The sequence below is a fragment of the Acidimicrobiales bacterium genome (genome assembly GCA_035531755.1).
GTDB lineage: Bacteria > Actinomycetota > Acidimicrobiia > Acidimicrobiales > UBA8190 > DATKSK01.
The window spans coordinates 1-56,651 of the sequence record DATKSK010000017.1; the positions used below are offsets into that span (position 1 = coordinate 1).

A 56,651-nucleotide genomic window follows, 5' to 3' on the forward strand; every position below is an offset into this window, starting at 1 on the left:
TCCAGATCGAGCGGATCGAAGAGCTCGGGGAGATGGACGTTTACGACATCCAGACCGAGAGCGGTGAGTACCTGAGCGACAGCTTGCGAGTGCACAACTGTTTCATCCTGTCGGTCGACGACTCCATGGACTCGATTCTCAACTGGTACCGGGAAGAGGGCATCATCTTCAAGGGTGGCTCCGGTGCCGGTGTGAACCTGTCGAGCATCCGGGCATCGGTTGAGCGTCTGCAGGGAGGCGGCACGGCGTCCGGGCCGGTGTCGTTCATGCGAGGGGCGGATGCCTCGGCGGGGACCATCAAGTCCGGTGGCAAGACGCGGCGGGCCGCCAAGATGGTGATCCTCAACGACGACCACCCCGACGTGGAGGACTTCATCTGGTGCAAGGCGATCGAGGAGCGCAAGGCCCGGGTGCTGCGTGACGCCGGGTTCGACATGGACCTCGACGGATCCGACTCGTTCTCCATCCAGTACCAGAACGCCAACAACTCGGTGCGCGTCACCGACGAGTTCATGCAGGCTGTCGTCGACAATGCCGACTGGGCCCTGACGGCGCGGACCGACGGTTCCGCCGTCCGCATCGTCAAGGCGCGTGACCTCTTCCGGCAGATCGCCCACGCCGCGTGGGAGTGCGCGGACCCGGGGATGCAGTTCGACACCACGATCAACCGGTGGCACACGGCCCCGAACGCGGGGCGGATCAACGGCAGTAATCCCTGCTCCGAGTACATGCACATCGACAACAGTGCCTGCAATCTGGCGTCGATCAACCTGCTCAAGTACCTCCAGGACGACGGGGGCTTCGACACGGTGAGCTTCAAGGCCACCGTGGACGTCGTCTTCACGGCGCAGGAGATCCTGGTCGGCAACGCCGACTACCCGACCGAGAAGATCGCCGAGAACTCGCGCCGGTACCGCGAGCTCGGCCTCGGCTACGCCAACCTCGGGGCGCTCCTCATGGCCCAGGGCCTTCCCTACGACTCCGACGACGGCCGGGCCTGGGCAGCGTCGATCACCGCCCTCATGACCGGGCACGCCTACGCCGTCTCGGCCCGCACCGCCGCCCGGATGGGGCCGTTCGCCGGCTTCCACGCCGACAGCGACGCCATGCTGCACGTGCTGCGCATGCACCGTGCCGAGGTCGCCAAGATCGACGAGGAGCTGGTCCCCACGGAGCTGCTCTGCGCGGCGCAGGAGGTCTGGGACGAGGCCGTCGAGCTGGGCGAGGAGTTCGGCGTGCGCAACTCCCAGGCGAGCGTCCTCGCCCCCACGGGCACCATCGCCCTGATGCTCGACTGCGACACCACCGGCGTCGAGCCCGACCTCGGGCTCGTGAAGACCAAGAAGCTGGTCGGCGGCGGGACCATGTCCATCGTCAACCAGACGGTCCCGCGTGCGCTCACACAGCTCGGCTACATGCCCGAGCAGGTCGAGGACATCATCGCCTACATCGACGAGCACAAGTCGATCGTGGGTGCCCCGCACCTCAGCGCCGAGCACCTGGCCGTGTTCGCCTGCTCCATGGGCGACAACACCATCCACTACCTGGGGCACGTCCGCATGATGGGGGCGGTGCAGCCGTTCATCAGCGGAGCCATCAGCAAGTGCGTGGTCGGCGACACCCTGCTGGCCACCGCCGACGGCCTGGTCCGCATCGGCGGGCTGCACGAGGGCGAGGAGCCCGACAGCTTCCGTGACGAGATCATCGCGGTGGCGTCGATCGGTGGCATCCACAAGACCGACGCCTTCTACTACGGCGGCGTCCGGCCCGTCCGGCGGGTAGTGCTCCGTTCCGGTCATGGCGTGACGGGGACCCCGAACCACCGCCTCCTCACGGCCGGCGCATCGGGCCTGGACTGGAAGCGCCTCGACGAGATCGAGCCCGGCGACTACGTGGCCACCAAGTACGGGGACGAACTGTGGTCGGAGCTGCCGGCCCGATTCGACGACTTCACCCCGACCGCGCCCTACGGTTCGCAGAAGCAGGTGTGGATCCCCCCGGAGATGACCGAACCGCTGGCGTTCCTCCTCGGTGCCTACGCGGCGGAGGGTCACACCATCCGGTCGACGTGGACGGTGGTCATCACCAACTCCGAGGACGCCGTGCTCGAGGAGATCGCCGAGGCGGTTCGGCAGTGCTTCGACGTCGACGCCAAGATCCGCCGGCCGGCGGACCGGTGCGCGAGCGTGGAGTTCTCCTCCAAGACGATCGTCGAGTTCCTGGAGTACCTGGGATGCGGCGCCCGTGCTTCTGAGAAGCGGATCCCCGACGCCGTGCTCCGCTCCGCGCGCGAGCTCGTGATTTCGTTCCTGCAGGGCCTGGCGCTCGATGCGTACACCACGGCGTCCGGCATGGCGAAGTGGGCGATCTGCCTCGACTCGCCGAAGCTCCTCGACGACCTGCAGGCGGTCCTGACGAACCTGGGTATCGTCCACGGCCGTATCGGCAAGCGCCACGCGACCAACGGCAAGACGTACGACGAGGTGTACGCGGTCGGGGACCAGGCGAGGCGGTTGGTGGAACTCGTGCCGTTCCTGGAGGAGCACAAGTCGGCGGCGGCGGCCCGCATGGCGGCGTGCGCCACGAGCCCGAACCACAACACAGCCGACGTGGTGCCGGGGATCTCCCCGGCGGAGCTCTACGTGCTCGTGCCCTCTGGGCGTCGCAACCGGGATGGCGTGCTCCTGCGGGACGAATTCAAGTTCCTCGCCGACCGCCGGACCGCCTGCGTCAGCCGATCGACGGTGGAGCGGGTGGCGCGCATCGACGGCATCTCGCTCCCCGAGTGGCTGCAGACGGTGCTGGACGACGGCCTCCACTTCAGCCCTGTGGCGTCGGTGTCCGACGCCGGTGAGCGCGAGGTGTTCGACGTGTCGGTGCCGTACACGCACGCCTTCGTCGGGAACGGGGTGGTCAACCACAACACCGTGAACCTGCCCGAGGACGTGACCGTGGAGGACATCGAGCAGCTCCACCTCGACGCCTGGCGGATGGGGATCAAGGCGGTCGCCATCTACCGGGACAACTGCAAGGTGGCCCAACCCCTGTCGACGACGAAGAAGGCCGCCGTGGAGGGGGAGGGTGGCGACTTCGCCCCGCCGGGGTCCGACGCCGAGGCCAAGGACCGGGAGATCGCGGCGAAGATCGCCGAGCTCGAGGCGGCTCTCGCCCACGAGCAGGGCCGGGCCCGGGACACGGTCGTCGTGGGAGCGGTGCGCGAGCGCCTGCCGCGGCGGCGCAAGTCCAGCACCTTCGCCTTCCGGGTGGCCGACTGCGAGGGGTACGTGACCGTCGGCGAGTACGACGACGGCCGACCGGGCGAGGTGTTCATGAAGGTCTCCAAGCAGGGCTCGACCCTGGCGGGGATCATGGACGCCTTCTCGATCTCGGTCAGCCTGGGCCTGCAGCACGGGGTCCCGCTCGCCACCTACGTCCGCAAGTACAGCAACATGCGGTTCGAGCCGGCCGGGATCACCGACGACGCCGACCTGCGCATCGCCACGAGCCTGATGGACTACATCTTCCGTCGGCTCGCCATCGACTACCTGACCCGCCAGGAGCGTGAGGACCTCGGGGTGCTGTCCACCTCGGAACGCATGCAGCCGACCCTGCCGGGCGTGGAGGAGGCCGCCACCCCCGAGCAGGACCTGGTCGAGGAGACGGGGATGAGCTCGGTGCCCCTCTCGGGGCGCGACGACCGGGCTTCGGGGACGGCCCGCCCGCCGGCGCAGGCGGGCCCCGAGCCCGCACCGTCGCCGCGTGCCGAGCAGCGTGACGCGCCGCTCTGCTACCAGTGCGGCATGGTCATGCAGCGGGCGGGGTCCTGCTATGTGTGCTCGAGCTGCGGGACCACCAGCGGCTGCTCGTAATGCGATGAGATGAGATGAGCGGTGAGGTGGTGGTCCAGGACTTTGGCCGGGCAATCCCCGGTTTCGGACACGGAATGTCCCATCGAGGACAGCCGGACACTTCCTGAGCCAGAGGTGTGGATCCCTGGAGGCGTCACACGGATGGCGATACCTCCGCGCTTGCCGTGGCGGAGGTGCCTGCCGCCCTGAGCGACAGCAAAAAGGCCCCCAGAGCCCCTGGTCAGAGCCCTGCGGTGGCTGCCGCTCGAGTTATCTTGCACGTGTGCTTGCGCATCAGATTGCCTTTTACTTGCGTTGGGATACAATCGAGGTATGGTCCGGTACGCAGGACATGACCTCGGAGAGGCGTTGCTGGTCGAGAGCGCGGAGGAGTGCGCCAAGTTGCTGGCCGACCACCGCGAGCACTTCGACGTCTTCGCCGCCGCCCTCCCCCACGCCGTCTTAGGCGAGTGGGCGTCGGTCCAGGCCGTGGTGAACCGCTGGCACGGCTTCGTCGGCGAGCTCCTGGAGGCCGCCGCCGCCCAGCTCCCCCAGCTCGTGGCCCCCGTCGGGGGCCACCTCGGCATCCTCACTGCCACCCACCACCTGAGCGGGGAGCCCGTCGGCTACCTGGAGCACCTGATCGGCGACGTCCCCTTCTCGCCCATGCTGACCAGCTTCGGCCGCGATGTCGGTGTGGGGGTGGTGGCCGTCGACGCCTTGCGGGCCCTGCTGCCGGGGTGCCAGCGCCTGCGCATGGAGGCTTCCGCCGGCTGGCCCGATTGGCCCGGAGGGGCAGACGTGGCGCGCTACCGGCGCCTCGTGGAGGTCGCCCTGCGCCAGATGCAGCCCCCGCTCGACCAGGTGCGCGCCATGTTCGACCTGACCACCGCCGAGATCGCGGGTCTCTTCGGTGTGCGTCGCCAAGCTGTCGAGCAATGGGAGCGCGCCGGGGATGTCCCCGGCGCCAGGCGCGAGAAACTGGCCAACCTGTTGGCGGTGGGGGAGATCCTCGAGCGCAAGCTCCGGCCCGGGCGGCTTCCCCTGGCCGCGCGCCGGCGGGCCGACGCCTACGGCGGACGGACGTTGCTGGAGATGGTCCGCGACGACCACGACGCCAAGCTGCGAGAGATCACCGAACGGGCCTTGGACTGGTCGAGCACGGCATGAGCCCCACGTCTCGCTTGGCGGAGTTCTTCTCATGGAGGTGATCGAGCGCGGCGGCGAGCACTGCCGCGTCGCCGACCCCGACTGGGAGGACCTCCTCGACGGGTCGTACTCGATGCGCTTCGGCGGCCGCTGGAACGCACCCGGCAGCTTCCCGGTGATCTACCTCAACGCGGATCTCGACACCGCCAGGGCCAATGCCCGGCACCTGCTCACCGAAAGGCTGCGGGGCCAGCCTTTCATGGCCGAGGACCTCGATCCCGCGCAGCTCCCGGTGTTGGTGTGGGCGGCCGCGCCGGCGCGCCGCTACCTCGATGTCGTGACTCGTGACGGGATCGTCGCCAACGGGCTCCCGACGACGTACCCGCTCGACGAGTCGGGCCAGGTCGTCCCACGCACTCGCTGTCAACCCATCGGGCAGGGTGCCTGGGAGGGCGGGCTACCCGGTGTCGCCGGCCGCCCGGCGGTGGAGAGCGCGCCGCCCACCGGGGAGGAGCTGGCATTCTTCGACCGTCACGAGGTCGAGCTCGAGGTCACGCTGGTCCAACCTTTCGAGCAGTGGTACGGCCCCTTTGATTGGTGAGGATCTGCGGGTGTGCGCCGCCGAAGGTCGTTGCCGGCCGCAGCGTTCTCCCTCTGGTTGGCGATGATGCAGCGCGCCCTGCGCGGTGATGGAGCCGGGTTCCGAGGCGATCCGGGTCGTTCTCGCCAAGCGGCCGGGGCCGCGAGGGGTGTCGGCGGTCGCCGGCCGCGGTACCGTCGTCGTGGCCGGTCCGTCCGGCCGGAGGGAGTAGCCATGCGCGCCGTGGTCCTCGACACCCCGGGTCCGCTCGACGCCGGCGTGCTGCACATCGCTGACGTCGCCGATCCGAGCCCGGGCCCCGGGCAGATCGTCGTGAAGGTGGCGGCCTGCGGCGTGTGCCGCTCGAACCTGCACATGGTCGAAGGCGACTGGGTCGACTACGGCGTTCCCGCCTTCACGCCGATCATCCCGGGGCACGAGGTGGTCGGACGGGTGACCGAGGTCGGGAGCGAGGTCGACTGGCTCCGGCCCGGCGACCGCGTGGGCGTGCAGCCCCTGTGGTCCACCTGCGGGCACTGCCGGTACTGCCTCACCGGGCGCGACCAGCTGTGCCAGACGAAGCAGATCACGGGCGAGACCGTCAACGGCGGGTACGCCGAGTACATGCTGGCCACCGCGGCCCACGCCCACCTGGTCCCCGACGAGCTCGACGACGTGGAGGCCGCCCCGCTGTTCTGCCCGGGCGTGACGGCGTACAACGCCGTGTCGAAGGCAGCCCCGCATCCCGGCACCACCCTGGCGGTGTTCGGCGTGGGAGGCGTGGGCCACATGGTGATCCAATTCGCCGTGCTCACCGGTGCCGACGTCTACGCCGTGGCGCGCGCCCCCGAGCACCTCGACCTGGCCCAGGAGCTCGGGGCCCGACCCGTCGACGCCACCCGCGGTGACGTGGCGGCGGTGCTCGCGGCCGACGGGGGAGTGGACGCCGCCGTGGTGTTCGCACCCTCCGACGACGTGCTGCGCCAGGCCGTGGCGGCGATCAAACCCGGTGGCACCGTGGTCCTCGGTGTCCATGCGCAGGTGGGTGCCCTTCCGTTCGCCGACGAGAAGCGAGTCGTCGGATCGGTCATCGGATCGCGCCAGCAGATGCGAGACGTGCTGGCCCTGGCGGCCGCGGGGAAGGTCCGGGCGCACTGCGACGCCTACCCGCTGGACGAGGCGGTCGAGGTGCTGGGCCGCCTGAAGCGGGGCCAGGTGCGGGCCCGGGCGGTGCTCGTCCCGGGGGCCTGACCCGGCCGTCCCATTGAACCTGAAGCTGAGACTGGAGGATCAGATGGAGAAGGTCTTCGAGATCTACATCCGCACCACCCCCGAGCGCCTCTGGGAGGCGATCGTCACCCCCGAGATCAGGGCCAAGTACAACTTCGGCGCCCAGGTCCACTCGGAGTGGACGCCCGGGTCGCGCCTCGAGATGGGCGCGCCGGGTGCGGCGGGGCTCCTCGGCGAGGGCGAGGTCCTCGAGGTCGACCCCCCGCGCCGGCTCGTCCACACCATGGTGGCGCTCTGGGGCGACGACGTGGAGGCCGAGGGCGCCTCCAGGGTGACGTGGGAGGTCGAGCCCGTCGCCGACTCCTGCCGCCTGACGGTCACCCACGACCAGCTCCGCGAGGGCGCCGACGCCCAGCTCTACGGCGGTTGGCCGATGATCCTGTCGGGCCTGAAGACGTGGCTCGAGAGCGGCCAGCTGCTCACGACGCCGGGGTCGCTCCTGTACGGACCGGGCTGACCGCGCCGCCCCGCCCCGGCGTTGGCGCCGTTGCGCCGTCGCGAGAGCGATCGACGACGGGTTGCTCAGAGCTTGGTCAGGATGTTGGCGCAGGAGCTGACGTCGACACCGGGCGTGGGCTCGACCTCGAGCGACGTGACCACGCCGTCCTCGATGACCGCCGCGTAGCGCTGCGACCGCAGGCCCAGGCCGGCGCCCGACCCGTCCCATTCGAGGCCCATGGCCCTGGTGAACTCGGCGTTGCCGTCGGCCAGCATGACGATCTTGTCGCCGACGCCCTGGGCGTCGCCCCACGCCTTCATGACCCAGGCGTCGTTGACCGACACGCACGCGATGGTCGACACGCCCTTGGCCGTGAGCTCGTCGGCGTTCTCGACGTACCCCGGCAGGTGGAACTTCGAGCAGCCGGGGGTGAACGCCCCCGGTAGGGCGAAGAGCACGACCTTCCCCCGACCGAGCACCTCACCGGTCCGGATCGGGACGGGTCCCTCGGGCCCCATGGTCTTGATCTCGATGTCAGGGACGGAACTGCCGATCGCGATGGCCATGGGCGCACCCTATTCGCCGTCGACGCTCCGTCGGGTCGCGCGCCGAGGTCGATCGCAGTCGCGGCCAGATCGGGCCTGGGATCGCGCCCGGTCGACACCGGTCGACAACGGTCGACACCGGTCGACACCGGTAGGGACCCGGGGTCGTCCCGCGCATCGAGCGGCTCCGGGATGCTCGCGCCTAGGGTGGTCGCGGCCGCCGCGGGGGTATCGCCGTGGGCGGTCGGGCGGGGACGACAGGGGGACGGCACGTGACGAAGCGGACGAAGGTCCTGGCAGCGATCGGCCTGGTGGCGGCGCTCGGCGCCGGGGTCGCCGGAGGCCTCGCGTCGTCGGCGTCCGCCAGGTCGAGGCCGACGCCGGTGCGGTTCCAGACGGCGGGGGCCCCGGTGACCAGTGTGTCGTTCAGCTTCAGCGTGTCGGTGAGCGGCCTCACGAAGCACGGCGGCGCCATCACCGTGACGGGCAGCGGCCAGGCCGACTTCGCCAACGATGCCGCCTCGCTGCAGGTCAACCTGCCCGCCGGCGTGGCCGGCATGATCCCGGGCGCCCCGGCCGGGCCCGAGGTCGTCAACGTCGTGTTGTCGGCGGGCACGGTCTATGCCGAGGTCCCCGCGCTGTCGGGGCTCGTGGGGGCGCCGTGGGTTTCGGTGGCGCTGCCCTCGAGCGTGACGTCGGGGATACCGGGGGTGTTCAGCACCATCGCCTCCGCCCTCGGCAACGCCAACGACATCCTCACCTTCGCCTCGGCCCACCACGGCAGGTCCGGCTCGCTCGGGGCGTCCACCGTCGACGGATCGGCGGCCACGGGGAGCCGGGTCGCCGCCCGGCTCCCGGGCGGGTCCCGTCTGTCGGCGGCTGTGTGGGTCGACGGGTCGGGCCACCTCGTGCGGGTGACCGGTGGCGTCACCCACGGTGGCGGTCCCCACGGAGCGGGCATCACCGGTTCCGTCGACCTCACCGGCTACGGCGCACCGGTGACCGTCACGGTCCCACCGTCGTCCCAGGTGAAGGCGATCCCGTACTCGCTCGTCGCCCAGTTCCTGGGGAGCGTCCTGAAGGGGGCGCACCTGCCGTTGCGGCTGCCGCTCGCCGCCTGACGGCCCGCGCCGGCCGGGATCGGTCGGCACGCCTTCACGCTTCCTTCACCGTCGGCATGGCAACGTCGCGGATGTGACACCGCCCGAGCGCTCGCGGTCGCAAGGCGAGCCGTTCACCCCACTCGGGCGGTGCCGCATCGCAACGCCGCAGGGCGTCTTGCTCCTCGAGCCGGCCGCATCGGGAGGAGGGCGCTACTACTTCGTGCCCGGGTGCCTCGGCCCGCTCGATGCTCCCGACCTGCCCGAGGGCCTTCGCGGAGAGTGGGCGGACTTCGACTGGGTGCGCTGGGTCGCCGACGAGGACGGGCCGGGATTCCGCATGCGCATCGGCGTCGGCGATACCGCCGCCGGGCGGACCGAAGTGGTCTCGGGCCCCGTGCGCCGCATCGTGGGTGACTTCACGACCGACGACGCCGTCGTGTGCGGGCCGTCGACGCGTCCCCGGGCCGCCGCCCGCCTGGGACGCCTGCTTCGTTTCACGCTGCCGTAAGGTCCGCTCCGTAGGGTCGGTCCCGTGCACCAGACCCTCGTCCGGCCGCGGCCGGCGCCCCCCTCGTCGTCGCGCCCCGGGCCGCGGCGGCCCTGGGTCGCACGCCACAAGGTGGTGAGCGTCCTCGTCCTCGTCGTCGTGCTGCTCACGCCGGTGTGGTGGTCGTTGGGCTCGGCGCTCTCCGACCCCGCGCTGGGGACGAGCATGTCGGCGCGCCTCGCCGAGTGGGTGCGGGGCCACGGCGGTGGGTCCTTCGTGGCGTGGGCCGAGAACACCTGGTACTCCCACCACCCGCCGCCGGTGGGGGGACGGCCGGCCAAGGGCGCCATCCCGGCCCCGACGTCGCCACGGACGTCCGGTACGGGCACGACCGGTGCCGGCGCCACGAGCGCGCCCGCCGTGACCCACCTGCCGCCGCCGGCGGCCATCGTCCCCATCGCCAGCCCGGCCATGTCGGGCGAGGGCCAGTGGCACCCCGTGGGCCGCACGGTGGGCGGGCAGCCCGCTGTCTACGAGGCGTTCCTGCGACCCGACGCCGTGCACACGAGCGTCGTCGTGGGCGTGGCGTACATGGACATGTCACTGCTGTCGGCCACGCTGTACTCGGGCAGCACCATCCCGGGGGGTGGCCCGTGGCAGCACACGGCGCCGGTGACGTCCCAGGCGGCCACCTCCCTCGTGGCGGCGTTCAACGCAGGCTTCCTCATACCCAACAGCAATGGCGGGTACTACGCCCAGGGCAAGACCGTCATCCCCCTGCGGACGGGGGCGGCGTCCTTCGTGATCTACCGCGACGGCACCGCCACGGTGGCCCAGTGGGGGCGCGACGCCTCGCTGACCCCCGACGTCGTGGCCGTCCGCCAGAACCTCAACCTGATCGTCGACGGGGGACAGCCCGTGCCCGGGTTGAACGCCAACGACACCACGCAGTGGGGCGCGACCCTCGGCGGCAGCATCTACGTGTGGCGCTCGGGCGTCGGGGTGACCGCCGACGGGGCGCTCGTCTACGTGGGGGGGCCCGACCTCAACATCACCGACCTGGCGGCCGTCCTGGTGCGGGCCGGCGCCGTGCGGGCCATGGAGCTCGACATCAACACCGACTGGGTCAACTTCGCCACCTACGCGCCGTCGGGCCCCGCCGCGCCCGCCTCCCCGGCCAACGGCACCGACCTGCTCCCGTCCATGGTGGGGACGCCCCAGCGCTACTTCGAGCCCTGGTGGTCCCGGGACTTCTTCACCATGTCGGCGCGGGCCCGCGCCGGGGGCTGACCACGTCGCCGTCTCCTGGCTCTGTTCGGTGGTGAGGTAGACCGCCGGCGGTATCGCCGGGCGTGTGGCGGAGACGAATGCATCCGACCAGCCTTCCTGACAGATGTCCGCGGTAGCCTCCGCCGCATGGACGCGATCATCGGCGATCTCGCCGATCAACACGCCGAGCTGCGTTCCCTCGTCGAGCGGTGCACCGACGACGACTGGTCGCGCCAGACTCGGTGCGACGGGTGGGACGTCGCCGACGTCCTCCTGCACCTCGTCCAGACCGACGAGCTCGCGGTCGCCAGCGCGCGCGGCGATCTCGACGGCTATCTCGACGGGTTCCTCGGAGCCCGCGACGAGACGTCGATGACCGTGGATGGCGCCGCAGCCGCCCAGGTCGAGCTCGAGCGCGCCATCGGTGGGACGGCCATCGCGGCCCGATGGGAGGAATCGTCGGTGGCATTGCAGGCCGAGCTGCGCGCCGGCGACCCCCACCGACGCGTCACATGGGTCGCCGGGCAGCTCTCGGTGCGGACCCTCGCCACGACGCGCCTGGCCGAAACGTGGATCCACGCCGGCGACATCGCGACCGCGCTCGGCATCGACCTCGCGCCGACCGATCGCCTCTACCACGTGGCGCGGCTGGCCTGGCGCACGCTCCCGTACGCGTTCGCGCACGCCGGCGTCGCGCTCAGTGGGCCCGTGGCACTCGATCTCGTCGGACCCCACGGGGATCGATGGCTCTTCGCTCCCGATGTCCCCGAGACGACGACGATCCGGGGGAGCGCCCTGGAGTTCTGTGCGATCGCCGCACGACGAGTGGCGCCATCGCAGACGTCTCTCGTCGGTGAGGGCCCCGACGCCGCCATGGTGCTCCACCTCGTCCGCACCTACGCGCAGTAGCCCCGGTCCCCACCCGGCACCCCGGCCCCGGGTGCCGGGTGCCGGGTCCGCTCAGCCGGCGGCGTCCCCGGTCGCGGCGGCTGCCGGGAGCCGTGCGGGGGCGGGCGTGCCGGTGAGCGTCGTCCGGGGACGGACCGCCAGCACGACCGGTGGGAGCGGACGCTGGTCGAAGTCGAAGTCGTCGGTCAGGTTGCCGAGGATCTTCTGGTTCTCGCGCACGTCGGGCCTCGGGTCGGGCCGGCCGTCGGTGGCCGGGTCGAGGCGCTGCCCGTGGAGGAAGTCGTCCTCGATGAACTTGTCGTAGGCGTCGAAGCTCAATGTCTGGTGGTCGACCGTGCCGCGCTTGGCGTAGGGGCTGATGACGATGCTCGGGACGCGCAGCCCGTAGCCGTTCTGGTCGACCGTCGGCGGCGGCACATGGTCGTAGAAGCCGCCCCAGTCGTCCCAGGCCAGGAAGATCGCCGTTGAGCCCCAGTCCGGGCTCCGCATCACCGCGTTGACCAGGCTGGTCACGTAGCTCTGCCCGTAGCTCACGGGGGCGGGCGGGTGCTCGCTCACCGCGCCGGAGGGCACGACCCACGACACCGCGGGGAGCGTGCCGCGCCGGGCCGCCGCGTAGAACTGCGACACCGACCGGATGTTGCGCAGCTGGTGGTCGGCCGCCACGGTGTCGAACCACGGCAGCGGGTTCCAGATCCCCGGGGTGCCGGCGTCCTGCCGGACCGGCGCGCAGGAGACGGCTGCGGGGTTCTCGCAGTCCGGCTCCGTCCCGCTCACGACGTAGTACCCCCAGCTGACGCGGGCCTTGTGCAGCAGGTAGGTCAGGTCCGTCCAGGCGTAGACGGGCTGACCGCTCACCCTCGGCGTGTTGCCGTGTTTCGGGTTGCCACCCCCGGTCGTCGGGCCGCGCGCGCCGCCGTAGACGGGGGCGGCCGGCGGCCGCTCGGCCGGCCTGGTCTGCAGGGCGTTGACGCAACTCGAGGGATTGTCGACCTCGGTGCAGTACGCCGACCACTCCGACACCAGGAAGAGGTGCGAGGGCAGGCTCCACGAGGCGTTCGGTTCGAACATGTGGTCCTGCAGGACGAAGTCCTTGGCATAGGCCCAGTAGTTGGGGATGTCGCTCTGCGTGTGGTACCCCATCACGTCCGGCGCCGCCGAGTTGGTGCACGCCGGGTTGGTGGGATCGAGGCAGCCTTTGCGGCCCGACTCGGCCTGGCCGACGAAGCCGTCCATCTTCCCGCCGTCGATGTCGGCCGTCGCGTTGGGGGCCGAGTGGGGGCCGCCGCCGTTCACATCGGCATGGTCGACGTACGGTGTCACGCACGACCCCGTCGCCGGGTCCGGTTCGCACACCGCGGGCGAGCCGTCGGTCATCGGGATGCCGTCCGCGCCGGGGAACGTCCCGAAGTAGGAGTCGAAGGAGCGGTTCTCCTGCTGGATCACGATGACGTGCTTGATCTTGTGGATGCCCGCCGGCACGACGTAGGTGCCCGTGGGCCCCCCCGACACCCGCTCCACGCGCGTGGGCGCCGCCGTGCCGCCGCCGCAGGCGCCCAGCACGAGCGCGAGGGGGAGCGTGAGGGAGAGCGCGAGGGCGGCGCCGCCGCCCCGGTGCAGCCCCGGCGTGCACCCCGCGGCGCTGCTCGCCCTGTGTGGCCGCACCGTCGAGAGCGCCTCGGCCGCCCTACAAGGCCTCGGTGGCCAGGACCTGGCGCAGGTGCTGGCGCCCGCCGGTGCGCAGGATCGCCCGCCCGTAGACGGCGGAGGCCACGCGCGCCACACCGACGGTGGCGACCAGCATGAGCACCGCCGACAGGGAGAACTGCCACCACGTGGTCTGCCCGGTCGCCACCAGGACGGGCATGGCGAACGGCGCGGTGGGCGGCACGAAGGCCAGGACGCGCACCAGGGGGGAGGCCGCCCCGTTTCCCAGGGCGGTGAACGAGACGATGTAGCCGAAGAGGATGGGCAGTTGCAGCGGGAAGGCCAGGCTCTGGACCTGCTCCTGGCGATCGGCCAGCGACCCGGCGGCGGCCCATACCCAGCAGTAGAAGGCGTAGCCGAGGACGACCCACAGCAGAGACCCCACCACGCTGAGGGCGGCGGCGCCGTGCAGGAGGTCGGAGCCGAGCGCGGCGCCCAGGCCCAGGGCCACGCCCACGATGAGGGCGGCCTGGAGCATGGCCACGGCGCCGATGCCGATGACCTTGCCGGCGAGGAGCTCTTCCGGCCGCAGCGTCGACAGCAGGACCTCCACGACACGCGAGGACTTCTCCTCCACCACGCCCATCAGGAGCCACGTGCCGTACGTCGTGAGCAGGACGTAGGTGAGGATCAGGCCGTAGATGGCGGTGGAGCGGGCCGTCTGGTTGTGCTTGGGCGGCTGGAGGCTGTGCACCGCCAGGGGACGGGGATGGGCGAGCTGCGCGGCCCGCGCCGGCGCCAGGCCGGCCGCCTCGAGCCCCGCCTGCAGGCTGATGGTGCTCGCCAGGACGCGCGCCAGCAGGGCCGTGGTGGAGGTGTCGGTGGGGTCGAGCGCCTGGTCCACGAGCAGGCGACGGGCGCCGATCAGGACGATGGCGACGCGGCCCGATCGCAGGTCGCGGGTCGCGGCGGCCTGCGAGGGCTCGTCGACCAGCGTCAGCGTGGTGCCCACCGCGGGCCCCGCGGCGACGACCGTGGCGCGCAGCGGCGCCGACAAGGTGCCCACGACGCCCACCCGGTCGTGGACGTGATTGCCGCGGCGCAACACCGGGATGGTGACCGCGGCGGCCACCGCCAGGAGGATGACCGCCGTCCCGATGCGGAAGGTCCGGCCCCGCACGCGCTCGCGCACCTCGCGCCGGGCGACCAGCCCGACGTCCCCACCGAACGAGTCGAGCGCCGCCCCGAGGCGCCCGAGGCGCCGCCTGCCCGCCGCGTCGGGGCCGTCCGTCCCCGCCGACGGACCGGCGGCGCGGGCGCGGGCGCGACGCCGCCACCACAGGCGCAGGGCCACGAGCACCGCCGCGACGGCGACGTACAGCCACTTCACCCCAGGGCCTCCCGGAAGACCTCGGAGAGCCGACGCCGTTCGAAGCCGAAGTGCTCCACGGTCCCGGCCTGCATGGCGGCGGCGAGGACCCCCTGGGGGTCGGTCCCCTCGTCGAGCACCAGACGCACGGCCCCACCCTCGGTTCTCGAGATCGTCACGCCGGGAAGGGCCCCGGCCCAGGCACCGGTCCAGTCGCCCGCCACCTTGACCACCAGGCGACGCCGGCCACCGGTGGTCAGCTCCTCCACCGTCCCCGACGCCACCAGCCGGCCGTGGTCGATGATGGCCACGGACTGGCACAGGTCCTCGACCAGGTCGAGCTGGTGGCTCGAGAACAGCACGCCGCGGCCGGCGGCGGCCTGCTCGGTCAGCACCCGGCTCACAGTGTCGACGCCGGTCGGGTCGAGCCCCGACAGCGGCTCGTCGAGCACCACGAGCTCCGGCTCGTGCACGAAGGCGGCGGCCAGCTGGACGCGCTGCTGGTTCCCGAGCGAGAGCGCCTCCACCTTGCTGTCGGCGCGGTCCCCGACACCCAGCCGGTCGAGCCACTCGCCGGTGGCGCGGCGGGCGTCGGCCGGCGCCATGCCGTGCAGCCGGGCGAGATACGTGATCTGGTCGGCGATGACCATCCCCGGGTACAGGCCGCGCTCCTCGGGCATGTACCCGAACCGGCGGCGATCGTCGGCCGTCACGGGGCTGCCCTTCCAGCGGACCGTGCCGGCGCCCAGCGCCACCAGGCCGAACACGGCTCGCATGGCGGTCGTCTTGCCCGCCCCGTTGGGCCCCAGGAAGCCGAAGACCTGACCGGGGGGAACGGTGAACGACAGGTGGTCGAGCGCCACCACCTCCCCGTAGTGCCGGACCAGGCCGTCGAACTCAAGCACGACGACATCCCCGTTCCCCCGGGGCCCGGACCACCGTCGCCGTCCCGCACCCGGCGCGGCGTCGCCCACCACCGGGGCACCGGGTGCGGGTGCGGGCGCACCGGCACTCCACGCCCACGCCCACGCCCACGTCCAGCGCCATCGACCCTGGCTAGCACAGCGGCGGGGGCCGGCGCGACCGCGTCGTAGCCTCGCGACGATGAGCACCGGTCGGTGGCTGGGGCCGCTCTCGGCGCGCGACTTCCGTCTCTTCCTGGCGGGGCGGGCGACGTCGTTCGTGGGCACGGGCATGCTGCCCGTGGCCCTGGCTTTCGCGGTCTTCGCCCGGCATGGCCCCACCGCCGACGTCGGGTACGTGCTGGGCGCCGAGACCCTGCCCCTCGTGCTCCTGCTCCTCGTCGGCGGGGTGGCGGCCGACCGCTTCAACCGTCGGATGGTCATGCTGGGCGCCGACCTGCTGCGGGCCGTCGCCCAGGGCGTGCTGGCGGCGTGGATCCTGGTGGGCCGGCCGCCGTTGTGGGGATTCCTCGCCACGCAGGCGCTCGTCGGCACGGGCACGGCGTTCTTCACGCCGGCGATGACCGGCCTGATCCCGCAGGTGTCGCCGGCCGGCCAGCTCCAGCAGGCGAACGTCCTCAACGGCATGGCCGAATGGTCGGGCCGCCTGCTCGGTCCCGCGCTGGCCGGGGTGATCGTGGCGACGGCCGGCGCGGGCTGGGCCGTGGCCGTCGATGCCGCGTCCTACCTCGTGAGCGCGGCGTGCCTCGCCGGACTGCGGGTGGGCTGGTCGGGGACCGACCACGGGGAGCCGTTCCTGTCGCAACTGCGCACGGGCTGGCAGGCGTTCAGCTCCCGCACGTGGTTGTGGGCCATCGTGGCCCAGTTCTCCTCGTACGGGTTCTTCGTGTTCGCACCGTTCTTCGTCCTGGGCGCGGTGGTGGCCAGGCAGTCGCTCGGGGGCGCGGCGGCGTGGGGGACCGTGCTCGCCCTGCAGGGGCTCGGGTCGGTGCTGGCGAGCCTGGTCATGCTGCGCGTCAGGCCGCACCGCCCGCTGCTCGTGTCGGAGCTCGTCCTGATCACCTACGCGCTCCCCATCCTGATGCTGGCCACCCGCGCCCCGTTGGCGGCGGTGGCGGCGACGGCGTTCGTGTCGGGCGCGGGCTTCGGCGTGTTCGGGCCTCTGTGGGACACCACCATGCAGCGAGAGCTCCCGCCGGTGGTCCTGTCGCGGGCGAGCGCCTACGACTGGTTCGGGTCCATGGTGTTCCTGCCCGTGGGCTACGCCCTCACGGGGACGATGGCGGGGGTCTTCGGGGTCGACGGCTCGCTCTACCTGGCGGCGGGGTGGCTGCTCGTCACCATCGCCGTGGTGGTGGCGCTGCCCGGCGTGACGTCGCTCACCGACACCCGTCCCGACCGCGACGGCGCCGCGCCCGCGGCCTCAGCCTGACGCCGCCGACGGGCCCGGCCACCCGTCGAGGGCGCCGCGCACGCCCCGCAGGGCGACGAGACCCTTGACCAGGCCCACCACGACGTTGCCGGCCGTGTCGGCCACGACGCGCACGATCACGAGGCGCGTGGCGGCCAGGGCCGCGGCCACCCAGGCCGATTCCATGTCCACCGCCAGTGCACCGCTGCGCGCCAACTCGGCCCGGCGCTCGCCGTGGACCAGCGTCCGGGACGACACCACGGGGCCGAGGTGCACGCTGCGCCCCCCGGCGCGCAGGGCGCCGGCCACGGCGGCAGCGTCGCCGGCGGGCAGGGGTGTCTCGTCGCCGTCGGGGCCCCGCACCGAGGTCGCCACCACCAGCTCCCCGGGCCGCAGGCCCGGGTCGAGGCCACCCGAGATCCCCGCCAGGACGACGGGGGCGCCCGGCGCCAGGCTCGCAGCCAGCCCCTCGGCGGCGGCGATGGCGCGCCGATGTCCCATGCCGATGCGCACCACGCGCCCGCCGAGCGCCAGCTTCTCGAGCCGCATGGCGGCGAGCACGGTCGCCGGCCGGCCAGGGTCCGAGGAGTCGCGAGCGCGGTCCACGGCGGCGCCTCAGGCCGGCGTCGAGCGCACCGGACGCGGCGCGCCCCCCCGGGCGTCGGGCGCCTCGTCGGCGAGCGGCCGGCCGTCGAGGTAGGTGACCGAGTTCGTCCGCACGGCCGTGACTCGTGACCCGGGGAGGACGATCCCCACCAGGTTGAGTGGGTCGGCCGCGCTCAGCCGGACCGTCTGACCCTGTCGGGTGCTGCGCCGCACGCGCCGCATGGCGTCGATCGCCTCCGGCAGCGCGTACTGCTCGCCGGCGAGGCCGTTCACGAAGCGCCCGCCGCGCACCAGGCCGCGCGCCTCGAGCCGGCGCAGCGCCCAGATCACCTCGCGCCACGGCAGTGCGATGCCCTCGCGCGCCGTGAGGTCCCAGAAGACCACACCCCACCGGGCGAGCAGCTGCCCGGCGACCTGCTCGGCCAGCGTGTCGGGGTCGGTGGCGGGGTCGGTGGCGGGGTCGGTGTCGGGGTCGGTGGCGGCCCCTGGGGTCGCGGGCAGCAGCGCCCACCGGCCCTCGCCCCCTTCGCGCCACGTGGGAGCGCGCCGGCCACCGGTGCGGAGCCGTTGCTCGTGTCGGTGGCGTCGCTTCCACGCCTCGCGTGCCGACAGCAGCGAGCGCACCGCCTGGAAGCCGTCGGCGGTGACGATGCCGCGGGCCACCAGGTCCCACAGCCCCTCCTCGACCTCCACCGGGAGCCGGCCGGTGGCGGTGCGCAGCTCGGAGTGGAACATCGCACCGTGGGCGCGCAGCGCGTCGAGCACCTCCTTGGCCGGGCCGTGCACGGGCTCGGCCGGCACGGCGTCGCCCCGCGACGCCCGCAGGAGCCACGGCAGGTCCTCGCGCAGCGCGAAGGTGACGGGCGTGGCCCGCGACGGCGTGGCCGATCCCCGGCGGGGCGTGTCCTCGGTGCTGTTCGGGCGCGGCGACAAGCGCCCCCAGACGAGCTCGCCGGCGTGGCACAGGTCCTCGAGCCATCGGTGCTGGTAACCCTCGACGCGTGCCGGCAGCACGGACTCCTCCCACGCGCCGGCGGGGATCTCGAACCCCTGGAGCTGGTCGACCACCGCCAGCACACCCGCCCGGCCCTGGCGCTGCGACCCGGGGGCGACGTGCTGCCACTCGAGGAGGAAGCGCATGAACTCCTGGGCGGTGACCGGCTCGATCTCGCGCCGGAGGCGGTGCTGCGTGTAGGCGTGCACGCGCGCCAGGAGGCGGCGGGCGCACCACTGCTCGTCGTCCGTGCCGGGGTCGAAGCGGCCCCGCATGGCGAAGCCCTCGGCTTCGAGGCGCCCCAGGCCGACCTGCACCCGGGTGCTCGCCAGGCCCGTGCGCTGCGCCAGCTCGGGCACCGTGACCGGCCCGGTCACGTCGAGGTGGCCGCGCACCGCGTCGGCGGCGGCGATGTCGGGGTCGGGGGCCTCGGTGGTGGCGAGCGAGCCGGGCACCTCGTCGGGGGCGAACGTGGCGGCGGGGAAGAGCGCTTCCACCCAGGGCCGGCGCTCCACCGCCAGCCACAGCATGCCGGCGTCAGCGGCGTCAGCGGCGTCAGCGGCGTCAGCGGTGTCACTGGTGCCGCCGACGACCGTCGCCACCGCGGCGCGCCCGGCGCTCACGAGCGTGGCGAACCACTCCGCCTGGTCGTGGCGCGGGCGCCACACCACCGCCGACAGGAGGAGGTCGTGCAGCTCCTCGGGCCCGCGCACGTCGGGGGCCGCCTCCTCGCGCACGCGCGCCAGGGCGGCCTCGTCGAGCCGGCCCAGCGCCTCGGCGTGCAGGGGGAGACCGCGCCGGAGCTGCACGGCCCGCGTACGGCGCTCCTCGAGCGGCGCGTCGTCGAGGAAGGTGTAGGGCTTGCCGTTGAGGATCTCGTGCGAGAACACCGAGGGCGTGGACGACTCCACGAAGTGGACGGCGACCTCGCCCGCCTCCATGCGCGCCAGCAGGCCCACGAGCCCGTCGACGTCCATGGCTTCGTGCAGGCAGTCGAGCATCGTCTGGCGCACGATGACGTGGTCCGGGATCTCGATGGGGCCGCCCGGCGTGTTCTCCTGGCAGGCGGCCAGGGCGGGGAAGACCGCGGCCATCAGGTCGTCGGCCTCCATGCGCTGGATGGGCAGCGGGTTCTTCTTCCCACCCCGGAAGCGCAGCACGGCCAGGGAGCGGTTGAGGTTCCAGCGCCACCGCGAGGCGAACATGGGCGACGCCAGCACCGCCTGGCGCAGGGTCGCCTCGGCGGTGTCCGAGCGCAGCAGGCGCGGCGCGCTGTCGAGGGGGAAGCTGTGCTGGGGGCCGAGCGACAGCACCACGGCGTCGTCGTTGGCGGCCGCCTGCAGCTCGAAGTCGAATGTGGCGCAGAACCGCTTGCGCAGCGCCAGGCCGAAACCCCGGTTGATGCGGCCGCCGAACGGGGCGTGCACCACCATCTGCATGCCGCCGGCCTCGTCGAAGAACCGCTCGAACACGATGTGGTGGCAGGTGGGGAGCACGCCCAGCTCCCCGTGGCCGGCGGCGAGGTACTGCGCCAGCTGCTCGGCGGTGTCGGCCTCGAGGCCGCAGGTCTCTTCGAGGTGGCGCCGTACGGCATCGAGCCCCGGGGGAGCTCCGTCGGTGCCGCCGGCGCCGGTGAGGAGCTCGCCCACGGTGCGCCGGAGCTCGGACACCTCCTCGGAGAGCTCCTCGGTCCGGCTCGGCGCCTCGCCGACCCAGAACGGGATGGTGGGGTGCGCGCCCTCGGCGTCGGTGACCCGCACCTCGCCCTGGGTGACGCGCCGCACCCGCCACGAGTGCGTCCCCAGGAGGAACACGTCGCCCACCATCGACTCGATGGCGAAGTCCTCGTTGACGGTGCCGACCGGCGTGTCGTCGGGCTCGGCCACCACGCGGTAGTCGCCCACCTCGGCGATGGCGCCCCCGCTCGTGAGCGCGGCGAGGCGCGCCCCGCGCCGCGGGCGGAGCACGCCGTTCACGCCGTCGCGGTGCACGTAGGCCATGCGCTTGCCGCGGCCTGTCGTGATCCCCTCGCTGACCAGCTCCACCACGGCGTCGTAGTCGGCCCGGTCGAGCTGTGCGTAGGGGGCGGCGCCCCGCACCAGCGCGTAGAGCCCGTCCTCGGTCCACTCCTCCGCCGCGGCCACCTCGGCCACGATCTGCTGGGCCAGGATGTCGAGCGGGGCGACCGGGGGACAGGTGGCGTCGAGCCGCCCGGCGCGCACCGCCGCCAGCAGCGCGGCGCACTCCACGAGCTCGTCGCGCGTCATCGGGTAGAGGATCCCCTCGGGCGTGCCACCGCGCGAGTGGTTGGAGCGCCCCACGCGCTGCAGGAAGGTAGCGATGGCCCGGGGCGAGCCGACCTGGCACACGAGCTCGACGGGCCCGATGTCGATGCCGAGCTCGAGCGAGGCGGTGGCCACGAGGGCCCGGAGGTCCCCGGCGCGCAGGCGGTCCTCCACGCGCAGGCGCCGGTCCTTGGACAGGCTGCCGTGGTGCGCGGCGACCTGGTCGGGGCCCAGGCGCTCGCCGAGGAGGTGGGCCAGGCGCTCGGACATCCGCCGGGTGTTCACGAACACGAGGGTGGTGCGATGGGCGCGCACGTGATCGGCGATGCGGTCGATCACCGCGCCGAACTGCTCGGTCGACGACACCGCGGCCAGCTCCGTGTCGGGGAGCTCGATGCGCACCCGGAGGTCGCGGGCGTGGCCGCAGTCGACGATGTCGGCGCGGCGCCCGTCGCCGACGCCCGTGAGCAGTCGGGCCGTCTGCTCGATGGGTCGTTGCGTGGCCGACAACCCGATGCGCTGGGGCCGGCCGCCGATCTGGAGGTGCTCCAGCCGCTCGAGCGTGATGGCGAGGTGCGACCCCCGCTTGTCGCGGGCCAGCGCGTGGATCTCGTCGACGATCAGCGTGGACACGCTGCCGAGCACCGCCCGGCTGCGCTCGGCGGTGACCAGGAGGTAGAGGCTTTCCGGCGTCGTGACCAGAATGGTGGGGGGGTCCTTCACCATGGCGGTGCGCGCTGCCGCCGTGGTGTCGCCCGTGCGCACGCCGACGGTGATCGGCGCCACCGGGAGCCCGAGCTCGCGCGCCACCTCGGCGATCTCGCCCAGCGGGCGCTGCAGGTTCTGGTGGATGTCGACGGCGAGCGCCTTCAGGGGGGAGACGTAGACGACCCGGCTGGCGCCCCCGACGGCCTCGCCGGCCTCGTGGGCGCGGTACAGGGCGTCGATGGCCACGAGGAAGCCGGCCAGGGTCTTGCCCGACCCGGTGGGGGCGGCGATCAGGGTGTCGCCGCCCCCGGCGATGCGCGGCCAGCCCTCCGCCTGGGGCGTCGAGGGGCCGTCGGGGAACCGCCGGGAGAACCAGGTGGCCACGGCGGGGTGGAACGCCGCCACGGTCGGGGCGGTCGGCGGCCCGGGGGGGGCGTCGGAGGGCATCGGGCCCATTCCAGCACCGGCGTGTGACACACCCGGAGCGTACCGGCGCACCGCCCACGCGCCGCCGGCGCCGTGCTGCCCACGCGCCGCCGGCGCGGCGGCGGTAGACAGAGGAGCATGCAGATCGGCGTGGTCTTCCCCCAGACCGAGATCGGCGGCGACGTGGGCGCCGTGCGGGCCTATGCCCGGGGCGTGGAGGAGGCGGGGTACGCCCACCTCGTCGCCTACGACCACGTGGTGGGCGCCGACCCGGTCGCCCATCCCGGATGGAACGGCCCCTACGACGTGGACTCCACGTTCCACGAGCCCTTCGTGCTGTTCGGGTTCCTGGCCGGCATCACCCGGCTGGAGCTCGTGACCGGGATCGTCATCCTGCCGCAGCGCCAGACCGCCCTGGTGGCCAAGCAGGCAGCCGAGGTCGACCTGCTCACCGCCGGCCGGTTCCGGCTCGGCGTGGGCCTCGGCTGGAACGCGGTGGAGTACGAGGCGCTGGGCAAGGACTTCACCGACCGGGGACGGCGGGTCGAGGGCCAGGTCGCGCTGCTCCGGCGGCTGTGGACCGAGCGTGCCGTCACCGTCCACGGCCCCGACGAGCAGGTGACCGGCGCCGGCATCGCGCCCTTGCCGGTGCAGCGCCCCATCCCCGTGTGGTTCGGGGCGGCGTCGCCCCCGGCCTATCGCCGGGCCGGTCGGCTCGGCGACGGCTGGATGCCGCTGGTGCCACCCGGGCCCAAGCTCGACGAGGCGAAGGAGATCCTCGAGCAGGCGGCCCGGGCCGCCGGGCGGGACCCGGCCGCCCTCGGCATGGAAGGCCGCGTCAACTGGGGGGACGGCGGCGTGGCGCGGGCGCTCGACCATCTCGGCCGGTGGCGCGCGGCGGGGGCCACCCACCTGTCGGTGAACACCATGGGGGCCGGCCTGGCGTCGGTGGACGAGCACGTGCGCGTCCTGGCGGAAGTGTCCGAGGCCTTCGGGCTCGGACGGTCCGCGCCCGGCTGACGGCGCCGGCCGGGGCGGTCGTCCGCCCCCCGTCCGTTGGTGCACGCGGGCGGCGCAGGCGGGTACCGTCGGGCTCCACCGGGGCCACACGGGCCCGGGGCCCGCCGAGACCAGGAGCCCGCCGCCTTGAGCACCTCCGACATGCCCTCCCTGGAGATCCCCGACGAGGTCCTCGCGGCTGTCCCCGAGTACGCGAGCAACGAGCAGGTCGTCGTGATCGTGGACTTCCAGGGGGTCGTCCTCGGGATGAACAAGGCCGCCGAGGCGCTGTTCAAGATGGAGAGCGCCGACATCGCCGGCGAGTTCGTCGAGATGCTCGTCCCCTCGGGCAAGCGCTGGGGCCACCAGGCCTACCGGCGCGGCTACCTGGTCGAGCCCCGCGACCGCGAGATGGACCCGGGTCTGTACCCCGAGGCCGAGACGGCGGAGGGTGAAATCGTCCCCATCGTGGGCCGGCTCCAACCCGTGCACGTCGACGGCAAGCTCTTCGTGGCCGCCCACCTGACCGTCGACGACGCCCCCCGTCCCACGGACTGACGCTCGCCCGGGCCGGCCGTGGGCCGGCCCCGACCTGCCTCCCGTCCCGACCTCGGCCCCGGATCGGCCCCGGCCCTCGGCCCGATCCGGTCCCCCGGCGCCGGATCGGCCCCGGCCCTCGGCCCCCGGCCCCCGGCCCCGGTCGATCCGACCGGGAATCCCGGTACCCTCCGATTGGTTGTGATTGCAACGATTCAGGCGCGCCCTCCCCGGGCGTGGCCGGGCGGGAGAAGGACCGACATGACCATGACAGAGCTGAACCGGACGCTGCCGCTGCTGCCCCTGACCTCGGGCGTGGTGCTCCCGGGCATGGTGTTCACGATGGCCCTCGAGACCGACGAGGCCAAGGCGGCGGCCGACGCCGCCGGCTCGGTGGGCGGTGAGCTCGTCCTCGTGCCCCACATCGACGGCCGGTACGCCGCGGTGGGGGTCATCGCCTCGATCCTCGAGGTGGGGGAGCTGCCCGGCGGCCCCCTCGCCATGGTGGTGAGCGGCGTGCGCCGCGCCGCCATCGGCACCGCCGTCCCCGGCACCGGCCAGGCCCTGTGGGTCCAGGTCGACCCGGTGGCCGACGCCCCCGAGACGCCCGCCGCCATGGAGCTGGCCCGCGAGTACCGGGCCGTGCTGGAGAACATCCTCCTGACGAGGGGGGCGCGCCGCATGGCGGAGCGCCTGCGCGACGTCACGGACGCGTCGCAGATCGCGGATCTGTCGGGCTACTCCCCGGACCTGAGCCTCGCCCAGAAGGTCGAGGTGCTCGAGACCGTCGACCTCGAGGCGCGCCTGCGCCTCGTCCTCGGCTGGGCCCGCGAGACCCTCGCCGACCTGACGCTGCGCGAGCAGATCAAGACCGACGTCGAAGAGGGTATGGAGAAGACGCAACGCGAGTTCCTCCTGCGCCGCCAGCTCGAGGCCATCCGCAAGGAGCTCAACGAGATCGACGGCTCCACCGACGAGGGCACCGTCGACGACTACCGCACGAAGGTGGAGGCGCGCGACCTGCCCGACGCCGTGCGGACGGCGGTGCTGCGCGAGGTCGACAAGCTCGAGCGCACCAGCGAGCAGAGCCCCGAGCACGGGTGGATCCGCACGTGGCTGGACACCATCCTCGAGCTGCCGTGGGGGGTGCAGTCCGACGACAGCCTCGACGTCGAGGTCGCCGCGGCGATCCTCGACGAGGACCACGACGGGCTCACCGACGTGAAGGAGCGCATCCTGGAACACCTCGCCGTGCGCAAGCTGCGCGCCGAGCGCGGGCTGACGTCGGTCGGGCCGCGCGGCTCGGGTGCCATCCTGGCGCTCGTCGGCCCCCCGGGCGTGGGCAAGACCTCGCTCGGCGAGTCGGTGGCGCGTGCGCTCGGACGCTCGTTCGTGCGCGTGGCCCTCGGCGGCGTGCGCGACGAGGCCGAGATCCGTGGCCACCGCCGCACCTACGTGGGCGCGCAGCCGGGCCGCCTGGTCCGGGCCCTGCGCGAGGCGGGGACGATGAACCCCGTCATCGTGCTGGACGAGGTCGACAAGCTCGGCGCCGACTACCGGGGGGACCCGTCCTCGGCCCTGCTCGAGGTCCTGGACCCGGCCCAGAACCACACGTTCCGGGACCACTACCTCGAGGTGGAGCTCGACCTGTCCAAGGTCCTGTTCCTGGCCACCGCCAACGTGGCCGAGACGATCCCGGGCCCGCTGCTCGACCGCATGGAGGTCATCCGGCTCGACGGCTACACCGAGGACGAAAAGGTGACCATCGCACGCCACCACCTCCTGCGCCGCCAGCTCGAGCGCACCGCGCTGCGGGCGGACGAGGTCGAGGTGTCCGACGACGCGCTTCGGACGATCTCGGCCGACTACACGCGCGAGGCCGGCGTGCGCAACCTCGAGCGTGAGATCGGCCGCCTCCTGCGCAAGGTCGCCACCAAGCTGGCGTCGGGCGCGGTGTCCGTACCGGTCGTGGTCGACGCCGGCGACGTCCGGTCCTGGCTCGGTCGCCCGCGCTTCTTCTTCGAGGCCGCCGACCGCACCAGCCTGCCCGGTGTCGCCACCGGCCTGGCGGTGACGGGCACGGGCGGCGACGTGTTGTTCGTCGAGGCCACCGTCATGGACGGGACCGAGGGCCTGACCCTCACGGGCCAGCTCGGTGACGTCATGAAGGAGTCGGCGGAGATAGCGCTGTCCTACGTGCGGTCGCACGCCACCGAGCTCGGCATCGACCCGGGCGCGTTCACCGGCAAGCGCTTCCATCTGCACGTGCCCGCGGGCGCGGTGCCGAAGGACGGGCCGTCGGCCGGCGTCACCATGACGACGGCGCTCGTGAGCCTGCTGCGTGACCGGCCCGTGCACGCCACGGTCGGCATGACCGGCGAGGTCACGCTGCAGGGCCGGGTGCTGCCCATCGGCGGTGTGAAGCAGAAAGTGCTCGCCGCGCACCGCGCCGGGCTCACCCACGTCGTCCTGCCCGTGCGCAACGGGCCCGACCTCGAGGACGTGCCCGAGAGCGTGCGCAACGAGGTCACGTTCCATCTCGCCGAGACCGTGGACGACGTGCTGACCGCGGCGCTGGCCGACGATGCCGTTGTGCCCGCGCCATCCTCCGGGGCCGGCGCGTCCGGCGCGTCCGGCGCGCCGGCGTGTGGGGACGGGAGCCCCGTCGCCGCCTGAGGACGGCCGTCGACCCGACACGGCGCGTCGGCGATGCCGGCGCGCCGTGCCGTCTGCCTGTCACCGATCGGTCACACGGCGTTCAGCGTGCGCCCGTCCCCAGGCACGGCGATACCCACACGGCGTGCACCGATAATCCACAGCGTTGTGGATGTCGTGCGGATATCTCCGGACCCGCGTGCGCGTCGTTCACGCGCGATGCCGCCCGGGCGTCGGCCGCGGAAGTGTCCACCCGTGGTGACAACCCGTCGCCACGTCAGGGTGTCACCCGATGTTGACTTGCGGCGGTCCCGGGTCCTCGCGCCAGCCGGGCGTTTCCGGCCGGAGCCGCCCGGCTGGGCGGGACCGGGCGCCTGGTCGCCGTCGAGAGGCGCGGGGCCGGCGGTTCAGCGGAGGTCGAAGGCCACCTTGATGGCGCCGCTCGTGCCCTGGTCCGCCAGCACCGAGAAGGCCTCGCGCCAGTCCTCGAGCCGGAAGGTGTGGGTGAGCAGGCCCGTCAGGTCCACACGTCCCTGGGCGGCCAGGTCGAGGAAGTGGGTGATGCCGTGCTTGCGCACGCCGTCGACCTCCTCGACGCCGAAGGCGTTGGAGCCGACCCAGGTGATCTCCTTGAAGTAGAGCGGTGAGTACTCCCAGCGCGCCGGCGCGTGGACCCCGCTCTTCACGAGCGTCCCCCGGGCCTTCAACAGGCGGACGCCGACCTCGAAGGTCTCCGGCTTGCCGATGGTATCGTAGACGACGTCGATGCCGCCGGGGTGTGCCATGGGCAGGCCCTCGCCCACGGGTCGGAGCACGCCACCGGACCAATCGGCCACCGCCTCGATGAGCGCCTGGCGGGGCTCGGGCGTGAACACCGTCGCCCCCAGGCGCCGGGCCAGCGCCGCCTGCGCCTCGAAGCGCGCCACCACCGCCACCTCGACGTCGGGGTACAGCGTCCGGAGGATGGCGGTGGCGGTCGTGCCGAGGGCCCCGGCGCCGTAGACGAGGGCGCGGCCGCCGGGCGCCGGTGGATGGCGCGTCACCGAGTGCAACGAGACCGCGAACGGGTCGGCGAAGACGGCGACCTCGTCGGGGACCCCGTCGGGGACGGGGATGAGCATGGAGTGGTGGGCGGGGAAGTACTCGGCGAACCCTCCCGGCGCGTCCTTGCACGTCCCGGTGTGGATGCCCGCCGCCAGGCTCCCCTCGGTGAAGTGCCAACAGAGGCTGTAGTCACCGGCCGCGCACGACGGGCACACCGGGTCGATGCCGCGGGGCCCGCACGACAACCACGGGTTGAGGACGACGCGCCGGCCGACCTCGAGGCTCTCGGCCCCGGGGCCGACCTCGGCCACGTCGGCCACCACCTCGTGGCCGAGGACGGTGGGGAACGTGAAGAGGTTCGACAGCGGGCTGTCCGAATTGCCCTCGCCGAAATCCATGAAGACCTGTTTGGCCTCGGAACCGCAGATCCCCGTCATGCGGGTCTTGGCCATGGCCCATCCCGGGCGCTCGGGCCGGGGCTGCTCGAGGTCGACGAGCTTCATGGGGGTCCGGGCCAGTCCCATGAGCAGCGGGTTGGTGTCGTCGGGCGGCGTCCACGGCTCGGGCCGCACGCCGTAGAGGAGACCCTTCACCGCTCAGACCATGTCCGTGAGCCGTTCCCACCCCGCCGGGGGTGGGGCGAGCCGCCAGAACTGCTCGGGGACGTTCGCATCGAGCCGCTCCCCCAAGGCGTGATCGCGCTGCAAGGGCGCGACCTGGCTCTTGTAGAACTCGATGGCGGCGCGCTTGCGCGCCATGTCGGGGTCGACGGGCACGACCGCCGGTGTGGGCCACAGGCCGCTCAGGAACAGCTTGGCCACCCGCCAGGCGAGGATGCCCGGGATGTGCTTGTAGCCGTGGTCCTCGTACAAGAACCACGCCGGCGGCGCCGCCGAACCCGCGAGCGCGGCGCGCGCCAGGAGCCCGGCGTCGTGGGTCAACGCGTGGTCGGGGTTGGCGAGGCCCATGGGGAGGAAGACCGCCGTGGGGGAGGCGCCGGCGATGGCCTGCTCGAGGGCGGGCGCCACCTGCTCGGGCCGGGGCCGCAGGTCCTTGGCGAGGTACTGGTGGTCGGCGAATTCGAGCCATACCGGCGTCGCCCCCAGGTACGCCATGGCGGCCCGGTCCTCCTCGCGCCGCATCGCCACCACGTCGTCACCGGCCTCGAAGCCGCCGCAGGCGTCCCACGAGGTGGGCTCATCGGGGTATGCGGGGGGCCGCCCGCCGAGGACGGTGACGACGGTGGTGCCCGGGTGGCGGTCGATCAGGTGGGCGGCGCCGAGGACGGCGTCGTCGAAATGGGGCGACACCACCAGGATGCGGGCGAGCACCCCGGGCTCGACGAGACCCCAGGAGACCCCCTGGACGTTGCCCGTGTCCGACGCCATGGACCGGACCGTAGCGCGCCGCGGTCGGCCCGTGGCGGCCGGTCGGCCGCGGTCAGCTCGTGGCGGCCGGTCGGCCGAGGTCAGCTCGAGAGCGGCCGGTCGCCACCCGGCGATGCACCCGGCGGACGGGGCACGACCGTCCGCCGCTGCAAGCGCCAACCGTCGGCCCCGCGCACGACCACGTCGCGATACTCGCCCGAGCGCGTCCGCCCGTCGCCCATGACCACGAGGTACTTGCACCGGACGCGCGCCCGGCCGTCGGCGTCGGCCCGGATGACGACGTTGGTCGTGAGATGCGACACCGGGTGGTCGAGATTCTCGAAGCAGGCGCGCAGCTGGGCCTCGCCTTTCGCCGTCCCCCGGCCGAAGGCCTGCAGGTCGAACTCGCCGTCGGCCGCGAACACCTCGCCGAGGCGATCCCAGCCGGCGTCGTCGACGATGTGCCCGTAGAGCGCCAACAGGTCCTGGACGGCGAGCATGTCGGTGGCGTCCATGACGGCGTCAACAGCTCCCCGTGTTGCACAGGCAGAATTCGTTGCCCTCCGGGTCGGCCATCACGCTCCAGGTGCAGCCGTGCGAGGACACGACGTCGGGACTGCGGCGCGTGGTGCCCAGCGCGGCCGCCCAGAACGGCGCCAGCCCGTCGGGGTCGCGACTGTCGAGGACGAGGCCGATGTCCACCGCAGTCGTCACCGTCACCGCGCGCCTCCTGTCCGGGCCGGGGCCCCATCTTGCCCCCGCCCGGGCCGGCGGGTGAGCCGGCGCCGGTGGCGCTCAGCGAACGAGGCGCCGGCGGCGCTCAGCGAACGGGGCGCCGGGCCGCCCCCGCAGCCTGCGAGCGGCGCCGGTCGGGCCCCGGCTGCGGGACGTCCCACCCGGCGTCGGGGGCGTGTGCAGGCGGCCCGCCGATGGCCTCGTCGATCAGCCTGATGATCTCGTCGCACCGCTGTCCTGGGGTCATCGCCGCCTCCTGATCGCCTGGCCTTGTTCACCTTGCGCCTGAGGACGTGGCCCGCTCCAGGGCCGTTGGTGCGTCCGGCCCGGGTCTTTCGTCCCGAGCGTGCGGCCGGCCGGCGCCTGACAGCGCAGGCTCGGTGTGACACCGTGGTCGCATGTGCAGAAGCATCGTGACCCTGCGGGACCCCGAGCCGGCGTCGGACGCGGACGTACGGGCCGCTGCCTTGCAGTACGTCAGGAAGGTGAGCGGCTACCGGGCGCCGTCGCGGGCCAACCAGGAGGTCTTCGAGCGTGCCGTCGACGAGATCGCCGGTGCCACCAGGGAACTGCTCGACGGGCTCGTGTCGAGGGCGTCCGCCCGCCCCGCCCGCCCCGCCTGATTCGCCCGATCAGGCGGATCAGGCGGTGGCGCCCAGCGCGCGCACGAGGGCGCCGACCTGTTCGTCGAGGGCACGCCGGCCGAGCGCGCTCTGGGGGGCGATGATGTCGAACCCGTGGCAGGCTCCGGGGATGGTGTGCAGCTCCGTGGGAACGCCCGCCTGCATGAGCCGGCGGGCGTAGTCGATGCCCTCGTCGCGCAGGGGGTCGAGCTCGGCGGTGAGGACGTACGCCGGCGGCAGGCCCGACAGGTCGGTCGCCCGGGCCGGGGCGGCGTAGGGGGAGACGTCGCCGCGGGCCGCGTCGTCGCCGAGGTAGTGGTCCCACATGTCCGCGTTGGAGCGGTTGGTCCACAGTGGCGTGGTGTCGAAGGCGCGCATGGACGGCGTGTCCATGCGATCGTCGATCACGGGGTAATTGAGGAGCTGGAACGCGAGCGCCGGGCCGCCGGCGTCGCGTGCCGCCAACGCCACCGCCGCGGCCAGCGCCCCGCCGGCGCTGCTCCCCGCCACCCCGGTGCGGGTGGGGTCGAACCCGAGCTCGCCGGCGTGCGCCACGGCCCAGCCGAGGGCGGCGACGCAGTCGTCGACGGCGGCCGGGTAAGGGTCCTCGGGCGCCAGGCGGTAGTCCACCGACACCACCACGCACCCGGCGTCGGCCGCGTAGCGCAGGCAGCGGAGCTCCTCGGTGCGGGTGTCGCCCAGGACGAAGGCGCCCCCGTGGAAGAACACCAGCCCCGGGCGCGGTGTGTCGACCGGGCCTACGGGCGTGTACACGCGGACGGGCACGTCGCCGCCACCGGCCGGGCCGGGGACCGGGCGGTCCGTCACCGAGACGCGCTCGTCGGTGGGGAGCGAACCACCTGTCGCCGCCAGGAGGTCGGTCGTGGAGCGCAGGAGGCGGACGACGTTCATGTCCCGGAGGTGCTCTCCGGGGTCCATGCCGACGGGGAAGGCGGCCAGGGCCTCGGCGAGCTCGGGGTCGAGCGCCATCGTCAGCGGTGGAAGTGGGGGATGACCTCTTTCCCCATGAGCTCGATGGTCTGCATGACGGCCTCGTGGGGAACCTTGTACGGGTTCACGAGGCAGAGCAGCAGGTCGATACCGGCCTCCTCGTACAAGGTGCACGTCCGTATGCAGTCCTCGGGCGTGCCGAGCACGCAGGCGTTGGCCTCCACCAGGTACTCCAGGGTCAACAGGTCGAGGGCTCCCTCGTCGTCGATCCTCTTCATGTCCGCTGCGTAGGAGTAGGAGCCGAGGTCCTGGTTGCGCTCGCTCATCCAGTCGGTCATCGAGGCGATGTGGCGGGCGCCGGCCTTCGGGTACCACTCAAAGGACTCGCGGGCCATGTCGTAGGCGGCCGCCTTGTCCGGCGCGCACAGCGCCATGGTGAAGGTGGCCGCCCGGTCGTTCACGAAGGCCCCGATCGGGTCGGTGCAGTTCGCCACGGCCTCGCGGTAGACGTCGACCTTCGTCTTCACCTCCGCCGGCGAGACGCCCACGGCGAAGGAGCACAGCCCGAGGCCCAGTGCGCCGACCTGGCGGTGCCCGTCCTCGCTGCTGGTGGCTCCCCAGATGGGCGGGTGGGGGCGCTGCAGCGGCTTCGGGTGCACGCGGCGCTTGGGCATCGACCAGTGCTGGCCGGCGAACTCGTACTCGTCGTTGGTCCAGCACCCCACCACGTGGCCGATGGCCTCCTGCCACATGGCGCGGGTCTGGGCGGGGTCGACGCCGAAGCCTTCGAGCTCGGCACGCGTCGAGGAGCGGCCCGTGCCGAGGTCCACGCGACCGTCGGAGAGCAGGTCGAGCACGGCCACGGACTCCGCCGTGCGGACGGGGTGGTTGTAGGGGCCGGGCATGAGGCGCACGCCGTAGCCGATGCGGATGCGCTCGGTCATGGCCGCGATGGCGCCGTAGAGGACCTCGGGGTTCGAGCAGTGCGAGAACTCCGAGAGGAAGTGGTGCTCGACCGTCCAGAAGGCGTCCCACCCGTAGCGCTCACCCGCCAGGGCCTGCTCCAGGACGTTCTTGTAGGCCCGGTGCTCGCTGTCGGGGCCCCATGGCTGGGGGACCGGGATCTCGTAGAAGAGGGCGAACTGCACGGGGCAGGGTCCTATCATCCTGCCCACCGGACGACAAACCGCCCGCGGGACCGACACACCGCCGGCGGGACCGACACACCAGGGAGGGCGCATGCGGGGGCTGGCCGGCAAGAACGTGATCGTCACGGGGGCGGCTTCCGGCATCGGCCGGGCCTGTGCGGCCCGTCTCCTCGAGGAGGGCGCCGGCGTGCTGGGCGCGGACGTGGCGCCCGGGGCCGACGCCCCGTCGGCCGCCGACGGTGGCGCGTGGGCCTTCACTCCCGTCGACGTCACCGACGAGGCCTCGGTGGTCTCCCTGGTGGAGGAGGCCGCCCGTCTGTTCGGCCGGGTCGACGGCCTCGTCAACGCGGCCGGGGTGGCCGGTGGCGGGGCGGTCCACATGGTGGACGCCGCCGAGTGGAACCGGGTGGTCGGGGTGAACCTCTTCGGCACGTTCCTGACGGCCAAGCACGCCATCACCCGCATGCTCGGGCAGGACCCGGTCGACGGGGAGCGGGGGTCGGTCGTCACCATCGCCAGCATCGAGGGCATCGAGGGGACGGCGGGCGGGAGCGCCTACAGCGCGTCCAAGGGCGGGGTCGTCATCCTCACGAAGAACATGGCCATCGACTACGCGGGACGGGGCATCAGGGTCAACACGATCTGCCCCGGGTTCATCGACACGCCCATGACCCAGGCCATCTTCGGGATGGAGGGCATGGAGCGGGCGCGGCGGGAGATCACGCGCGAGCACAAGCTCGGCCGCTACGGCCGACCCGACGAGATCGCCGCGGCGGCCGCGTTCCTGCTGTCCGCCGACGCCTCGTTCGTCACCGGGCACGCCCTGGTGGTGGACGGTGGCTACACCGCCGGGCGCGACCACGGCGTCACCGAGATGCTCGGCCTCTCCGATCCCGACGGGCACGCATGAGCGGAGAAGGTCGTCGATGATCTTCATCGTCGTGAAGTCCAGGAGAAGGCCCTCGCCATGCAGCCCCCGCTCCTGGCCGGCATCCCGGACGTCGTGAACATGGAGGTCCCGGCAACGGCATGGTCCACGGTGGCGGAGATGTCCCCGGCGGCCGGCGACCCCGGCTGATCGCCGCCGACACCGGGGGCGGGTCCCGGTCACGACGATGACCTGCACGTCCCGACCGTAGGACCGCTCGGCACCGGGCCGTCAGGTCTGCGACGATGCAGGGGACGTCCCCGTGCCGCGTGCCCGCGCCGACCGGGGCCGCCCGCCCGGAACCGGCGGGATCGACGCAAGGAGGCGGCGGTGGACGGCGACATCGTGATCCGTGGGGGCTCGCTCATCGACGGGACCGGCGCACCCGCCCGCCCGGCCGACGTGGCCGTGGCCGGCGGCCGGATCGTCGCCGTCGGCGACGGCCTGCGCGGCGAGCGCGAGCTCGACGCCACCGGCCAGGTCGTCGCACCCGGGTTCATCGACATCCACACGCACTACGACGCCCAGGTGTTCTGGGACCCGTGGCTGACGCCGTCGTCGTACCACGGCGTGACCAGCGTGGTCGCCGGCAACTGCGGCTTCTCGATCGCGCCCATCCGTGCGGATCTCGCTCCGTTGCTGGCCCGCACGCTGCAGCACGTCGAGGACATGAGCCTCGACACACTGTCGGTCGGGGTGCCCTGGGACGAGTTCGAGACCTTCCCCCAGTACCTCGACGCCGTCGAGCGCCGGGGGGCGGCGCTCAATTTCGGGTGCTACGTGGGGCACACGGCGGTGCGCATGTACGTCATGGGCGAGGACTCCTACGAGCGCGCCGCCACCGACGCCGAGCTCGGGCGTATGCAGGAGGTGGTGGCGGAGTCGATGGCCGCCGGCGCCATGGGGTTCGCCTCGAGCGCCTCGCCGACCCACAACGGGGACGGCGGCCGCCCCGTGCCGTCGCGCGTGGCCGACCTCGACGAGCTGCGCGCCCTGCTGGCGCCGGTGCGCGACGCCGGCAGGGGAGTCGTCGCCCTGCTGCCTGGGGGCGTCATCAAGAACCGGGAGGTGTTCGAGCTGCAGCGCTTCGTGGGCCGACCCATCACCTGGACCGCACTGCTCACGGTCAAGGGGTACCCGTACCACGAGAAGGTCGTGGCCGAGAACGACGCCGCTCGGCTCGACGGCGTCGAGGTGTGGCCGCAGGTGTCGTGCCGGCCACTCGTGTTCCAGATGAACCTGGCCGAGCCCTTCACCCTCAACGCGCGGCCCAGCTTCGCCAAGCTCATGGGCCTCGACCACGACGCGCGCACGGCCGCGTACCGCGACCCGGCATGGCGCGCCGCCAGCTGGGAGGAGCTCTCCGGCGCCGGCGGCGGACTTCCGTTCAACTGGCCGTCGGTGTCGGTGGCCGAGTCGCCCTCGCATCCCGACCTCGTCGACCGGACCGTCGTGGACCTGGCCGACGAGCGCCGGTGCACGCCGCTCGACGTGGTGCTCGACATCTCCCTCGACGACGACCTGAAGACCCGGTTCTGGTCGGTGCTCGCCAACAACGACCCCGAGGGCATCGCCTGGCTCCTACCCCGGGACAACGTCCTGCTGGGCCTGGCCGACTCGGGCGCGCACGTCTCGCAGCTGTGCGACGCGTGCTTCGCCACCGACCTCCTCGGCACCTGGGTGCGCGACAGGGGGGTGATGTCGCTCGAGCGGGCGGTGCACAAGCTGACCGCCGAGCCCGCCGGGGTGTACGGCCTGTCGGACCGGGGCAGCGTCGAGGTGGGCAAGGCCGCCGACCTGTGCGTCTTCGACCCCGCCGTGGTCGGGCCCGGGCCCTTGCGCCGCGTCGTCGACTTCCCCGCCGACGGCGAGCGGCTCACCGCCGACCGCCCCGTCGGGATGACCCACGTGCTCGTGAACGGCGTGCCCATCAGGGTCGACGGCGAGCCCGCGCCCGAGGGACTCGACGCCCGCCCCGGCGTCGTGCTGCGGAGCTGAGCAGCGCTGCACCGGTCGCAGGCGCAGGGCCCGCCGGACATTGCGGTCGACCTCCCCCTCGACTACCCGACCTCTTCGCCGTCGGCCCGGGCGACGGGGCGGCCGTCCTCGAGGTAGACGAAGCCGGACGCCCCGATCGACGCCCCGACCCGGCGTCGGAGGGGACCGCTCAGCATGGAGAGCGCCTCCTCGACGGGCACGAGGCGGTACTCGGAGATCTCGTCCGCCGGGACGACGACGGCCCCGAGCGCCCGGTCGTCGACGACGCCGCAGTCGAACAGGAAGCGCATGCCGCCCGGCTTCCCGGGCCGGGGGCGGAGGAAGTCGACGCACACCAGCCGGCCGGCGTCGACGGCGAGGCCGCTCTCCTCTCGCACCTCGCGCCGGCACGCCTCCCACGGTGTCTCGCCGTCGGCCTCCATCTGGCCGCCGGGCACCGTCCAGGCGCTCTTGTAGGTGGGCTTCAGGACGAGCAGCCGACCGAGACGGTCGAAGACGAGCGCCCCCGCCGAGGCGGGGACGCGGGGGACCTCGACCGTCGTGTCCCCGGTGGGCGGGCCGGTCACGACGACCGCATGCGCGTCATCAGGCGCCTCCGGCATCCACAGGGTGAGACTTCCGTCTCCCGGCGGGCCCGTCAAGGACCGCGGCCCGTCTCGGGCACCGACCCGAGCCGCCCAACCTGCGGGGAGAGCGAGCGCTGGGCCAAGCTGCACCCACGTGTCGCCGGACGACAGAAGGGGAACGCCGTGGGAGTCACGCTCTCGCACCTGGGGATCTGCGTGTCCGACCTCGACCGGTCGGTCCGGTTCTACTGCGACGGGCTCGGGTTCGAGCTCGTGCAGTCGCACACCGTGGGTGACGAATTCGGGCGGCTCATGGAGCTCGAGGACGTCGTCCTCCAGTCGCGCTTCGTCCGCCGCGACGGGGTGAGCGTGGAGCTGCTGCACTTCGACTCGCCCGGGACATCGGGCGAGCCGGTGCGCCGGCCGATGAACCAGCTCGGGATCACCCACCTGTCGCTGCGGGTCGACGACCTCGACGACGTGGCCGCCACCATCGAGTCCTTCGGGGGGACGGTGCTCACGGGCACCCGCACCACCTTCGGGTCGACCGACGCCTCCCTCGACTTCGTCTACTGCACCGACCCCGACGGCGTGCGCATCGAGTTGATGCGCCTACCCGGCTGACGCCGGCGCGTGGGCTACGGTCCGGCCGACTCCGGCGCGTGGGCTACGGTCCGGCTGACGCCGGCGCGTGGGCTACGGTCCGGCTGACGCCGGCGCGTGGGCTACGGTCCGGCCGATGACCACAGCGGACGACGGACAGAGCGCGCGCGTCATCGAGAACCTGATCGCGCGGTACGCCGAGCTCGTGGACGGCGGCGACTTCGGGGGGTTGGGGTCGCTGCTCGCCGATGCCCACTTCGGGGGGGAGGGCGACAACGTCGTCGCCGGCCGCGAAGCCATCGAGAAGACCTTCCGGGCCATGGTCCGCACGTACGAGGACGGCACACCCCGTACCAAGCACGTGACCACCAACATCATCGTCGAGGTGGACGACGACGCAGGGTCGGCGACCTCCCGTTCGTACGTCACGGTGTTCCAGGCGCTGCCCGGCCTGCCGCTCCAGCCCATCGTGGCGGGCCGCTACCGCGACCGGTTCGAGCGTCGCGACGGTCGGTGGCGATTCGTGGAGCGGCGTTTCACCACGGACCTCGTCGGGGACGTGAGCCGTCACCTCCGCGTCGGGCCGGAGATCCTCAACAGGTAGCACATAGTGAGATAGCCACTACGGAATGTGTTTGTGCTTCGCCGGCACCGCCTTCACTCCTACCATTGACACCATGCAGAGCGTGCGGATCGCTACGGACCGGGGCACGCGTACGGGCGTGAGGCTCGCCAGCGTCTGGGTCGTCGACGGAGAGCCCGGCGACAAGAGCGAGGCCGTCGGTGCCTTCGACCTCCGGGTGGAGCCGGGGGGCTGGACGCTCACCGACCCGGCGGTGCCCGGTGTCGAGCGCCAATGGCCGTGGGACGACATCGGCGGGCTCACGCTGGCGGGCGCGGCCGAGACGCCCGACGGCAGGGGTGGCACGTCCCTGGAAGTCATCGTGAACGGTTGGCCCGTCCACCTGGTGGTTCCCACCGACGAGTTCCCGGGCCCCGGGGTGCGGTCGCTGGCGGCGCTCGCCCCGCCGGGCCATGTCCTCGACGGGCTCGGTGACGACACCGCCGCACCCGACCCCGTCTCCTCCCGACGCGGCTCGCCTTCCCGGGGTGCGGCGCTGTCCATCGCCGTCATGGTCGCCGCCACCGTGGGTGGAGCGGTGCTGGCGAGCACCTCCGGAGCGGCCCCGGGGCCGTCGGGTGGTGGGAGCACCCAGCCCGCCACACCCGCGGGCACGCCCCGGGTCACGACGCCCACGCCCCGGGTCACGACGTCCACGCAACCGTGGATCCCTCGCCCGGCAGGTTCGGCGGACATCGCACCCACGCCGGCACCCACGGCGATCGGATCGAGCCTGTCCTCCGTGACCGGTCTGGCACGGGACCTGGGCGCACCACGGGCCCCCGACACGACGAGGGCCCACCAGGCCGGCACGGCGCGGGGCGGGGGATCGTCCTCGCGTGGCGCGTCGTCGGTGCACGGGTCGGCGCGCTCCGCTGTCGCCGACCCGTCGGCCGCACGCCCGGCGTCCGCGCATCCGCCTGCTGTCCCGGGGACCACGTCGCCGGCCGGGACCGCGCTCCCGCTCCCGCTGCGCCCGGGCCCCGGCCCCGGCTCCGGCCCCGGAGCCTGGGGTTGGAGGCGCGCCTGACCCGTCGCCCGCTCCTGGCCACTTTCTAGAACGTGTTCTAGTATTGGGCCATCGGACCCGGCCACCTGGTGGGCCGGGTCCCCGGGCGGAGGTGGCCACGGCACCGTGCGCAGGGCGGTCTACGACGGGATCGGCCGGGTCTACGCCCGTCATCGCCGGCCCGACCCGCGCATCGCCGTGCAGATCGCCCGAGCGCTCGGCGACGCCCGGACCGTCGTAGACGTCGGCGCCGGGACCGGGTCCTACGAGCCGGTCGACGCGCGGGTCGTCGCGGTCGACCCTTCACCGGTGATGGTGGCACAGCGGACCGACCGGGCACCGGTGGTGCGAGCCGTGGCCGAGCACCTGCCGTTCGGCGACGGCGCCTTCGACGCGGCCATGGCCGTGCTGACGATCCATCACTGGTCCGATGTCGCTGGCGGCCTGTGCGAGATGGCCCGCACCGCCCGCCGCGTCGTCGTCCTCACCTTCGACCCGGTGGTGCACTCGTCGTTCTGGTTGTTCACCGACTACCTGCCCGAGGTCAACGCGCTGCCCGTGGCTCGCGTCGTGGGCCCCGACGTGGTGGCCGACACGATCGGCGCGGCGCGCGTCGAGGTCGTCCCGGTCCCCGCCGACTGCGTCGACGGGTTCAACTGGGCCTACTGGCGCCGGCCCGAGGCCTACCTCGACCCCGAGGTGCGCGCCTGCATGTCGGGCCTCGCCCTTCTCCCTCCGGGCCTGGTGGACGAGCGCATGGCCCGCCTGGCGTCGGACCTCCGCGACGGGTCGTGGCACGAGCGCCACGGCGACCTGCTCGGCCTCGACGCCGTCGACGGCGGACTGCGGCTCGTGGTCCGGGACTGACCGGGCCCTCGGCGCGGTCAGGGTGTGGTCAGCGTGCTACCACGAACCCGGGAAACGTGCTGGCCTCCTTGGGCCCCGACCAGGTGGTGGGGCGCGCGTTCGCCACCGACCTGGGTGCCGTGCCGGTCTCCACCGTCCCGGTGGCGGTGATGGCGGCGTTGGGGGCGGGCGTCGTAGGGGACCGGGTGCCGCGCCCGGCAGCCCGCTGGGCCACCATGGTGCGCGTGCCGAGCGTGCGCGCCATGGAATCGGACGACGTCGCCGCCTGCGAGTCGCTGTGGCACGACGCCTTCCACGCCATGCGGGTCGCGTACCACCTCCCCGTCGCCGCCATCGGGGACGCCGAGCACGAACAGGCCCGCCGGCACATGGCCCTGGTGCGCGATACCGACCCGGGCGGATCGTGGGTGGCGCTGCAGCGGGACGAGATCGTCGGCTTCACCCAGGCCCTGCGGCGCGACGACCTCTGGGTGCTGTCGCTGTTGGCCGTGGCCCTCGCCCACCAGGGGAGGGGCGTGGCCCGCACACTGCTCGATCGGGCGCTCTCCTACGGCGACCCCTCGAGCCCCGGGATGATCATGTCGTCGCGGCATCCCGCCGCCCTGCACCGCTACGTACAGGCCGGCTTCGCCCTGCACCCCACGGTGGCCGCCCGCGGCGTGGTCCGTCGGTCGGGGCTCAAGGCCGGCACCACCGTCCAGGTCGGGGGCCCCGGGGACCTCGAGACCGTCGCCCATGTCGACCGCCGCCTGCGGGGCGCGTCCCACGGGCCCGAGATGCGACTGATGCTCGACGAGGGTGCGCAGCTCCTCGTGGTGCCCGGCCGCGGTTACGCCCTGGCTCGCCCTGGAGGGGTGCGGGTCATGGGGGCGGTCGACGACGAGACGGCCGGAGCGCTGTTGGCGGCCGCGCTGGCGGTGTCGCCCGAGGGAACCGTCGTGGACGTCAATTGGATCACGGGCGCGCAACAGTGGGCGATCCGGGTGTGCTCGGACCTCGGCCTCGAGCTGCACCCGGTGGGGGCCGTCATGGTGCGCGGGCGGCCCGGGCCGCTCGCGCCCTACCTGCCGAGCGGCGCGTACGGCTGAGCCGCCGGGACCGCCACACCACCGGCGCCGCGGGGCGTGCCCGCGGCGGCCATGCGGCGCAGGACGCTCCACGCCTCGTCCCGCCCGGCCCGCATGAACAGGGCCCAGTCCTCGGTCGAGAGGAATTGCCGGTAGAAGCCGAGCCCCATCACCACGTCGTAGGCCACCGGCTCGATCATGTGGACCTCGGTGCAGGCTGCCAGCCGCGCCAGGTTCTCCCGTGCCAGCTGCGCCTGCTGGCTGGTGCGCACCTGCGCGGCGACGTCCAGGATGGACAGGGGCCGGTCGCGCCAGCCGGTCTGGTCCTCGCCCGCGAAGCCGGGCGGGTAGAAGCCGTTGACGGCGATCACGGCGTCGCAGGGGGGCTCGAAGTCGAGGACGGGGTGGACGGGGAAGATGTCGACGATGCCCCCGTCGCACCACGAGCCCCCGTCGAGGGCCACGGGGTCGAAGAACAAGGGGAGCGACACCGCCATGCGCACCGCCCGGGCGACCGGCATGTCCGGCTGCGTCCGGGGGCCGATGAACGCCACGCGGTTCTCCTCGACGTTCCAGATGGGTGCGTAGGCGGGCACGGGCATGTCACCCAGGCGCATGTCGCCCAGCAGGTGGCGGTAGCTCTGCTCGAGGCGCTCTCCTCGCAACAGGCCCGCGAAGCCCCGGGCCGCGGTGGGCACGAGGGCGGCGAGCTTGCGCCAGTCGACGTCGACGTAGTCCGACGGGCGCAGCGAGCACGAGAAGGCGGCCACGTCGGCGGCCGGGATGCCCGCCGCCAGCGGGAACCCGAAGAGCGCCGAGCCCGAGCACAGGGAGAAGACGGCGGGGCGCAGCCCGGCCTCCTCGAAGGCGCGGCTGACGCCGACCACCGAGGCCAGCGCGCCGCTCCCACCGGTGGCCACCAGGCCGATCCGGCGCCGCCCGAGGGCCGGCAGCGGGTGGCGACGGGCGGTCGCGAACGGCCTGGTGTCGACGGGGCGGGGCCGGTCGACGGGGAGGGGGAGCATCGAGCGCCGGACGAGGTCGAGGAACCCCGTGTCCTCGCGCACCGCCCGCCCCACCTGGCGGACGCGCACCAGGACGTCGAAGTACTGCCGGAGCCGGAAGATGTCGACCACGGAGCCGAGCACCGTTCCATCGTCGCCCCGGTGGCGCCGCCCGGCGAGGGCCGAAGGACCCATCCTCGGGCGACCCGGGGTCGGCCCGTCACAGCGGGCGCGGTGTGGTCGAATGTCGGGCGGCCCGCCGCACGGTGCCGGGGAGGTGGGGACGCCATGGATCTCGGGGATGTCGACCTCACCGACCTCGACCTGTTCACCGGCGGCTTCCCCGACGACGTGTTCGTGCAGCTGCGGCACGAGGCGCCCGTGTGGTGGCACGAAGCCACGGCCCACACGCCCGACGGCACCGGTTTCTGGGTGGTGAGCCGTCACGGCGACATCCTCGACGTCACCGGCGACGCCGAGACGTTCTCGTCGGAGCGCGCCCCGGGCGCCGCCGCCGGCGGCACCATCATCGAGGACCTGCCCTACGGGTTCGCCTCCGGCGTGCTCCTCAACATGATGGACGACCCCCGGCACCACCGGATCCGGCGCCTCGTGACCCCGGCGGTGGCGCCGCGGGCGCTGGCCGCGCTCGAGCCCGAGCTGCGGGCCCGGACGGCCGCCATCCTCGACGGTGTGGCCGCACACGGGCGGTGCGACTTCCTGGTCGACGTGGCCGTGGAGCTCCCGCTGCAGGCCATCGCCATGCTGATGGGCGTGCCCGAGCAGGACCGCCACGACCTCATGGCATGGACGAACGCCACACTCACCTACGACGACCGCGAGCTCGGTGCCCGCAGCGCTGGCTCGGAGGACGCGGCCGCCGCCATGGCCGCCTACGGCAGCGCGCTGGTGGCGCGCAAACGGGCCGAGGGCGGTGACGACATCGTCGCCACCGTGGCACGAGCCACCGTCGACGTCGACGTCGACGTCGACGGCAGCGACGACGGCATCGCCGGTCGCGGTACCCGGTCGGCGCCGTTGTCGGACCTCGAGCTGCTCATGTTCTTCAACCTCCTCATCGCCGCCGGCAGCGAGACGACGCGCAACGCCATCGCCCTGGGCATGGCGGCGTTGATCGAGCACCCCGACCAGTGGGAGCTGCTCCGATCCGACCCCGCCGCGCTGGCGCCGGGCGTCGAGGAGATCCTGCGGTGGTCGAGCCCCACCCTCTACAACCGGCGCACGGCCACCCGTGACGTCGAGGTGGCGGGCCGACAGGTCCGTGCCGGCGACAAGGTGACGCTGTGGTGGGCGTCGGCCAACCGCGACGAGTCGGTGTTCGACGACCCGTTCCGCTTCGACGTCCGGCGCACACCCAACCCCCATCTGGCCTTCGGCTACCGCAGCCATTTCTGCCTGGGGGCGAACCTGGCCCGCCTCGAGATCCGCATCATGCTCGAGGAGCTGCTGGCGCGTTTCGACCGGCTCTCGCTCGACGGGCCGGTGGAGCGGTTCCGGACGAACAAGCACGCCGGCGTGAAGCACATGGACGTGGTGCTGCACCCCCGGAGTCCGGGCCCCGCGCCGGCCACGACGCCGACGACGCCGACGACCGGGACGACATCGACGACGGAAGGGAGGCGGCATGGCCGGTGAGGGTGGCAGCGTGGTGGAGCGCTACCTGGACCGTCTGGTGGCGCACGACTGGGCCGCCCTGGCGACGTGCCTGGCCGACGACGTGGTGCGCGTGGGCCCCTTCGGCGACACCTACACACCGAGAGATGCCTACGTGGCCTTCCTGTCCGAGCTCATGCCGTCGCTGCCGGGCTACTCCATGCGGGTCGAGCGGGTCGTCACGACCGGGCGCGTGACGGTGGTGGAGCTCTCCGAGACCGTGGAGATGGCCGGGACGCCGGTCCACACCCCCGAGGCGCTGGTCTTCGACGTCGACGAGGACGGGCGCATCGCCCACATCGCCATCTACATCCAGCGCCTCGGTGAGGTGCCCCGAGCGCCGTAGGGAGCGACGACCGCCCGTCGCTACGTGCCGCCCGCCTCGGCCGCCTCGGCGCCGGCCGACCCCGCGGCGTCGAGGCGGGACGCACGCCGGGCGGTCCGGGGGGCGGTCCGGGGGGCGCCCACGACGCGCAGCCAGAACTGCAGGCCCGGCCCGATGAGCACCCCGGTGATGACGGTGCCGACACCGACGTCGCCCCCGAGGGCCCACCCGATGGCGAGCACCGTGGCCTCCATGGTGAGGCGGATGGGCGCGAGCTGGCGGCGCAGCACGCGGTGCAGGCCCAGCATCACGGCGTCGTAGGCGGCCACCCCGACGCGGGCCCGGATCATCATGGCCCCGCCCAGGGCCATGGCCCACGTGGCGAGGAGGACGATCGTGACGCGCAGCGGCCAGCCCGCCATCGTGGGCACGGAGGGCAGGACGGCGTCGAGCGTGACCCCGCCGATCACGGGGAGCGCCAGTGTCCCGGGCCCCGGCCACGACCGGAGGCACAGTGCCACCGCCACGAGCATGAAGCCGGTCGCCGCCACCGAGGCGCCGATGGAGATCCCCGTCGAGCGGGCGAAGCCGTCCTGGAGCACGAACAGAGGACCGAGGCCGATGCCCGCCCGGATGGTCAGTGCGTAGGACAGGGTGGAGATCGTCGACCCCGCCAGCAGCAGGGCCACCCGGCCCGCGCACGAGCCCGCCCGCACCGTGCCCCGTGCCGGGCCGCCGGCGCTGCGGGCCACGCCCTACTGCTCCTCGACCTGCACGGTCCTGCCGTCGGACCAGCGCCGCAGCACCAGGTACCGGCCCTTCAGCGCCGCGTGGTCGTAGTGGCCGAATCCCATGGTGGTGCCGTCCATGCCGCTCGACGCCGGGAGCTGCTTCACCCGTTCGAGCCCGTCCTTGATCCCCTGGCGGGTGAGGTGGGCGGCGCGGGCCACGGCCTCGCCGATCAGCCTGCCCATGTCGTAGGCGGCCACGCCGATCGGGCCGGCCGCGCTGCGCGGCGACCGTTCGCGCAGCGCCGCCCGGGCGGCGTTGTCGTCGGACACGCTGTCGACGTACACCCACCCCTCCCAGCCGGCGCGCCAGTCGCGCCGGGCGTAGCCGAACATGAGCGCCGAGTTGGCGACCACGGGCACGTCCCAGCCGTCGCTTACCACCCCCAGCGCCACCGCACGGGCCGCCACACCCAGGCCGAGGTAGGTGAGGACCTCGGGGCCGCCTGCCCGCAGCCGGCGCACGGTGGGCGAGACGTCCTGCGCCAGCGGCGACACCGCCGCCACGCCGGTGATGTCGATGCCGAGGGCGCCGCAGGCCTCGGCGAAGAACTCGGCGTAGCGCCGGCCCACCGGCGAGTGGTCATGGGCCACGGCCACGCTGCCGTGCCCGGCGCGCACCAGGTGGCGGGCGAGGACGGCGGGCTCCTCTTCGAGCGATCCCACCTGGTAGTGGTACATGAACTCCCCGCGCGTGCGCTCGCCGCCGGTGTAGTTGATGCACGGCACGCCGCGGGCGTCGGCGAGGGGGCCCACGATCAGCCCGTTGTCGCTGATCGACGGCCCGAGCACGGCCAGCACGCCCGTGTCGACGAGCTCGGCGAAGGCGCGCTCCACGTCGTGGGCCGTCCCCGCCGGCAGGCCCCGGGCGTGGCGGGCCACCAGCTCGACGGGGCGGTCGAGGCGGCCGGTGGCGGCCACCTCGTCGAGGCCGACGCGTACGGCGTCCTCGAAGAGCGCCCCCCCGTCGGCCTGGGGGAAGTCGTAGAGCACGCCGACCAGGATCGGTGCCGTGGTGCCTGCCTCGTCGGCCATGGGATCCCCTCCGGGTGTCTGGTGTCGAGTGCCGGGTGTCGATGGTTCGGATGCGACGGTCAGCGCGACAGGACGACCACGCCGGCGTTGGCGCCCCGGCCCACGGTGTGGGCGAGGGCGACGCGCGCCCCCGGCACCTGGTTGGCGCCGGCGTCGCCGCGCAGCTGGTGGACGAGCTCGACGACCTGTCCGAGCGCCGAGGCCCCCAGGGGCTCGCCCTTCGACAGCAGGCCGCCGCTCGGGTTCACCGGGAGCCGCCCGCCGAGCACGGTGGCGCCCTCGTCGACCATGGCGGCCGCGCCGCCCGGCGCGCACAGTCCCAGCTCCTCGTACGAGAGCAGCTCGCGCGCCGCGTCGGTGTCCTGGCACTCCACCACGTCGAGGTCCTCGGGCCCGAGGCCCGCCTCCTCGAAGGCCGCCGTGGCGGCCAGGGTGGTGGCGGCGGGCGCACCGTCGTCGGCGAGGCCCGACATCGGGGTGGACTCGCTCAGCACCGGCCCGGGCACGTGCGAGCGGAGCACGGCCGCGTCGAGGCGCACCCGCCCCCGCGTGTCGTCGGGGCGGGTGAGCACGACGGCGGCGGCGCCCTCGTTGGGGGTGCAGAGCATCCACAGGTGCAGGGGCTCGCACACGACGCGTGACCCGAGGACGGCGGCGGCCTCCACCTCCGAGCGGAACATGGCGTTGGGGTTGGTCGTGCCGTGGCGCCGGTTCTTCACCACCACTGCCGCCAGGTGGTCCTTGGTGACCCCGGACGTCTGCATCAGCCGCTGCGCCCGCAGGGCGAAGTACGCGGGCGTGGCGCCGAGCCCGGCCTCCTCCTGCCACGGCTCGAAGAACGACGACCGGATCATGCCCCTGGGCATCTTCTCGACGCCGAAGACGAGCACGGTGTCGTAGGCGCCGGCCCGGATCGCCCCGGCGGCGAGCATCAGCGCCGCGCTCCCGCTGGCGCAGCCGGCCTCGACGTCCACGATGGGCATGCCGGTCATGCCCAGGCGCGACAGGACCTTGTGGCCCGAGGCCACACCGCCGTAGGCGGTGCCGCAGAACGCCGCTTGGAACCCGCCCTTGCCCACGCCGGCGTCGCGCAGGGCGTCGCGCACCGCGGCCACGCCCATGTCGGTGATCGACGTCCCGTCGAACCGACCGAACGGATGGATGCCCACCCCGGCGACGTCGACGGCGGTCATGACGTGCCCACCGGCGCGAAGGCGTAGGTCACGACCGGCGCGCCGTCGTCGGCGGTGCGCACGGTGGCGAGGACGAGCACCATCTCCTGACCGGCGCGCAGCCGGGTGGGGTCGGCCTCGGTCAGGCGGCCGATCACGCGCAGCCCCTCGGGCAGCTCGACCACCCCGAACCCGTAGGGGACCTCGCCGACATAGCCCGGCGGAGCGGCCGTCACGGCCGTCCACGCCCACAGGCGCCCGGTGCCCGACAGCTCCACGGCGGCGACGCCGTCGGCGGCGCAGTACGGGCACGTGTCGTGCCGGGGGAAGCTGTGGTTCCCGCACGCCGCGCAGCGCCCCCCGAGCAGGCGCGGCTGGTCCCCGGCGCTGAACAGGCCGTCGGTGACGGGGACGGCGGCCGCGGTCGCTCCCATGGCGGGCTCCGCCTTCTGTCGGGGCACTGCGTACGGCGCGATCAGGAGGCTTCGGTCGGCATCGTCTGCGCGCAGACGATCTGCCGGAGCTCCTCCACGGCGCGGCACAACGCATCGACCTTGTCGTTGAGCGCCGCCAGCCCGGCCGCGTCCGGCGCGGCGGCGCCGTGGCGCGCCGCCAGGCGCTCGTAGCAGCACCGCAGCAACCGGGCGGTGTCGAACTCCTCGGCGACGTAGCGCCCGAGCAGCTCACCCGTGCGGATGTCGATGGAGTGGTCCGCGAACACGCCGTCGAAGCCGCGCAGGGTCTCGTCGAGGCGGTCCAGGCCGAAGAACCGCATCTTCTCGAGGTCGCTCTTGTCGGACCCCGCCACGGCGAGTTGCTCGTCGACCGAGGGGTCGTGCTTCTCGCGCACCTCGAAGCCGAGCTCGTTGACGCGCTTGGCGAAGCTCATGCCGTGCTCGCCCTCGCGCCATGCCACGGCGCGCAGCACGGCGGCGACGTCAGGGTCGCCGGTGGTCCCGATCCACACCGACAGGTAGCGCTGGGCCCGGGCCTCGTTGACGGCGATGGCGTTCAGCAGCCCCAGGTAGCTGGGCTTGTCCGACATGGTGGCTCCTCTCACCGCGCCTGGGGCGACGGCCCGTCGGGCCGGTCGAACGGGTCAGGGCCCGCCGCCCCCGCGGGGCCTTCCGAACGATCCCATGCCCACACCCGGCGGGCAAGCCCCCGACGGCCCCGACGGCCCCGACGGCCCCGACGGCCCCGGACACCCCGACGGCCCCGGACACCCCGACGGCCCCGGCGCATCGCCGTCGTCTCATTCGGCGGGGGCGAAGAGCGCGATGCCGGCGTCGTCGGAGACCGCCTCGAAGGTGGCCCGGACCGCCATGCCGACCGACACCGCCTCGGGTGGGCAGCCCACGATGTTCGTCATCAGGCGCGGGCCCTCCTCGAGGTCGACGAGGGCGACCACGTAGGGGGTCCAGTCTCGGAAGGGGCGGGAGTAGTTCTGGCGGATCACGGTGAAGCTGTACACCGTGCCCCGGCCGCTCGCCTCGACCCAGGCGACGGGGCCGCGGCACGCCAGGCACCGGTCGCGGGCGTAGAGCTGGTGGGCGCCGCAGCGCTCGCACCGCTGGACGACGAGCCGCCCGTCGTGGGCGGCCGCCCAGTACGGCGCCGAGTCGGCATCGGGCGTGGGGGCGGGGCGGGGCTTGGGGGGTCGCTCGTCGGCCGGCGGCGCGGCGCGGTCGGTCATGGCGTGTCCCGGCCGAGCACGAGGGTGGCGCCCGTCGAGAGCATGCCGCCGGTCCCGTGGGCCACGGCCACGCCGGCGCCGGGTACCTGCGTGGGGCCGCACTCGCCGCGCAGTTGACGCACGGCCTCGACGATGAGGAACATGCCCCGCATGCCCGGGTGGCAGGCCGAGAGGCCGCCGCCGTCGGTGTTGGTCGGCAACCGGCCGCCGACGCCGAGCCCGCCGTCCTCCACGAAGGCCCCTCCTTCCCCCTTGGCGCAGAACCCGAGGTCCTCGACGGTGAGCACCACGGTGATGGTGAACGAGTCGTACAGCTGGGCCACGTCGACGTCGGCCGGGGTGATCCCCGCCCGGGCGAAGGCCACCGGCCCGCATTGCGCCGCCGGGGTGACAGTCAGGTCGGGCATGGCCGACATGTTGAGGTGGTGGGTGGTGGCGTGGGCCGCGCCGAGCACGTACACCGGCGGACGGGCGAGGTCGGCGGCGCGCTCGGCCGTGGTGACGACGCAGGCCGCGCCGCCGTCGGAGATGACGCAGCAGTCGAGTTTGTGCAGGGGGTCGGCCACCAGGCGCGACGACACCACGTCGGCCACGGTGATGGGCTCGCGCTCCTGGGCCTGGGGGTTGGTGGCAGCGTGCTGGCGCATCGTCACCGCCACGGCGGCCAGCTGCTCGGGCGTGGTGCCGAACTCGTGCATGTGGCGACGGGCCGCCAGCGCGTAGTTTCCCACGAGCGTGTTGCCCCACAAGGCGTCGTAGATGGCCGGCCCCGGCGCGAAGTTCGCGCCGCCGCCGCCCCCGGTTCCGAGCCGCCTCCCCATCTGCGAGAGCTGCACGCTGCCGTAGGTCACGAGCACGACCTCGGCCGCACCTGCTTCCACGGCGTAGGCGGCGTGCTCGACCAGTACCTCGAACGACGAGCCGCCCGAGTTCGTCTCGTCGAAGTAGATCGGGTGGAGGCCGAGGTACTCGGCCACGCCCGTGGCGTACATGGGGAAGAAGCCGGTGGTGGCGAGCCCGTCGACGTCGGCGAAGGTGAGCCCGGCGTCGGCCAGGGCGCGGTCGGCGGCCTGGCCGTGCACGGCGTGCTCGGACAGGTGGGGGAGCAGGGGGTAGTCGGAGGTCGCCACCCCGGCGATCACCGCCCGCCGGGCGCGCCGCCCGTTCACCGCCGGCCCCCGTTCACCGCCGGCCTCCGGGCCCGGCGCCGGGCACGGCCGCGCGGCGAAAGCGCGGCAGGGCGAGCTCGGGGCCCATGTCCTCCCACGCCACCTCGACGGGCATGCCGACCGCCACGTCGGACGGGTCGGTGTCGACGAGGTCGGACACGAGGCGGGCCCCGCCGGCGCCGTCGAGCTCGACGGCGACGACCACGTAGGGGACGGTGTCCCCGAGCGCGGGGATGAAGGCCTGGTGCACGACGGTGTAGGTGTACACCGTCCCGGTGCCCGGCAGCGGCATCCACTCGGACGCGAAGCTCCGGCATGTCGGGCACAGGGGCCCGGGCGGGTGGCGCGTGGTGCCGCACGCCGTGCAGCGCTGCACCACGAGGCGGTGGTCGGCCGCCGCCTCCCACCACCCGACGGTCTCCGCGCTCGCCGCCGGCGTGGGCATCTCGTCGGGGAACCAGCGCTCGCTCACCGGCCTGCCCTCCTCACCAGCGCCCGAGGACGAGGGCGCTCGTGGGCACGCCCGCGGCGCTCGTGACGAGGCAGGTCTCGGCCCCTTCGACCTGGCACGTCGACTCCCCCCGCAGCTGACGCACACCCTCCACCACGTGGTTGAGCCCGTGGATGTAGGCCTCCGACAGGCTGCCGCCGTGCGTGTTGACGGGGAGCGCACCGTCCGGCCAGGCCAACGCCCCGGAAGCGGCGAAGGGCCCACCCTCGCCGCGCTCGCAGAACCCGAAGTCCTCCAGGCTGAGCAGCACGAGCCCGGTGAAGTGGTCGTAGACCTGGGCGACGTCGACGTCTCCGGGCCCGATGCCCGCGCGCGCCCACAGGCGGCGGGCCACGCCCCGCGCCCCTGCGCTGGCGTAGTCGTCGTCGGGCATGGAGACGTTGGAGTACTGCCCGTGGCCGAAACCCCGCAGTGCCCCCTGGGCGCCGGCGAGCACCGTCACCGGCGCCGTGGCCGTGTCGGCGGCGCGCTCGGCGGTGGTGACGACCACGGCGCAGGCGCCGTCGTTCTCGAGGCAGCAGTCGAAGAGGCGGAACGGGTCGGACACCATGCGCGACGCCAGGTAGTCCTCCATCGTCATCGGCCGGCCGCCCATCACGGCCCGGGGGTTGCGCGCCGCGTGGGCCCTCGTCGTCACCGCCACGTGCCCCATCTGCTCGACGGTGGTGCCGAAGCGGTGCATGTGACGGCGGAGGACCATGGCATAGGCGATGGGAGGGCTGAACATGCCGAAGGGCATGGTGAAGGCCACGTGAGCTTCGAGGATGCTGCGGGCGCGCCGGACGTGCGGCACGCGGCCCGGCCCGGCCGCGGGCGCATTGCCCGGCGCGGGCGTATTGCCCGGCGCGGGCGCGTTTCCCGGCCCGCGGCCGAAGCGCCGGAACTGGCCCTGGCACAGTGACCGGTACACGACGACCACCTCGGCCGTGCCGCTCTCGACCGCAGCGGCGGCGTTGGCGACGGCCGCGCAGGCCCCGCCCCCGCCCGGCAACCACGACAGCCCGGCGTAGCGCAGCTCGGGCAGACCGAGGTCGGCGGCCACGAAGGTGGCGTCGTTGCGGTCCCCGGCGAACGAGGCCAACCCGTCGACGTCGTCGGCGCTGAGCCCGGCGTCCGCCAGCGCGGCGAGGATCGCCTGGATCGACAGCTGGTACTCGGTGGCGTCGGTGATGCCGCCCCACTTGGCGTAGGGCGTCTCGCCCACGCCGACGACGCAGGCCGTGCGCCCGGCGGCGCTCACCGTGCCCGCCCGGCGTCGCCGTCGCCAGCTGCCCCCGCCCTCCCCGGTGCCCCCGCCGCCGGTGTCCCCGCCGCCGGTGTCCCTGCCGACCACTGTGCCCGGACCTCGTCGGTGTGCTCGCCGAGCAGCGGCGGCCGGCGCTCCATCACCCACGGCGAGCCGTGCGCCACGAACGGCGCACCGCAGTAGGTGACCGACCGGCCGAGCTCGGGGTGCTCGAGCTCGACGAAGTGGCCCCGTGCCCGGAGGTGCCGGTCGTCGAGGACCTCCTCGGGGGACCGGATCACACCCCAGGGCAGCCCCGCCCCCTGGCCCAGCCGGTAGAGCGTCTCGCCGTCGTGCCTGGCCGCCAGCCGCTTGAGCGCCCGCCACACCTCGCGGTAGTTGCCGGCGCGGTGCACAGGGTCGGCGAACGCCGGGTCCGACAGCTCGCCGGCGACACCTTCGTCCTCCAGCATCCGCAGCATCCCCGCGAAGACGTGGGGGCCGAGGAAGTCCGGGTTGAGTGCGGCCACCTGGCGCCCGTCGGCGGCGGTGAGCGTGGGGTGCGGCCCGCGCCGGTGCACGCCGCCCGAGCACAGGTAGGTCATCAGGTGCCACTCGGTCATGCTGGCCGAGCACTCGTGGGCCGACACGTCGATGAGCTGGCCCTGGCCCGACTCGGCCCGCCAGGCCAGCGCCCCCAGCACGGCGATGGCGGCGTAGGTCGACGCCGTGCGCCACGCCTGGTCCCCGTGGCTGGCGAGCGGCGGTGTGTCGTACACGCCGCCGCCGCCCGGCCCGTAGCCGCATGCCGCCATCGATCCGCCCAGCGCCATGAGCACGAGATCGTCGGCCAGGTAGTCGGCCCAGGGGCCGTCCTGGCCGAACGGCGTCACCGCGCACACGACGAGACCCGGGGCGCGCTCGTGCAGCGCGTCGACGTCCAGGCCCCGCGCCGCGGCCTGCGCCGGGCGCAGCGTGTGCACCACCACGTCGGCGGCCGCGCAGAGCGCCACGACGTCGGTGTCGTCGAGCGCCACGACCGATCGCTTCCCGACGTTGTCGGCCCAGAAGGCGAGGCTGCGGTCCGGGCCGGGCTCGTCGTCGAGGAACGGCCCGATGTGACGCGACGGAGCGCCCTCGGCCGGCTCGACCTTGACCACGTCGGCGCCGAGGCCGGCGAGGAGCCGGCCGCAGTACTCCGCCGACTCGTCGGTGAGCTCCAGGACGCGCACCCCGTCCAGCGGGGCCGTCACGACAGCACCCCCTCGACCCGCAATGCCGCCACCTGGTCGGTGCTCATCCCGAGCACCTCCCCGAGCACCGCCTCGGTGTCCTCGCCGAGGCACGGCGGGCCGCGCCGCAGGGCGCCGCCCGTGTGCGGCGGCGTGGCCGTCATGCGGAAGGGCACACCTTCGAGAGGGAGCGCGTCCACCTCGTCGTTGCCCAGGTCGGTGTAGTGCCCGCGTGCCGCCAGCTGGGGGTCGCGCTCCAGGCGGTCGGCGGCGTCCTGCACCGCGCCGGCGGGCACGCCCACCGACTGCAGCAGGTCCATGACCTCGTAGCGGTCGCGCCCCCGGGTCCACGACTCGACATGGGCGTCGAGGTCGTCGGCGTGCTCGACGCGTCCCACCAGGGTGGCGAAGCGCGGGTCCGCCGCCCACGCCGGGGCTCCCATGGCGCCGACGAGCGCCGACCACTGCTCGTCGGTGCGGCACGACACCACCACCCACCGGTCGTCCCCCGTGCACCGGTAGGCGCCCGACGGCGCCGCCGGGGGATGGGCGCGGCGGTTGCCACTCGGGAAGCCGGGCCGGCGGCTCGGCCGGCCGTTCAGCATGGCGTCGAGGAGCAGCGCCCCCGACAGCGCCGTGGCCGGCTCGAGCTGCGACACGTCGATGTGCTGCCCCTCGCCCGTTCGCCGGCGGTGGATGACACCGGCCAGGATGGCGATGGCGCCGAGGTAGCCGCCCACGTGGTCGAGGTACGAGAACGACCAGCCCGCCGGCGGCCGGTCGGGCAGGCCCACCATGAAGGTGAGGCCGGTGAGCGCCTGGGCCGTCGGGCCCATGGTGACGTGGGAGGTGTCGGGCCCCTCGTGGCCGAACCCGCACATGGACACGTAGACCAGGTCGGGCCGCAGCTCCCGCATGACCTCGAGGGGCAGGCCCCAGCGCGCCAGCGTGCCTGCCGCGAAGCTCTCGGCGACGACGTCGGACTCGGCGACGAGGTCCTTCAGCAGCGCCAGTCCCTTCGGGTGGCGCGCGTCCACGGTGATGCTGCGCTTCCCGCCGGTGTTGTACTTGTAGAAGATCCCCCCGCGGTTGGCGCTCGGCGCCCCCGTGGCGTTGGCCAGCGTGGCGGCGCCGAACGCCTCGCCCCGCTCGCCGGGCTCGGGGACGAACGGCGGCATCACCCGGATGGCGTCGGGGAACCGGGTGCTCTCCACCCGGATGACCTCGGCACCCAGGCAGCCGCAGATCAAGGTGGCCTGGGCGCCGAAGCCCAGGCGCGTGAAGTCGAGGATGCGCAGGCCCTCGAGTGCCATGGCCGCCCCGCCCCGCCCCCGCCCCTGTGGCGTCACGGCGCCGACGATAGTGTGATCCCCGACACGCGTGTCAGGGAACGCGGTGGCGGCCCCGGCCCCGCCACCGGCGCCACCGGGCGGATCGGGGAGGGCACATGCAGCTCGAGGACCTGGTGCTCGTCAGTGTCGACGACCACGTGGTCGAGCCGTCGGACATGTTCGAGGGCCGCCTCCCGGCGCGCTTCGCCGACGAGGCGCCCCGTGTGGACGTGCGCGACGACGGCACCGAGATCTGGCGCTTCGACGGCAAGGAGGCCACCAACATCGGCCTCAACGCCGTGGCCGGGCGGCCGGTCGAGGAGTACGGCATCGAGCCGACGTCGTTCGCCGAGATCCGCTCGGGCTGCTACGACATCCACGACCGGGTGCGCGACATGGACGCCAACGGCGTGATCGCCTCCATGTGCTTCCCGTCGTTCCCGCAGTTGTGCGGGCAGCTCTTCGCCAAGGCGTCGGACCCCGATCTCGGGCTGGCCGTGCTCCGGGCCTACAACGACTGGCACATCGACGACTGGTGCGGCACCTACCCGGGCCGGTTCATCCCCCTCGCCCTGCCGCCGATCTGGGACCCCGCCGCCATGGCCGACGAGGTCCGCCGGGTGGCCACCAAGGGCTGCCATGCCGTGTCGTTCTCCGAGAACCCGGCGAAGCTGAAGCTCCCGAGCTTCCACAGCGACCACTGGGACCCGTTCTGGGCGGCGTGTTCGGACGAGGGGACCATGGTGTGCCTGCACATCGGCTCGTCGTCGTCACTGGTGGTGACCGCCCCCGACGCCCCCATCGACGTCCTCATCGGCCTGCAGCCGGTCAACATCGTGCAGGCCGCCGCCGACCTGCTGTGGTCGCCGGTGCTGCGCACGTTCCCGTCGTTGCGCGTGGCGCTGTCCGAGGGCGGCATCGGCTGGATCCCATACTTCCTCGACCGCATGGACTGGATCTACACGCGCCACCACCGGTGGACCGGGCAGGACTTCGGGGACAAGCTGCCGAGCGACGTGTTCGCCGAAAGCGTGGTCACGTGCTTCATCGACGACCCCGCCGGCATCGAGCTGCGCCACCGGGTCGGCGTCGACAGCATGTGCTGGGAGTCCGACTACCCGCACTCCGACTCCACCTGGCCCCTGTCGCCGGAGACCCTGATGAAGTCCCTCGACGGCGTGCCCGACGACGACATCGAGAAGATGACCCATCGCAACGCCATGCGCCACTACCGCTTCGATCCCTTCGCGCACCGCCCCAAGGAGCAGTGCACGGTCGGCGCCCTGCGGGCGACGGCGACCGACGTCGACGTGACGCCCAGACCGGGGGGGCGCCCGCCGGCGCCGAAGATGACCAAGGCGAGCGACCTCACGCGCCACCCCGGCACCAACCGGTAGCGCGCGCCGGCTGGCCGCCGGGCGCCTCAGCGCATCCACGCCTCGCGGATGCTGCCCGCCTCCGGCGTGGACAGCCTCCTGCGTTGTTCCCACATCTCGGCACAGCTCTCGGCGCAGAACAGCAGCTCCCGGCGGTCCCCGTCGTGCCGGCGGGCCACGGCCGTGGCGTGGGTGAGCGGGATCCGGCACACCGGGTCGGGGTGGGTGTCGGGCCGGCGACGGGGAGGCCCAGGCGCACCACGTCGATGGGCTGCTCGAGGCCGCGCACGGCGATCTCGTCGGCCGCCTCGACCGTGGCCCACGGCGGGATCTCGGGGACGACGGACGGGACCGCCAGCACTTCGTGGCCCACGGCGAGGTCGCACAGCCGCGCCGCCACGTTCACGGCATGGCCCACGTAGTCGTCGCCCTCCAGCAGGATCACCGCGCCCGTGGTCACCCCGCACCGCAGGGTGATGGGCTCGGGGGCGGCGTCGATGGAGGACTTCGTCTCCAGCGCGGCGGCCACCAGCGGCATGGTCTCCACGCTCACGAGCATGGCGCCGTCGCCGAGCCACTTGGCGATCCGCACGCCCCGGCGCGAGCAGATGTCGCGCAGCGCGGCCCGGAACACGGCCAGGACGGCCACGGCCCGCTCGTCGCCCTCGGACTCGGTCAGCGCCGTGAAGCCGGACAGGTCGAGGAAGGCGAACGTCCGGCGCACCCGCATCCGTCGATGATCGCACCGGGCCGGGGGCGGGGCGAGCCCGGCCGCGGTCAGCGCTCGCGCTCGTCGGCCTCGATCGCCGCCACCTCGGCCAGGCGCTCGACGTGGCGGCCGCCCTCGAACCCCGTCGCCATGAACACGTCGACGATGGCGAGAGCGAGGTCGGGGCCCAGGATGCGGGCCCCCAGCGACAGGACGTTGGCGTCGTTGTGGAGGCGGGCCAGGCGCGCCGTCGTCTCGTCGTGGCACAACGCGGCGCGTGCCCCGCGGACCTTGTTGGCCGCCATGGCCTCGCCCTGGCCGCTGCCGCCGAGGACGATGCCCCGGTCCGCCGACCCGCTCACCACGGCCCGGGCGGCGGTGGCGCACGGCCACGGATAGTTCACCGGCTCCTCGGAGAACGACCCGATGTCCTCCACGTCGTGGCCGCCGGCGCGCAGATGGGCGGCCACCACCTGCTTGAGGCGGAACCCGGCATGGTCCGAGGCGAGGACGACCCGCATGGGCCGTAGCCAAACACCGGCGCCCGCCCGGGGCAACCGGGCAGCCGACGGCAGCTAGAACTGTCGGCTGTGGACGCCTCGCGCCGATCGCCGGTGCCCGCCCCCGGCGACGTCGACCGGTGCGGGTGGGCCGGCACCGACCCGATCATGCGCGCCTACCACGACGAGGAATGGGGCGTGCCCGTGCGCGCCGACCGCCGGCTGTTCGAGCGCCTGACCCTCGAAGGCGCCCAGGCCGGCCTGTCGTGGTCGATCATCCTCGCCAAGCGCGCCGGGTACCGGCGCCTGTTCGCCGCGTTCGACCCGGGGGCCGTGGCCCGGTTCGGCGCCCCCGACGTCGACCGGTTGATGGCCGACCCCTCCATCGTCCGCAACCGGCTGAAGATCGAGTCCACCGTGGCCAACGCCCGCGTGATCGACGCCATGCACGCCGCCGGCGAGACGCTGGCCGAGCTGCTGTGGTCGTTCGTCGACGACGTCCCCCGTCACGGCGGGTGGGCGCGTCAGGGCGAGGTGCCTGCCCAGGACCGGTCGTCGAAGGCCATGAGCGCCGAGCTGCGTCGCCGAGGCTTTCGCTTCGTGGGGCCGGTCACCTGCTACGCCACCATGCAGGCGGCGGGGCTCGTGAACGACCACCTGGTGTCGTGCTTCCGGTGGTCGCAGCTCGAGGGAGGGTCCTGAGCGCGCCGGCCCCGGGGACCGGCCTCCTCCTCGCGAGCGGGCCCTGCTGCTCGAATGGGCGGCATCCCTGGCGGGTATCGTCGGGACGGTGACGCCGCGTCCCACCACGCGTTCCCCCGACGGCCCGACGTTGCCGCCATCTCGCGAACACGGCAGCGAAGAGGAGATCGATGAGGCGGGGGCCGAGTCGTTCCCCGCGAGCGACCCGCCGCAGTGGTGGTCGGGCGGGCCCGACGCCGACCGGTAGCCGACGACCGCCCTCCGTCGCCCGTGCGCATCGGCGTCACCGCCTTCCTGACCGACCGGTCCATGGCTGCGGACGACCTCGCCCGCGCCGTGGAGGCACGCGGCTACGACTCGCTCTACCTGCCGGAGCACACGCACCTGCCGGTGGCCCTCGCCGTTCCGCCGGCACTGGTGGAGGGGGTCCACCTCGACGACTACAAGCGCAGTGTCGACCCCCTCGTGTCGCTGGCGGCCGCGGCGGCGGTGACC

55 protein-coding genes are annotated in these 56,651 nt (G+C 73.5%); 27 read left to right on the plus strand and 28 right to left on the minus strand.

What is annotated here, in order from left to right:
- Positions 1-32: 32 nt before the first annotated feature.
- The 5 genes from VMV22_03510 to VMV22_03530 all read left to right on the plus strand — a co-directional run bounded on the left by VMV22_03510 (position 33) and on the right by VMV22_03530 (position 7,324).
- Complete coding sequence (locus VMV22_03510; protein ID HUY21388.1) at positions 33-3,869, plus strand: vitamin B12-dependent ribonucleotide reductase; 3,837 nt, start codon at positions 33-35, stop codon at positions 3,867-3,869.
- 312 nt (positions 3,870-4,181) lie between these two features.
- On the plus strand, positions 4,182-5,018 hold the full coding sequence (locus tag VMV22_03515) for a hypothetical protein (GenBank protein ID HUY21389.1): 837 nt from the start codon (positions 4,182-4,184) through the stop codon (positions 5,016-5,018).
- 31 nt (positions 5,019-5,049) lie between these two features.
- Complete coding sequence (locus tag VMV22_03520; GenBank protein ID HUY21390.1) at positions 5,050-5,598, plus strand: RES domain-containing protein; 549 nt, start codon at positions 5,050-5,052, stop codon at positions 5,596-5,598.
- A gap of 213 nt (positions 5,599-5,811) precedes the next feature.
- Positions 5,812-6,828, plus strand: a complete 1,017-nt coding sequence (locus tag VMV22_03525; GenBank protein ID HUY21391.1) for an alcohol dehydrogenase catalytic domain-containing protein — start codon at positions 5,812-5,814, stop codon at positions 6,826-6,828.
- 43 nt (positions 6,829-6,871) lie between these two features.
- Entirely contained in the window at positions 6,872-7,324 is a 453-nt protein-coding gene (locus VMV22_03530) for an SRPBCC family protein (protein ID HUY21392.1), read from the plus strand.
- Between the two features lie 65 nt (positions 7,325-7,389).
- Here VMV22_03530 and VMV22_03535 read toward each other — a convergent pair whose 3' ends face one another.
- The gene (locus tag VMV22_03535; protein HUY21393.1) at positions 7,390-7,872 is read right to left on the minus strand and encodes a peroxiredoxin; all 483 of its coding nucleotides are present in this window, start codon (positions 7,870-7,872) and stop codon (positions 7,390-7,392) included.
- A 251-nt stretch (positions 7,873-8,123) separates the two neighbouring features.
- Here VMV22_03535 and VMV22_03540 point away from each other — a divergent pair, with 251 nt between their 5' ends.
- The 4 genes from VMV22_03540 to VMV22_03555 all read left to right on the plus strand — a co-directional run bounded on the left by VMV22_03540 (position 8,124) and on the right by VMV22_03555 (position 11,619).
- Positions 8,124-8,972: a hypothetical protein gene (locus VMV22_03540; GenBank protein HUY21394.1), complete on the plus strand. Its 849-nt coding sequence runs from the start codon at positions 8,124-8,126 to the stop codon at positions 8,970-8,972.
- A gap of 73 nt (positions 8,973-9,045) precedes the next feature.
- A complete protein-coding gene (locus VMV22_03545; GenBank protein ID HUY21395.1) occupies positions 9,046-9,462 on the plus strand; it encodes a hypothetical protein in 417 nt (138 codons plus the stop codon).
- A gap of 24 nt (positions 9,463-9,486) precedes the next feature.
- A complete protein-coding gene (locus VMV22_03550; GenBank protein HUY21396.1) occupies positions 9,487-10,731 on the plus strand; it encodes a phosphodiester glycosidase family protein in 1,245 nt (414 codons plus the stop codon).
- A 126-nt stretch (positions 10,732-10,857) separates the two neighbouring features.
- On the plus strand, positions 10,858-11,619 hold the full coding sequence (locus tag VMV22_03555) for a maleylpyruvate isomerase family mycothiol-dependent enzyme (GenBank protein ID HUY21397.1): 762 nt from the start codon (positions 10,858-10,860) through the stop codon (positions 11,617-11,619).
- 51 nt (positions 11,620-11,670) lie between these two features.
- Here VMV22_03555 and VMV22_03560 read toward each other — a convergent pair whose 3' ends face one another.
- The 3 genes from VMV22_03560 to VMV22_03570 are packed head-to-tail and all read right to left on the minus strand — an operon-like array spanning position 11,671 to position 15,540.
- Positions 11,671-13,284 (minus strand): alkaline phosphatase family protein, encoded by a 1,614-nt coding sequence (locus VMV22_03560; GenBank protein HUY21398.1) that lies wholly within the window; start codon positions 13,282-13,284, stop codon positions 11,671-11,673.
- Positions 13,285-13,306: 22 nt separating this feature from the next.
- Complete coding sequence (locus VMV22_03565; protein ID HUY21399.1) at positions 13,307-14,656, minus strand: ABC transporter permease; 1,350 nt, start codon at positions 14,654-14,656, stop codon at positions 13,307-13,309.
- Positions 14,653-15,540: an ATP-binding cassette domain-containing protein gene (locus tag VMV22_03570; protein HUY21400.1), complete on the minus strand. Its 888-nt coding sequence runs from the start codon at positions 15,538-15,540 to the stop codon at positions 14,653-14,655. Before VMV22_03570 ends, VMV22_03565 begins: the two co-directional genes overlap by 4 nt.
- A gap of 199 nt (positions 15,541-15,739) precedes the next feature.
- Here VMV22_03570 and VMV22_03575 point away from each other — a divergent pair, with 199 nt between their 5' ends.
- On the plus strand, positions 15,740-16,990 hold the full coding sequence (locus VMV22_03575) for an MFS transporter (protein HUY21401.1): 1,251 nt from the start codon (positions 15,740-15,742) through the stop codon (positions 16,988-16,990).
- Here the strand turns inward: VMV22_03575 and VMV22_03580 are convergent.
- Together VMV22_03580 and VMV22_03585 are read right to left on the minus strand one after the other, a co-directional pair.
- Entirely contained in the window at positions 16,982-17,575 is a 594-nt protein-coding gene (locus VMV22_03580; GenBank protein ID HUY21402.1) for a hypothetical protein, read from the minus strand. The genes VMV22_03575 and VMV22_03580 overlap by 9 nt on opposite strands.
- 9 nt (positions 17,576-17,584) lie before the next feature.
- Positions 17,585-22,009, minus strand: a complete 4,425-nt coding sequence (locus tag VMV22_03585) for a DEAD/DEAH box helicase (GenBank protein HUY21403.1) — start codon at positions 22,007-22,009, stop codon at positions 17,585-17,587.
- 117 nt (positions 22,010-22,126) lie between these two features.
- Between VMV22_03585 and VMV22_03590 the strand changes: the two genes are divergently transcribed.
- The 3 genes from VMV22_03590 (at position 22,127) to lon (ending at position 26,200) form a co-directional block, all read left to right on the plus strand.
- Positions 22,127-23,008: an LLM class F420-dependent oxidoreductase gene (locus tag VMV22_03590; protein HUY21404.1), complete on the plus strand. Its 882-nt coding sequence runs from the start codon at positions 22,127-22,129 to the stop codon at positions 23,006-23,008.
- Between the two features lie 126 nt (positions 23,009-23,134).
- Positions 23,135-23,545: a hypothetical protein gene (locus VMV22_03595; protein ID HUY21405.1), complete on the plus strand. Its 411-nt coding sequence runs from the start codon at positions 23,135-23,137 to the stop codon at positions 23,543-23,545.
- A 240-nt stretch (positions 23,546-23,785) separates the two neighbouring features.
- On the plus strand, positions 23,786-26,200 hold the full coding sequence (lon, locus tag VMV22_03600; protein HUY21406.1) for an endopeptidase La: 2,415 nt from the start codon (positions 23,786-23,788) through the stop codon (positions 26,198-26,200).
- 386 nt (positions 26,201-26,586) lie between these two features.
- On the opposite strand, the gene VMV22_03605 is transcribed toward lon, so the two are convergent.
- The 5 genes from VMV22_03605 to VMV22_03625 all read right to left on the minus strand — a co-directional run bounded on the left by VMV22_03605 (position 26,587) and on the right by VMV22_03625 (position 29,572).
- On the minus strand, positions 26,587-27,816 hold the full coding sequence (locus VMV22_03605; protein ID HUY21407.1) for an alcohol dehydrogenase catalytic domain-containing protein: 1,230 nt from the start codon (positions 27,814-27,816) through the stop codon (positions 26,587-26,589).
- A 3-nt stretch (positions 27,817-27,819) separates the two neighbouring features.
- Positions 27,820-28,611: a PIG-L family deacetylase gene (locus VMV22_03610; protein ID HUY21408.1), complete on the minus strand. Its 792-nt coding sequence runs from the start codon at positions 28,609-28,611 to the stop codon at positions 27,820-27,822.
- Between the two features lie 80 nt (positions 28,612-28,691).
- Positions 28,692-29,105 carry a nuclear transport factor 2 family protein gene (locus VMV22_03615; protein ID HUY21409.1) on the minus strand — a complete coding sequence of 138 codons (414 nt, stop codon included), beginning with the start codon at positions 29,103-29,105 and terminating at the stop codon, positions 28,692-28,694.
- A gap of 7 nt (positions 29,106-29,112) precedes the next feature.
- Positions 29,113-29,310 (minus strand): hypothetical protein, encoded by a 198-nt coding sequence (locus tag VMV22_03620; protein ID HUY21410.1) that lies wholly within the window; start codon positions 29,308-29,310, stop codon positions 29,113-29,115.
- 100 nt (positions 29,311-29,410) lie between these two features.
- Positions 29,411-29,572, minus strand: a complete 162-nt coding sequence (locus VMV22_03625) for a hypothetical protein (GenBank protein HUY21411.1) — start codon at positions 29,570-29,572, stop codon at positions 29,411-29,413.
- 151 nt (positions 29,573-29,723) lie between these two features.
- Here VMV22_03625 and VMV22_03630 point away from each other — a divergent pair, with 151 nt between their 5' ends.
- Positions 29,724-29,948 (plus strand): DUF2277 domain-containing protein, encoded by a 225-nt coding sequence (locus tag VMV22_03630; protein HUY21412.1) that lies wholly within the window; start codon positions 29,724-29,726, stop codon positions 29,946-29,948.
- An 18-nt stretch (positions 29,949-29,966) separates the two neighbouring features.
- On the opposite strand, the gene VMV22_03635 is transcribed toward VMV22_03630, so the two are convergent.
- Together VMV22_03635 and VMV22_03640 are read right to left on the minus strand one after the other, a co-directional pair.
- Complete coding sequence (locus VMV22_03635) at positions 29,967-30,938, minus strand: alpha/beta hydrolase (GenBank protein ID HUY21413.1); 972 nt, start codon at positions 30,936-30,938, stop codon at positions 29,967-29,969.
- A 2-nt stretch (positions 30,939-30,940) separates the two neighbouring features.
- The gene (locus VMV22_03640) at positions 30,941-32,047 is read right to left on the minus strand and encodes an LLM class flavin-dependent oxidoreductase (protein HUY21414.1); all 1,107 of its coding nucleotides are present in this window, start codon (positions 32,045-32,047) and stop codon (positions 30,941-30,943) included.
- Between the two features lie 91 nt (positions 32,048-32,138).
- Here VMV22_03640 and VMV22_03645 point away from each other — a divergent pair, with 91 nt between their 5' ends.
- Complete coding sequence (locus VMV22_03645) at positions 32,139-32,957, plus strand: SDR family NAD(P)-dependent oxidoreductase (GenBank protein ID HUY21415.1); 819 nt, start codon at positions 32,139-32,141, stop codon at positions 32,955-32,957.
- Positions 32,958-33,305: 348 nt separating this feature from the next.
- Positions 33,306-34,973 carry an amidohydrolase family protein gene (locus VMV22_03650; GenBank protein HUY21416.1) on the plus strand — a complete coding sequence of 556 codons (1,668 nt, stop codon included), beginning with the start codon at positions 33,306-33,308 and terminating at the stop codon, positions 34,971-34,973.
- 62 nt (positions 34,974-35,035) lie between these two features.
- Here the strand turns inward: VMV22_03650 and VMV22_03655 are convergent, their stop codons facing one another.
- Positions 35,036-35,539 (minus strand): NUDIX hydrolase, encoded by a 504-nt coding sequence (locus tag VMV22_03655; protein HUY21417.1) that lies wholly within the window; start codon positions 35,537-35,539, stop codon positions 35,036-35,038.
- A gap of 183 nt (positions 35,540-35,722) precedes the next feature.
- On the opposite strand from VMV22_03655, the gene VMV22_03660 reads away from it, so the two are divergent.
- From VMV22_03660 to VMV22_03680, 5 genes are all read left to right on the plus strand, one after another.
- A complete protein-coding gene (locus VMV22_03660) occupies positions 35,723-36,163 on the plus strand; it encodes a VOC family protein (protein ID HUY21418.1) in 441 nt (146 codons plus the stop codon).
- Positions 36,164-36,278: 115 nt separating this feature from the next.
- Complete coding sequence (locus tag VMV22_03665) at positions 36,279-36,746, plus strand: nuclear transport factor 2 family protein (GenBank protein HUY21419.1); 468 nt, start codon at positions 36,279-36,281, stop codon at positions 36,744-36,746.
- A gap of 73 nt (positions 36,747-36,819) precedes the next feature.
- Positions 36,820-37,794: a hypothetical protein gene (locus tag VMV22_03670; GenBank protein ID HUY21420.1), complete on the plus strand. Its 975-nt coding sequence runs from the start codon at positions 36,820-36,822 to the stop codon at positions 37,792-37,794.
- A 105-nt stretch (positions 37,795-37,899) separates the two neighbouring features.
- Positions 37,900-38,640 carry a methyltransferase domain-containing protein gene (locus tag VMV22_03675; protein ID HUY21421.1) on the plus strand — a complete coding sequence of 247 codons (741 nt, stop codon included), beginning with the start codon at positions 37,900-37,902 and terminating at the stop codon, positions 38,638-38,640.
- Positions 38,641-38,696: 56 nt separating this feature from the next.
- Positions 38,697-39,728, plus strand: a complete 1,032-nt coding sequence (locus tag VMV22_03680) for a GNAT family N-acetyltransferase (protein ID HUY21422.1) — start codon at positions 38,697-38,699, stop codon at positions 39,726-39,728.
- Here VMV22_03680 and VMV22_03685 read toward each other — a convergent pair.
- Positions 39,701-40,855 carry a patatin-like phospholipase family protein gene (locus VMV22_03685; protein HUY21423.1) on the minus strand — a complete coding sequence of 385 codons (1,155 nt, stop codon included), beginning with the start codon at positions 40,853-40,855 and terminating at the stop codon, positions 39,701-39,703. The genes VMV22_03680 and VMV22_03685 overlap by 28 nt on opposite strands.
- A 144-nt stretch (positions 40,856-40,999) precedes the next feature.
- Here VMV22_03685 and VMV22_03690 point away from each other — a divergent pair, with 144 nt between their 5' ends.
- Together VMV22_03690 and VMV22_03695 are read left to right on the plus strand one after the other, a co-directional pair.
- The gene (locus tag VMV22_03690; protein ID HUY21424.1) at positions 41,000-42,367 is read left to right on the plus strand and encodes a cytochrome P450; all 1,368 of its coding nucleotides are present in this window, start codon (positions 41,000-41,002) and stop codon (positions 42,365-42,367) included.
- Positions 42,357-42,731: a nuclear transport factor 2 family protein gene (locus tag VMV22_03695; protein HUY21425.1), complete on the plus strand. Its 375-nt coding sequence runs from the start codon at positions 42,357-42,359 to the stop codon at positions 42,729-42,731. The genes VMV22_03690 and VMV22_03695 overlap by 11 nt, the downstream gene beginning before the upstream one ends.
- Positions 42,732-42,751: 20 nt before the next feature.
- On the opposite strand, the gene VMV22_03700 is transcribed toward VMV22_03695, so the two are convergent.
- From VMV22_03700 to VMV22_03750, 11 genes are all read right to left on the minus strand, one after another.
- A complete protein-coding gene (locus VMV22_03700; protein HUY21426.1) occupies positions 42,752-43,462 on the minus strand; it encodes a hypothetical protein in 711 nt (236 codons plus the stop codon).
- A gap of 3 nt (positions 43,463-43,465) precedes the next feature.
- Positions 43,466-44,533 (minus strand): ABC transporter substrate-binding protein, encoded by a 1,068-nt coding sequence (locus VMV22_03705; GenBank protein HUY21427.1) that lies wholly within the window; start codon positions 44,531-44,533, stop codon positions 43,466-43,468.
- Positions 44,534-44,592: 59 nt separating this feature from the next.
- The gene (locus VMV22_03710) at positions 44,593-45,726 is read right to left on the minus strand and encodes a thiolase family protein (GenBank protein HUY21428.1); all 1,134 of its coding nucleotides are present in this window, start codon (positions 45,724-45,726) and stop codon (positions 44,593-44,595) included.
- A complete protein-coding gene (locus tag VMV22_03715; GenBank protein HUY21429.1) occupies positions 45,723-46,139 on the minus strand; it encodes a Zn-ribbon domain-containing OB-fold protein in 417 nt (138 codons plus the stop codon). Before VMV22_03715 ends, VMV22_03710 begins: the two co-directional genes overlap by 4 nt.
- Before the next feature lie 41 nt (positions 46,140-46,180).
- Positions 46,181-46,750 carry a hypothetical protein gene (locus VMV22_03720; GenBank protein ID HUY21430.1) on the minus strand — a complete coding sequence of 190 codons (570 nt, stop codon included), beginning with the start codon at positions 46,748-46,750 and terminating at the stop codon, positions 46,181-46,183.
- Between the two features lie 210 nt (positions 46,751-46,960).
- On the minus strand, positions 46,961-47,401 hold the full coding sequence (locus tag VMV22_03725) for a Zn-ribbon domain-containing OB-fold protein (protein HUY21431.1): 441 nt from the start codon (positions 47,399-47,401) through the stop codon (positions 46,961-46,963).
- Positions 47,398-48,570 carry an acetyl-CoA acetyltransferase gene (locus VMV22_03730; protein HUY21432.1) on the minus strand — a complete coding sequence of 391 codons (1,173 nt, stop codon included), beginning with the start codon at positions 48,568-48,570 and terminating at the stop codon, positions 47,398-47,400. The genes VMV22_03725 and VMV22_03730 overlap by 4 nt, the downstream gene beginning before the upstream one ends.
- 13 nt (positions 48,571-48,583) lie before the next feature.
- The gene (locus VMV22_03735; GenBank protein ID HUY21433.1) at positions 48,584-49,042 is read right to left on the minus strand and encodes a Zn-ribbon domain-containing OB-fold protein; all 459 of its coding nucleotides are present in this window, start codon (positions 49,040-49,042) and stop codon (positions 48,584-48,586) included.
- A gap of 13 nt (positions 49,043-49,055) precedes the next feature.
- Complete coding sequence (locus tag VMV22_03740) at positions 49,056-50,321, minus strand: hypothetical protein (protein ID HUY21434.1); 1,266 nt, start codon at positions 50,319-50,321, stop codon at positions 49,056-49,058.
- Complete coding sequence (locus VMV22_03745; protein ID HUY21435.1) at positions 50,318-51,559, minus strand: CoA transferase; 1,242 nt, start codon at positions 51,557-51,559, stop codon at positions 50,318-50,320. Before VMV22_03745 ends, VMV22_03740 begins: the two co-directional genes overlap by 4 nt.
- On the minus strand, positions 51,556-52,887 hold the full coding sequence (locus tag VMV22_03750) for a CoA transferase (GenBank protein ID HUY21436.1): 1,332 nt from the start codon (positions 52,885-52,887) through the stop codon (positions 51,556-51,558). Before VMV22_03750 ends, VMV22_03745 begins: the two co-directional genes overlap by 4 nt.
- 98 nt (positions 52,888-52,985) lie before the next feature.
- Here VMV22_03750 and VMV22_03755 point away from each other — a divergent pair, with 98 nt between their 5' ends.
- Positions 52,986-54,266, plus strand: a complete 1,281-nt coding sequence (locus tag VMV22_03755; protein ID HUY21437.1) for an amidohydrolase family protein — start codon at positions 52,986-52,988, stop codon at positions 54,264-54,266.
- Here the strand turns inward: VMV22_03755 and VMV22_03760 are convergent.
- Positions 54,238-54,975 carry an adenylate/guanylate cyclase domain-containing protein gene (locus VMV22_03760; GenBank protein ID HUY21438.1) on the minus strand — a complete coding sequence of 246 codons (738 nt, stop codon included), beginning with the start codon at positions 54,973-54,975 and terminating at the stop codon, positions 54,238-54,240. The two genes, VMV22_03755 and VMV22_03760, sit on opposite strands and share 29 nt — an antisense overlap.
- 47 nt (positions 54,976-55,022) lie before the next feature.
- On the minus strand, positions 55,023-55,475 hold the full coding sequence (rpiB, locus tag VMV22_03765; GenBank protein HUY21439.1) for a ribose 5-phosphate isomerase B: 453 nt from the start codon (positions 55,473-55,475) through the stop codon (positions 55,023-55,025).
- Between the two features lie 69 nt (positions 55,476-55,544).
- On the opposite strand from rpiB, the gene VMV22_03770 reads away from it, so the two are divergent.
- From VMV22_03770 to VMV22_03780, 3 genes are all read left to right on the plus strand, one after another.
- Complete coding sequence (locus tag VMV22_03770; GenBank protein HUY21440.1) at positions 55,545-56,156, plus strand: DNA-3-methyladenine glycosylase I; 612 nt, start codon at positions 55,545-55,547, stop codon at positions 56,154-56,156.
- An 88-nt stretch (positions 56,157-56,244) separates the two neighbouring features.
- The gene (locus VMV22_03775) at positions 56,245-56,403 is read left to right on the plus strand and encodes a hypothetical protein (GenBank protein HUY21441.1); all 159 of its coding nucleotides are present in this window, start codon (positions 56,245-56,247) and stop codon (positions 56,401-56,403) included.
- 23 nt (positions 56,404-56,426) lie between these two features.
- Positions 56,427-56,651: LLM class F420-dependent oxidoreductase (locus VMV22_03780; protein ID HUY21442.1), on the plus strand; the 225-nt coding region annotated here is incomplete at its 3' end.

What these genes read in the sequence shown, in the direction of transcription:
- VMV22_03510 (HUY21388.1), top strand. Translation starts at nt 33, where the DNA reads ATGGACGTTTACGACATCCAGACCGAGAGCGGTGAGTACCTGAGCGAC.
- VMV22_03515 (HUY21389.1), top strand. Translation starts at nt 4,182, where the DNA reads ATGGTCCGGTACGCAGGACATGACCTCGGAGAGGCGTTGCTGGTCGAG.
- VMV22_03520 (HUY21390.1), top strand. Translation starts at nt 5,050, where the DNA reads ATGGAGGTGATCGAGCGCGGCGGCGAGCACTGCCGCGTCGCCGACCCC.
- VMV22_03525 (HUY21391.1), top strand. Translation starts at nt 5,812, where the DNA reads ATGCGCGCCGTGGTCCTCGACACCCCGGGTCCGCTCGACGCCGGCGTG.
- VMV22_03530 (HUY21392.1), top strand. Translation starts at nt 6,872, where the DNA reads ATGGAGAAGGTCTTCGAGATCTACATCCGCACCACCCCCGAGCGCCTC.
- VMV22_03535 (HUY21393.1), bottom strand. Translation starts at nt 7,872, where the DNA reads ATGGCCATCGCGATCGGCAGTTCCGTCCCTGACATCGAGATCAAGACC.
- VMV22_03555 (HUY21397.1), top strand. Translation starts at nt 10,858, where the DNA reads ATGGACGCGATCATCGGCGATCTCGCCGATCAACACGCCGAGCTGCGT.
- VMV22_03575 (HUY21401.1), top strand. Translation starts at nt 15,740, where the DNA reads ATGAGCACCGGTCGGTGGCTGGGGCCGCTCTCGGCGCGCGACTTCCGT.
- VMV22_03585 (HUY21403.1), bottom strand. Translation starts at nt 22,009, where the DNA reads ATGCCCTCCGACGCCCCCCCCGGGCCGCCGACCGCCCCGACCGTGGCG.
- VMV22_03590 (HUY21404.1), top strand. Translation starts at nt 22,127, where the DNA reads ATGCAGATCGGCGTGGTCTTCCCCCAGACCGAGATCGGCGGCGACGTG.
- lon (HUY21406.1), top strand. Translation starts at nt 23,786, where the DNA reads ATGACCATGACAGAGCTGAACCGGACGCTGCCGCTGCTGCCCCTGACC.
- VMV22_03610 (HUY21408.1), bottom strand. Translation starts at nt 28,611, where the DNA reads ATGGCGTCGGACACGGGCAACGTCCAGGGGGTCTCCTGGGGTCTCGTC.
- VMV22_03615 (HUY21409.1), bottom strand. Translation starts at nt 29,105, where the DNA reads ATGGACGCCACCGACATGCTCGCCGTCCAGGACCTGTTGGCGCTCTAC.
- VMV22_03625 (HUY21411.1), bottom strand. Translation starts at nt 29,572, where the DNA reads ATGACCCCAGGACAGCGGTGCGACGAGATCATCAGGCTGATCGACGAG.
- VMV22_03630 (HUY21412.1), top strand. Translation starts at nt 29,724, where the DNA reads ATGTGCAGAAGCATCGTGACCCTGCGGGACCCCGAGCCGGCGTCGGAC.
- VMV22_03635 (HUY21413.1), bottom strand. Translation starts at nt 30,938, where the DNA reads ATGGCGCTCGACCCCGAGCTCGCCGAGGCCCTGGCCGCCTTCCCCGTC.
- VMV22_03645 (HUY21415.1), top strand. Translation starts at nt 32,139, where the DNA reads ATGCGGGGGCTGGCCGGCAAGAACGTGATCGTCACGGGGGCGGCTTCC.
- VMV22_03665 (HUY21419.1), top strand. Translation starts at nt 36,279, where the DNA reads ATGACCACAGCGGACGACGGACAGAGCGCGCGCGTCATCGAGAACCTG.
- VMV22_03670 (HUY21420.1), top strand. Translation starts at nt 36,820, where the DNA reads ATGCAGAGCGTGCGGATCGCTACGGACCGGGGCACGCGTACGGGCGTG.
- VMV22_03690 (HUY21424.1), top strand. Translation starts at nt 41,000, where the DNA reads ATGGATCTCGGGGATGTCGACCTCACCGACCTCGACCTGTTCACCGGC.
- VMV22_03695 (HUY21425.1), top strand. Translation starts at nt 42,357, where the DNA reads ATGGCCGGTGAGGGTGGCAGCGTGGTGGAGCGCTACCTGGACCGTCTG.
- VMV22_03705 (HUY21427.1), bottom strand. Translation starts at nt 44,533, where the DNA reads ATGGCCGACGAGGCAGGCACCACGGCACCGATCCTGGTCGGCGTGCTC.
- VMV22_03710 (HUY21428.1), bottom strand. Translation starts at nt 45,726, where the DNA reads ATGACCGCCGTCGACGTCGCCGGGGTGGGCATCCATCCGTTCGGTCGG.
- VMV22_03715 (HUY21429.1), bottom strand. Translation starts at nt 46,139, where the DNA reads ATGGGAGCGACCGCGGCCGCCGTCCCCGTCACCGACGGCCTGTTCAGC.
- VMV22_03720 (HUY21430.1), bottom strand. Translation starts at nt 46,750, where the DNA reads ATGTCGGACAAGCCCAGCTACCTGGGGCTGCTGAACGCCATCGCCGTC.
- VMV22_03725 (HUY21431.1), bottom strand. Translation starts at nt 47,401, where the DNA reads ATGACCGACCGCGCCGCGCCGCCGGCCGACGAGCGACCCCCCAAGCCC.
- VMV22_03755 (HUY21437.1), top strand. Translation starts at nt 52,986, where the DNA reads ATGCAGCTCGAGGACCTGGTGCTCGTCAGTGTCGACGACCACGTGGTC.
- VMV22_03760 (HUY21438.1), bottom strand. Translation starts at nt 54,975, where the DNA reads ATGCGGGTGCGCCGGACGTTCGCCTTCCTCGACCTGTCCGGCTTCACG.
- rpiB (HUY21439.1), bottom strand. Translation starts at nt 55,475, where the DNA reads ATGCGGGTCGTCCTCGCCTCGGACCATGCCGGGTTCCGCCTCAAGCAG.